Origin of the sequence: Suilimivivens aceti, assembly GCF_025567405.1 — a bacterium.
GTDB lineage: Bacteria > Bacillota > Clostridia > Lachnospirales > Lachnospiraceae > Suilimivivens > Suilimivivens aceti.
This window is the reverse complement of the sequence record NZ_JAOQKJ010000012.1, coordinates 1-57,671: the sequence shown is the minus strand read 5'-3', so window position 1 is coordinate 57,671 and position 57,671 is coordinate 1. Positions and strand designations below refer to the sequence as shown.

Genomic DNA, 57,671 nt, shown 5'->3' with positions numbered 1-57,671 from the left:
GCTGTATGCTTCTCTCCAAGAAACAGTCCTTCGAATGCAGCAAGTGCCCTGCTGAATTTCACCACCACGCCGGGCTGTGAGCCGGTACCGCAGATGATTGCTCCCTGAATTCCTGTGCCATAACGGAACAGGTAATTCCTTGTAATAAAGGAACCCATACTGTGTCCAAGCAGAATATAAGGGATTCCCGGATAGTCCTCCTGTGTCATCTTTTTCAGTCTGTGTACATCCCGCACAACTACCGTCGCCGGATCCTGTTCACAGAAATAACCATAGGTTTCCTTTTCGTCCACACTCTTTCCATGTCCAAGATGATCCTCTCCTGTAACCAGGATTCCCTTTTCTGCGAAAAAGTGTGCCATTTCCTCGTATCTTTCAATATATTCGGCCATTCCGTGGACAATCTGAAGAATCCCGATCACTTTTCCTTCCGGAATCCATCTGACCGCGTGGATCTTACTCTGTCCGTCCCTGGAGTCAAATACAAATTCTTCTTTTTTGACCATATATAACCCTCTTCCTGTTTTTTGCCGGAGAGTCCTCTTTTTCCTCTAGCAGATCTCTGCTCCTGCCGGCATCTTTTTCTCCGGTGTCATCAGTGCCAGATTACCATCTGCATCTTCTGCACAGAGCAGCATACCTTCAGAAACAACGCCTGCCAGGGTTGCCGGCTTCAGGTTCACAAGAACCATCACCTTCTTGCCTACCATTTCCTCTGCGGAATAATGCTGCTTGATTCCGGAAACGATCTGCTTTACCTGACTTCCGATCTTCACCTGTGAACAGAGGAGCTTCTTGGACTTTGGTACTTCCTTACATTCAATGATCTCGCCCACCTGGAACTGCAGCTTTGCAAAATCATCATAGGAAATCTCAGCCTTCGGCTCAATATCAATGCCTTCCTCTGCTTTCTCTTCCTTTTCCGTCTTCTCTGCTGCAGCTGTTCTTACAGCTTCCATCTCTTCGATCTTTGCTGAAACTGCCTTCTGATCCAGTCTTGCGAAAAGGATCTCCGGTGTTTCTGTTACTTTGCTGCCAGAGGGATATCTTCCAAACTCGGCCAGATCTTCAAAGCTTCTGATCTCTGTGTTAAACTGCACTGCGATCTTCTTTGCCGTTGTAGGCATATAGGGTTCAAGCAGGGAAGCACCGATCAGAATGCTTTCTGTCAGATTATAAAGAACGGTCGCGAGACGATCCTTCTTCGCTTCATCCTTTGCCAGTACCCACGGTTCTGTCTCATCGATATATTTGTTGCATCTCTTAAATAAGGTAAAAATCTCTGTCAGGGCATCAGCCACTCTCAGATCCTTCATCTTATCTGCTACTCTGCCATAGGCTGTCACAGCCAGATTCTTCAGTTCCTCATCCACAGGCTCTGTCACGCCGGTATTGGTAACAACACCGTCAAAATACTTGTTGCTCATGGATACGGTACGGTTCACCAGATTACCAAGGGTATTGGCAAGATCTGTATTAAAACGCTCCGCTACCAGCTCCCAGGTGATATTTCCGTCATTTTCGAAAGGCATCTCATGCAGGACGAAATATCTGACAGCATCCACTCCAAAGAAATCTACCAGTTCATCTGCATAGATCACATTTCCTTTTGACTTGCTCATCTTGTCATTGTTCATCAGAAGCCATGGATGACCAAATACCTGCTTTGGCAGGGGCTCACCCAGCGCCATCAGGAAGATCGGCCAGTAAATCGTATGGAAACGTATAATATCCTTTCCGATCAGGTGCAGATCCGCCGGCCAATATTTCTTATACTGCTCACTGCTTTCTCCGTCACAGTCATAGCCAATACCGGTGATATAGTTGGTCAGGGCATCCAGCCATACATAAACGACATGCTTATCATCAAAGTCTACCGGGATCCCCCACTTGAAGGAGGTTCTGGAAACACACAGATCCTGCAGACCAGGAAGCAGGAAGTTGTTCATCATTTCATTCTTTCTGGATACCGGCTGTATAAATTCCGGATGGCTGTTAATATGCTCGATCAATCTGTCAGCATATTTGCTCATCCTGAAAAAATATGCCTCTTCCTTTGCCGGCTTTACCTCTCTTCCGCAGTCAGGACATTTGCCGTCCACAAGCTGGGATTCTGTCCAGAAGGATTCACAGGGTGTACAGTACAGGCCCTCATAGGAGCTCTTGTAAATATCTCCCTGATTGTACAGCTTCTTAAAGATCTTCTGTACCTGTTTTTCATGATAATCATCTGTTGTACGGATAAAGTGATCATAGGAGGTGTCCATCAGATCCCAGATCTTCCGAATCGTGCCAGCCACATTGTCTACATATTCCTTCGGTGTAATACCGGCCTCCTGTGCCTTCAGCTCGATCTTCTGTCCATGCTCATCCGTTCCTGTCTGAAAAAAAACATCATAGCCATCTTTTCTCTTGAAACGGGCAATGCTGTCTGCCAGAACAATCTCATAGCTGTTTCCGATGTGCGGTTTTCCTGATGTATAGGCAATCGCCGTTGTAATATAATATTTCCCTTTACTCATTTTTATGCAAAAACTCCTTTCAAAATGTTGTCAATCTATCATAAGAAGGTATTCAGTTCCCTTCTCATTCACTTTTTTATCGAAATGGAACCCAAGCTTTATAAGCAGATTTCTGGACGGAAGATTCTCTTCCTCTACCAGTGCCTGTACATGCTCAAAAGAAAGCTCCTTCTTTCCATAGGCAAGCACCGCTCTGCACGCTTCTTCTGCATAGCCCTGTCCCTGATAGTCACAGCCGATCACAAATCCCAGTTCCGGAAGTTCATAGCCTTCTCTCACACTGAGTCCTGCTCTGCCGATCACTTCTCCGGAAAGAAGCTGTACTGTCCACATCCCATATCCGTAAAATCCATAGATCTGACGGATATATTCCTTCATGTAAGCTATCTCTTCTTCGGGATCCCCAAACAAATCCTCCATGTATTTCGTAATGGATGGATCCCTGTAGATCCGGTAAAACTCTGGAACATCCCCTACCGTGCTCTCCCGGATCAGAAGTCGCTTCGTCCTCGTGATCATCAGCGGCAACCCAGCAAGCCGCCTGTAGATCTCATCATACACAGAAAAAGTGATCTCACCGATCTCTTCTATAACATAAGCTGCTCCTTCAAAAAAGGTGCCCTGATTTTCTTTATGATGGAGACCTGCTGTATAAAATCCTGCTGCCTGCAATGCCTTCAGATATGCAGGATCATCTGTCAGGATCAGGCTTTCTTCCATCCGGAGCCTTAAAATGCCTTCTTCCGTCTGTGCTGCAGAAACGATCAGAAATTCTGTCTTTTCTCCGGTAAAGACCTGTTCCAGTTCTGCCCTACTTCTGTCAAGAACCTGCCTTTCCTTCTCTGTTACTGCAAACACAACATATTTAAGCATTGAAAAGTCCTTTTGGATTCTGTAGAATAAATACGTGGGTTTCCTTCTATGAAATCCCATACCATTTTACTATTATAGTATAGTTTACAAAAATTGAAAAGAAGGGAATGAAATATTATTATGGCACAAAATCCTGTTGTAACCTTTACCATGGAAAACGGAGATGTCATGAAAGCAGAGCTTTATCCCGATATCGCCCCCGTTTCCGTAAACAACTTCATCAGCCTGATCCAGAAAAACTTTTATGATGGCCTGATCTTCCACCGTGTGATCAGAGGCTTCATGATCCAGGGTGGTGATCCCCAGGGCACCGGTATGGGCGGCCCTGGCTACAGCATCAAAGGTGAATTTGCTGCAAACGGCTTCCAGAATGATTTAAAGCATACAGAAGGCGTTCTTTCCATGGCAAGAAGCATGATGCCTGATTCCGCCGGATCCCAGTTCTTTATCATGCACAAGAATGCACCCCATCTGGATGGCTCCTATGCAGCTTTTGGCAAGATTATTGAGGGTATGGACGTTGTGAACAAGATCGCCGAAACCCCTACCGACTATTCCGACAGACCACTGGAGGATCAGAAGATCGCTGCTGTCACAGTAGAAACCTTTGGCGTAGATTATCCGGAACCGGAAAAAATGTGAGGTGTTCATATTTTATTAACATTTCATTTAAAAAAACTTCAACACCTCAACATTCTTTAGACATTTCTGCCCTTTATACTAAGAGCATAAGATGAAACAAAGAAAACAACATCTACTTGATTTTATAATAACTTTTTCATAATAAATGCCAGGTAAGACAGCTTACCTGGCATCCTCCCTTTTATAGGGCTATTTATTCTTCCTCCGGCACCCTGATCTCCAGTGCCTGTTTATAATTTTGGATTTCAACTCTGCTGTGCCGTCCTCCGAATTCTCCATCCAGTGTCCATGCGATCTCTTCTGTCGATTCAATCTGCAGCTCCGATGCTGTAAAGCATTCCATCAGATCGGTATCAATATTCCGGTTCACCATCGCTGCCATGATCGTATTCAGCTCCACCGGGTTCCCGGGTCTTTTGATCAGAGTTACTTCAAATACACCGTCATCCAGCTTTACATTGTCACCGGTGATCTTCTTGAAACCGCCTACAGAAAGGGAATTTGTGATCATTCCAAAGATAAAATCTCCCTCTATCGCTCTGTCCCCACAGGTCACCTTCATGGTATAGGATCTCACTTTCGACAGCTTTCTCATGCCTTCCAGCACATAAGCCATATGTCCCAGCACATTCTTCATGTCCTGCCTTGTCTCATAGGAAACATCTGTAAAAAGGCCGAATGCCGCAATATAGACAAAAATATTCTCATTAAATCCACCAACATCGCAGCGGAAGCTTCTGCCATCCACAATCACTCTTGCTGCCTTTTCCATGCTCCTCGGGATTCCCAGACTTCCGGCAAAGTCATTAGTTGTTCCTGCCGGAACGTAGCCGATCGGCAGTCTTTTTTCACACCTCATCATACCGGTCACCACTTCATCAAGTGTGCCATCACCACCGCTGCAGGCAATCATATCATAGTAACCGATCTGTCTTTCTGTAACTGCCCTGATCCCATCCCCCTGTGCCTGTGTCGGATAGGCAGTCACTTCATATCCGGCCTTCACAAAAATATCGATCATATCAAGAAGATTACTTCTGATCTGGGATTTTCCCGCTCTCGGATTATAAATAAAAAGCATTTTCTTCTTCATAAAATCCTCCAGCTGCCTCTGGCAGCTTTTCTTTTCCTATCCTTTTATATTTTCCATGTTACAAAAGACGCCACACTCTGACAAGTGTGGCGTCCGTATTTCAGTTTCATCTATTCCGTTTTGCCGTTCAGATAACTACCAATAGCATCCACAGCAGCCTGCTCATCAGTTCCCTCTGCAATTACAGTTACGCTTTCTCCCTGATTCAGAGGCATGCTCATCATTCCCATGATGCTTTTGGCATTCACCTTTTTTCCTTCTGTCGCAAGATAAATATCACTGTCATGTCTGCTTGCAATCTGTACCAGCATGGCAATAGGACGTGCATCAAAATCTTCTGCCATCTTGATTTCAATGGACTTTTCAATCATAATATTTCTCCTCCTTTAAGCTTTAACCTGAATTTGACTGGCTATTTCACTCAGCTTCCTTAATCTATGATTCACACCGGATTTTCCAACCGGCGGATTTAAGTAACCACCCAACTCCTGAAGAGAACTTTCCGGATGTGTCAGTCTTACAAGGGCAATCTCCCTTAAATGCTCTGGCAGACCCGAAAGCCCAATATGTGTCTGAATCAGCTGAATATCCTCCAGCTGCCTGCTGGCCGCATTCACCGTCTTCGTGATATTGGCAGTTTCGCAGTTCACCTGTCTGTTTATAGAATTGCGCATTTCCTTCTCAATCCTCAGATTCTCCAGATTCATCAAAGATACATGCGCTCCCATTACATTAAGAAGATCTACGATCCCGGCGCCTTCCTTCAAATACACAACATCATATTTCTTGCGTCTGACTACCTTCGCCTCTATGTCAAAGCTATGTATAGCTTCCTGTATCTGCAGAGCCTGACGATCAGTCTCACAGACAAACTCCAGATGATACCCCTTCTCCGGATTACTCATAGAACCTATACATAAAAAAGCACCCCGGAGATATGCTCTCTTGCAGCAGCTGCTTTTGATCAGGACACGATCTGCCCCCTTTCCTGCTCCCGCATTATCTCCCGTGAATTTTAAAGCCTGTAGTGCTTTTGCAACATCAGTACATATATTAAATGTTTTTTTCCATAATGTAAAGTACTTTCTGGCAACTGCATCGTTTTCCGAATGGATCGTAATCCGTATTTCTCCATTTGTTTCTTCTATATGACAGCCAAACTCTACAATTGCAGAAAGCTCCGCCAGTCTGCAGTGTCTTGCCTGCGGCATGATTTTTTCCAGTTCTTCCTTTACTTCTGCTGAAAACGACATAAATTTCCTGCCTTTGGTCAAATCCCCTGTGCCCGCACATCACGGTGTGCGATCTTCAGTCCGTAATTTCCCTTATTCTTCAACCGCTCATACAGCTTATTCGCAAGGGTGACACTTCTGTGCTTTCCCCCTGTACAGCCAATTCCGATCACAAGCTGATATTTTCCCTCCTTCACATAGTTAGGGATCAGGAATTCCAGCATATCAGTCAGCTTGTCAATAAATATCCCTGCCTCTGGAAAATCCATGACATAATCCTGTACTTCTTTATCATTTCCCGTTTTATACTTTAATTCTTCTATATAATAGGGATTTGGCAGAAATCTTACATCAAATACCAGATCCGCATCTGCCGGTATCCCATGCTTAAAGCCAAATGACAGTATTGTTACCATCAGACTGTTATATTCTTCATTCTTCACAAAGATCCTGTCGATTTCCTCTTTCAGCTCCCGTGTCAGAAGATTTGAGGTATCGATCACATAATCGGCTTTCCCTTTGATATCCTGCAGGATCTTTCTCTCCTTGTGGATACCGTCTTCAACCCTGCCTCCAGGAGAAAGCGGGTGCATTCTCCTTGTTTCCTTATACCTCTTCAGCAGGACACTGTCTCCGGCTTCCATAAACAGGATCTCGAAATTATAGCCATTCTTTTTCAGCTTCTCCAATGCCTTCTGTGCATCTTCAAAAGGCTGATCCACACGTACATCAAGCCCGAGAGCTACCTTTTCCACTTCACTTCCCGGCATGGCGATCAGTTCTACAAACTGCTCGATCAGTGGAACCGGCAGATTGTCCACACAATAAAATCCAACATCCTCAAGCATATGGAGTGCTGTACTTTTTCCGCCGCCGCTCATTCCTGTCACTACAACAAAGCGCATTCCATTTCCTCCTGCTGTACTTATACAGCCCTGCTTTTATAAATTAACCTTTGCAGTCATTATCCTTCTTTCAGACACAGCAGCTAAAATTTTCCAAGATAAATGACTTCTCTTTCCAGGGAAACTCCGAAACGTTCTCTGACCTTTTCCTGTACTTCCTCAATCACATCTGTTACATCCCTTGCCGTTGCCTTGCCAACATTTACCACGAATCCGCAGTGTTTATCGGATACTCTTGCATCACCGATCTGAAATCCCCGAAGTCCTGCATCCATGATCAGCTTTCCGGCAAAATATCCTTCCGGTCTTTTAAACGTACTGCCTGCAGAAGGATAATTTAAAGGCTGCTTCTCCATACGGCGCTTCTGAAAATCCTCTATTCTTGCACGGATTTCCTCTCTGTTTCCTTCCCGCAGCAGGAAAGTCACACTCAGCACTATAAAATTTCGGTTTCTGATAATGCTGGTTCTGTATCCAAATTCCATGGTGTCATTGTCGAGCGTAAGGATCTCTCCCTCTGAAGAAAGTACTCTGACACTCTCCACCACCTGTTTCATCTCACCACCATAGGCGCCAGCATTCATCACCACACCGCCGCCTACCGTTCCGGGAATCCCTGCAGCAAATTCCAGTCCTTCAAGTCCTCTTTCCATGGCAAAAAGCGCCACCTTTGAAAGTGCAGCACCTGCCTGCACCTGCAGCCTGTTTTCTTCTGCTTCTATCTGCTGGCAGGCATCTGATATCTGAAGGATCACTCCCGGATAGCCTTTATCCCCTACCAGCAGATTGCTGCCCTTTCCCAGGACAAAATATTCAGCGCCGACATTTTCAAAATAAGGGATCAGCTTCCGCAGCTGTTCCTCACTGCTGATCCGGATAAAGCATGCTGCTTCACCGCCGATCCGGAATGTTGTATGCCTGCTCATCGGTTCTTCTGTCAGAATATCCTCTTCAGGTACATTCGCTCTGATATATTCATAAACTGCTTCGCCAAATCCCCTCAATGTCCGCACCTGCTTCTTAATATTTATTATCTGTCTGCTACTGCATCCAGCACCAGCTTTGCTGCTCCGTAGATTCCTGCATCATTTCCCAGTGTTGCCAGTGCAAATTTCGCTTCACGGCATCCATGGAATACACTCTTTTCATAATGAGGTCTGATATAATCGATCAGAATCTCTCCTGCCTTGGACACACCTCCTCCAATAACAAAGGCTTCCGGATTTACAACTCCTGCCACTGCTGCAAGGGCGTCTCCCAGATATTTTCCAAACTGTTCTGCTACCTCCATAGCCAGAGGATCTCTTGCCTTTACAGCATCAAATACTGTCTTTGCTGAAACCTCTCCGCCTCTCAGAACACTATCCATGTCTGTAGAGGCAAGCTTCTTGTTTGCAAGTCTGGTAATACCGGTTGCAGAAGCAAACTGCTCAAGGCACCCCTTATTTCCACAGTTACATACATCTGTCTCTGTATCATCTACATGAATATGTCCGATCTCTCCTGCTGCTCCGGTACTTCCGCTGATCATCCTTCCATCTACAATGATGCCGCCGCCTACACCGGTTCCCAGTGTAACAACAACCAGATCCTTATAGCCTTTTCCACCGCCCATCCACATTTCTCCAAGGGCTGCCACATTGGCATCATTGCCTGCTCTGACAGGAAGATTGATCAGTGCTTCCAGTGTTTCCTTTACATTAAAGGTTTTCCAGCCAAGGTTTACGGCACGATGTACCACACCAGCTGCGTCAATGGGACCAGGTGCGCCAACACCAACACCGGCGATCGCATCTTTATCCATCTGTTTCATTTTTTCCCTGATACTGTCTGCTACGTCAGGCAGGATCTTCTCACCGTCATTCTCGGTTCTTGTAGGGATCTCCCACTTGTCCAGTACATTTCCTTCTACATCAAACAGTCCGATCTTTACAGTAGTTCCTCCGATATCTACACCAAATACGTATTTCATTTTTATTCTCCCTCTTTATTCTATTCTTTACAGGTTGCTTCTATTCGTCCTCATCCTCATCACTTCTGCCTCTTGCCAGAGATTCCTGTACTCTGCGGTAAAGCTCCTGTGCCGCATTGTATCCCATCTTCTTCTGACGATGATTGATCGCTGCGGACTCACAGATCACGGCGAGGTTACGTCCGGGACGAATTGGAATGTTGTGGCATACTACCTTGTTTCCAAGATATTCTGTATATTCCTCTTCCAGTCCGAGCCTGTCATATTCCTTGTCCTTGTCCCAGTCCTCCAGACGAATGACCAGATCAATATTCTGAGTATCCTTAACACTGGAAACACCGAACAGTGTCTTCACATCAATGATTCCGATACCACGCAATTCGATAAAATGTTTGGTGATATCCGGTGCGGATCCAACAAGCGTCTCATCACTGACCTTGCGGATCTCAACAGCATCATCTGTAACCAGACGATGTCCTCTCTTGATCAGCTCCAGGGCTGCTTCTGACTTACCAATACCGCTTTCGCCTGTGATCAGGACACCCTCACCGAAAACGTCCACAAGAACCCCATGTACTGAAATACAGGGAGCCAGCTTTACATTCAGCCATCTGATGATCTCTGCCATAAATGCAGATGTTGCTTTCTTGGTCATCAGAAGCGGTACCTTGTGTGCCTCTGCGATCTCTGTAAACAGCTCATCCGGCTTCAGTTCCCTGCAGAACACGATCGCCGGGATCTCACAGGAAAGAAGTCTCTCATAGATCTCCTTTTTCCTTGCCACCGGAAGTCCTTCTATATAGGAATATTCCACAAAACCGATGATCTGAAGTCTTGTTGCTTCAAAATGTTCGAAATAACCGGCTAACTGCAGCGCCGGCCTGTTAATATCAGGCTGGGTAATCTTGATCTTCGAAATATCAATATCAGGTGTCAGATTTTCCAGCTTCATCTTTTCAATGATGCTTTCCAGTTTTACGCTTGCCATACGTTCCCTCCATGCCTTTCCCCTCTCGCCTTTACAGACGGAAGACCGTTATCTTAAATAGTTTACCACATCAACTGGGGAATCTCAACAATCTGCTCTCTTCTCTTTCCATGTTTCTCCCGTAAAATTTTCATTTTTTCTGATGGAAAAAATCATAGACTCCCTGGGCGGCAGGCCGGTTCATTCCTTCCACCTGTAAAAGTGTTTCAACATCCGCTTCCCGGATCTCCTCGATAGACTTGAAGCCGCGCATCAGTGCCTTTCTTCTCGCCGGTCCAACTCCCGGGATCTCATCCAATACCGACTTCACCTGTGCCTTGCCGCGAAGAGATCTGTGGTATTCGATGGCAAACCTGTGGGCTTCATCCTGGATTCTTGTGATCAGCCTGAACCCTTCGCTGTTCCTGTCAATCGGAATCTCTTCATTATTAAAATAAAGTCCTCTCGTCCTGTGATTATCATCCTTTACCATGCCGCAGACCGGAATAGACAGCTTCAGCTCCTGAAGGACAGCCAGCGCGATATTTACCTGCCCACGTCCACCATCCATCATGATCACGTCCGGAAATTTTGTAAAGCCGCCCACTTCCTTTTTTTCTGCGGTTCCCTCCATTTCTTCTCTTTCTTCTATGCCATGGGTAAAGCGTCTTGTCAGCACCTCACGCATGCAGGCGTAGTCGTCCGGTCCTGACACACTCTTTATCTTGAATTTACGATAGTCACTGCGTTTTGGCTTTCCTTTTTCATATACCACCATGGAGCCTACATTGGCAAAACCACTGATATTGGAAATATCATAGGCTTCCATCCTGTCTGCCTTCTCCAGATGAAGCAGTGCTGCAATCTCCTTCGCCGCTCCGATCGTCCTTCCCTCTTCCCGCCGGATCCGTTCCTTATCCTGGTCCAGCACCAGGCTTGCATTCCTGGCGGCCAGTTCTACCAGCTTTTCTCTGGTTCCGATCTTCGGTACCCGGATATAAACTCTCGCTCCCCTTCTCCCGGTCAGCCACTGTTCCAGTACCTCCTGATCTTCGATTTTCTCCTGCAGCATCAGCTCTTTGGGAATAAAAGGCGTTCCTGCATAGAACTGCTTCACAAAATCCAAAAGAATCTGTTCTCTTGGAGTCTGTGACACATGTGTCATATAAAAATGCTCCCGTCCCATGAGTTTTCCATCCCTGACAAAGAAAACCTGCACTACCGCATCGTTCGCATCATTTGCAAGGGCTATGATATCCTTATCCTCTCCATCACTGTCTGTAATCTTCTGTTTCTGCGCTACCTGCTTCACACTGTTATACAGATCCCGGTAACGGATCGCCTCTTCAAATTCAAGCTGATCAGATGCCGTCTGCATCTTCTGCTTTAATTCTCCGAGAATCTCCTGATAATGTCCATTCAGAAAATCCAGGGCTTTCTTTACATTTTCTCCATAGGCTTCCTTTGTAATGTTTCCCTGACAGGGTGCCATACACTGCTTGATATGATAATTCAGGCAGGCTCTTCCTTGTCCACAGTCTCTTGGCAGACTCCGGTTACAGGTTCTGAGCTGATACAGTCTGTTAAGCAGCTCTATGGTATCCTTTACCGCTGCGGCACTGGTATATGGTCCAAAATATTTAGCATGATCCTTTTTCATCTCACGTGAAAACAGGACTCTTGGAAATTCTTCTCCCATCGTCACCTTGATATAAGGATAAGTCTTATCATCCTTCAGCATGGTATTATATTTGGGCCTGTGTTCCTTGATCAGGTTATTTTCCAGCACCAGCGCTTCCAGCTCAGAATCCGTCACAATATATTCAAATCGGTTGATAAGCGTTACCATTTTGTCGATCTGTGGTCCTCTTCCAATATTTTTGCGAAAATAAGAGCGGACACGATTATGGAGATTGACCGCCTTCCCCACATAAATAATAGTATCCGCTTCATCATGCATGATATAAACTCCCGGACACCTGGGAAGCTTCTTTAATTCTTCCTGAATATCAAACATAACTTCTCCTATTGCAAAAGTGACTGCATGAACTGCAGTCACTTCTTTTCTTTATTTTCTGGCACCTGAGAAGATTCCTTTCGATCCGTTTTCACCTTCATCTCCAGCAGGCTCCTGTCTAAGGAAATCCTCCGGGGTACGTTCCTCTGCCTTCAGCTCAGCCTCTGTTTCCTCTTCCAGCTTTGCTGCTCTGCCAGATTCTTCTGTATTATCCGCTTCCTCTTTCTTCTCCTCCGGTTCCGGGATTCCCTTTTCAGCACGGTAGATCTTCATAAATTCCTTGCCGCTGATCGTTTCTTTCTCGATCAGGTGGGCTGCCAGCTTATCCATCAGCTCCCTGTTACCGGAAAGCATCTGTTTGGCTTCCTCATAGCATTCCTTCAGGATTTCCATTACTTCTGTATCTACATCAGCTGCTGTTCTGTCACTGCAGGTCAGTCTTGCACCGCCTCCAAGATATTCATTTTCTACCGTGGCAAGACCCATCAGACCAAACCGTTTACTCATACCAAACCGGGTCACCATATTGGATGCAATATTGGTTGCCTGCTCAATATCATTGGCTGCGCCCGTAGTCACATCGCCAAAGATCAGTTCCTCAGCAGCACGTCCACCAAGCAGGCTGACAAGTCTGTCATGAAGCTCTGCCTTTGTCTGCAGATATTTTTCTTCTTCAGGCACATGCATGACATAGCCAAGAGCTCCCATGGTTCTGGGAACGATCGTGATTTTCTGCACCGGCTCGGAATTTTTCTGCAGAGCACTGATCAGTGCATGACCAACCTCATGGTAAGAAACGATCCTTCTTTCCTCCTGACTCATGATCCGATCCTTCTTTTCCTTGCCTACAAGCACCTGTTCCACAGCCTCAAACAGATCCTTCTGGTTCACATATTCTCTGCCATGCTGCACCGCATTGATCGCTGCCTCATTGATCATATTGGCAAGATCCGCACCAACAGCACCGCTTGTTGCAAGTGCGATCGCATCCAGATCCACGCTGTCATCCAGGTGAACATCCTTGGCATGCACCTTCAGGATCGCTACCCTTCCCTTCAGATCCGGCTTATCTACAATAATACGCCTGTCAAAACGTCCGGGACGCAGTAGTGCCTTATCCAGGATCTCTGGTCTGTTGGTAGCACCAAGCACCAGGATTCCCTTGGAGGTGTCAAAGCCATCCATTTCAGAAAGGAGCTGGTTCAGTGTCTGTTCCCTTTCTTCGTTGCCACCGCCATATTTGCTGTCACGGCTTCTTCCGATGGCATCTATCTCATCGATGAAAATAATGCAGGGGGCATTCTTGGTTGCTTCCTTAAACAGATCTCTTACTCTGGAAGCACCTACGCCTACATATAACTCAATAAAATCTGAACCGGACAGAGAGAAGAACGGTACCTTTGCCTCCCCGGCCACTGCCTTGGCAAGCAGTGTCTTACCGGTTCCGGGAGGTCCTACAAGCAGTGCTCCCTTGGGCAGCTTCGCTCCAATCTTCGCATATTTTCCGGGGTTGTGAAGGAAATCCACAACTTCCTGCAGAGATTCTTTCGCTTCATCCTCTCCGGCAACATCCTTAAAGGTAATTCCTGTTTCCTTCTGTACATATACCTTCGCTGTACTCTTTCCAACTCCCATGGGACCGCCGCCCTTGGACATCTTACGGAACAGGAAGCTGAGCAGTACCCACATCAGAAGGATCGGTACGACATAAGTTAAAAGGAAACTGATGATCACACTTGAGCTGTCTGCCACTTCTCCCTTGACAGGTACATCATATTTCAGCAATCGCTGGGTCAGCGTGTCATCATCTTCGATCTTGCCGGTATAATAAGTAACAGCCGATGGACTGCCATACAGATACAGCAGCTTGTTTGCTTTTTCTTCTTCCTTTGGTTTAATATTAACTCTGTCCGTGCTGATGGTAACGGACTCTACCTTATTATCCTCCAGCATCTGGATAAACTCATTGTAGCTGATCTCCTTCTGTGTTTCTCCGGACATCATCTTCATAAAACTGCTCATCAGAAGCAGTGTCACTAATGCTGCGATCAGAAACAGGACAATGCTCTGGCGTTTGGGATCTTTTCCATTGCCACCGGAGCCGTTTCTGCCTTCATTTCCTTTATTTCCCGGATCTCCCTGACCGGAATTATTTCCGTTTCCCGGTTCATATTGGTTTAAGTTCTGCTCACTCATAAATTACTTACTCTTTCCTTTTAATATCGGCTCGCTGGTCAGATCTACTCCCAGCTTTTTAAATGTCCTCATATCCACATCAGAAAGCATAACAGAAGTATGCACCTGGCATCCTGTCAGCGCAGGAATCTGTTCCAGTGCTTTTCTTGCATTCGGATCCGTAGTCGCTGAAATTGCCAGTGCGATCAGTACCTCATCTGTGTGAAGCCTGGGATTCGTACCGCCCAGATACCGGGTCTTCAGTTCCTGGATCGGCTCGATCGCTGCCGGTGAGATCAGATGGGTATCATGATCTACGCCGCCAAGATACTTCAGTGCATTCAGCAGCAATGCTGCGCTTGCTCCAAGCAGAGACGTCGTCTTGGATGTGATGATCTTTCCATCCGCAAATTCAATCGCTGCTGCAGGTACGCCAAGCTTTTCTGCTCTTTCATTGGCTGCCACCGTCACCTTCCGGTCCTCAGTGGTAATCCTTGCCTGTTTCATGAGAAGCTCGATCTTGTATACCTCATTCTCGCTTCCCTTGCCTCTTGCCACATCTCCTGCAGCCTTATAATAGCGCCGGATGATCTCCATATAAGAAGCTTCCTTACAGGCTTCATCGTCTATAATGCAGTTACCCGCCATGTTGACACCCATGTCAGTGGGGGACTTATAAGGATTTTCTCCGTAAATGCCTTCAAAGATTGCATTCAGTACCGGAAATATCTCGATATCACGATTATAATTAACTGTTGTTTCTCCGTACGCCTCCAGGTGGAAGGGATCTATCATATTAACATCATTCAGATCTGCGGTTGCCGCCTCATATGCCAGATTGACAGGATGCTTCAATGGCAGGTTCCAGATCGGGAAGGTCTCATACTTCGCATATCCGGCCTTGATACCTCTCTTGTTGTCATGGTAAAGCTGTGATAGACAGGTTGCCATTTTTCCACTTCCCGGTCCTGGTGCCGTTACCACAACAAGCGGTCTTGTGGTTTCTATATATTCATTCCTTCCAAACCCGTCATCACTGACGATCAGCGGGATATTGGAAGGATATCCTTCTATTGTATAATGAAGATATACCTTTACATTCTTCTTTTCCAGTCTCTCCTTAAATTCTGCCGCACGGATCTGCCCTGCATAATGTGTCAAGACAACACTTCCCACATAAAGCCCCCTGCTTTCAAATTCCTGCATCAGTCTCTGTACATCTTCATCATAAGTAATGCCCAGATCTCCACGTATCTTATTCTTTTCGATATCAGCCGCATTGATAACAATAACGATCTCTGCCCTGTCCGAAAGCTTCATGAGCATTCTGAGCTTACTGTCCGGTTCAAACCCCGGAAGTACTCTGGATGCATGAAAATCGTCAAACAGCTTACCACCAAATTCCAAATACAGCTTGTCGCCAAATTTTTCGATCCTTTCCATAATATGTGCTGACTGCATCTTCAGGTATTTTTCGTTGTCAAATCCCACTCTCATAATTTCCATCCATCCATATTTATAATAAAAACAAATGCTGCTTCGCAGCAATTTTTTCCATTGTGAAAAAACTCGCAAACCCGTGCTTCGCACTTCTTGTCTGCTTTCGCAGACTCTCTGCTTCGCTTGTTTTTCCATTTTGAAAAAACTCGCAAACCCGCGCTCCGCACTTCCTGTCTGCTTTCGCAGACCGTTTGCTCGTTAACGGTGCTGGAAAAACAAATGCTGCTTCGCAGCGCTTGTTTTTCCATTGCACCTGTTACATTTTAGCACATGTTATATGATTATTCCATAAAAAAGGGATGAACAAATATCAATTTTTTATAAATAAACCGTATTGACAGTGAAAACTGCGGGTGCTATGATTTTCCTATCAAAGCAAAGGTGCTATTGGTTCAGGCCAGATAGCACCCTTTTTTATTTTCAAAAATGCAGAAAAACTGCTATTGACGGTTTTTCTGCAAAGGGAACTGTTGTATTTATACTAAACTAAGGAGTTATTATGGGAGTAAAATATGTATTCGTAACCGGCGGTGTTGTTTCCGGTCTTGGTAAGGGCATCACTGCTGCTTCTTTGGGAAGATTATTAAAAGCCAGAGGTTATAAGGTCACCATGCAGAAATTTGATCCTTATATCAATATTGATCCCGGCACGATGAACCCGATCCAGCATGGTGAAGTTTTTGTCACGGAGGATGGTACAGAAACCGATCTGGATCTTGGACATTATGAGCGATTCATCGATGAAAATCTGGATAGAAATTCCAACGTTACCACCGGCAAGGTTTACTGGTCTGTTCTGCAAAAGGAGCGTCGTGGTGATTACGGCGGTGGTACCGTTCAGGTGATTCCTCATATCACAAATGAGATCAAAAGTCGTTTCTATCGTAACTTTACAGATGAAGATACCCGAATTGCCATTATCGAAGTAGGTGGTACGGTGGGTGATATTGAAAGCCAGCCTTTTTTGGAATCCATCAGACAGTTCCAGCATGAGGTTGGAAAAGAGAATGCCATTTTGATCCATGTTACTCTGATCCCTTACCTGAAGGCCTCCCAGGAAATGAAGACAAAGCCTACGCAGGCAAGTGTTAAGGAGCTGCAGGGAATGGGTATTCAACCGGATATTATTGTATGCCGCAGCGAATATCCACTGGATCAGCATATTAAAGATAAAATTGCTCTTTTCTGTAATGTCCCCAATAACCGTGTCCTTCAGAATCTGGATGTGGAATATCTGTATGAAGCACCTCTTGCCATGGAAAATGAACACCTGGCACAGGTTGCCTTAGAATGTCTGAATCTGGACTGTCCAGAACCGGATCTTGCAGACTGGAAGGCGATGGTGGAGGCTCTGCGGACACCTCTCCACGAGGTGAATATTGCAATTGTTGGAAAATATGTTCAGCTTCATGATGCTTATATCAGTGTTGTCGAAGCATTGAAGCATGGCGGCATTTCCAACCGTACAACGGTAAACATCAAATGGATCGATTCAGAAACCGTTACAAAGGAAAATGTCACAGCGCTGCTCGGTAATGTGAATGGTATTCTTGTTCCCGGCGGCTTCGGTCCGAGAGGCATTGACGGTAAACTTTATGCGATTCAGTATGCAAGAGAGCACCATGTACCTTATCTTGGCCTGTGTCTTGGTATGCAGCTTGCTATTGTTGAATTTGCAAGAAATGTAGTTGGATATAATGATGCCCACAGTATTGAGCTTGATCCTTCTACCACACATCCCGTCATTGCACTGATGCCGGATCAGAATGGTGTGGAAGATATCGGTGGCACACTGAGGCTTGGATCTTATCCCTGTGTTCTTGATAAAGATTCTCTTGCCTATAATCTGTATGGTGAGGAAATGATCCATGAACGTCACAGGCACCGTTACGAGGTAAATAATGATTTCCGTGCAGCCCTGACCGAACATGGCATGAAGCTTTCCGGCATTTCACCGGACGGGCGTATCGTAGAAATGTGCGAACTGTCAGATCATCCCTTCTTCATCGCCACACAGGCTCACCCAGAGCTGAAATCAAGACCGAACAGACCACATCCGTTGTTCAGAGGCTTTATAAAAGCTGCTTTAGACAACCAAGAAGCCCATAACTAATTTTCTATACCTTCCTTTTAAAATGATCCGCCCCTAACGGGTGGGTCATTTTGCGTTCATGATCTGGAATTACATCTTTATCAGTCTTGACATTTTCCGTTTAAAAATGCACAATAAAAAGGTAACCACACTGTTGGATGCATGGATGACTTTTTTCTCTACGGATGACCCGGAAGAGATTATCAAGCTTATCACAGACTTCCCACAGTTTAAACCGATGTACGAGACACTATACCAGATGTGTCGGAATGTGGAGAATGTTATGGGTTTCTTTTCTGAGGAATTACGGGAAATGGACAGGAATACTGTCAGATATATGATCGATGAGCTGCAGAAGGAAGTGGATACGCAAAAGGCTCTGCTTGAAGAAAAGGATACGGTGATTGCCGAAAAGGATGCCATCATTGCAAATCTGCAGGCCAAACTGGCAGAAAAATAATGTCCTGCTGACTGTCATCACATCATTCAAGTGAAAAAGGAATCCTGCTGTCGCTATGTACCCTCTTTACCAAACAACTCAGTAAAGAAACTACCCGTCACAGCAGAATTCCTTTTATTCTAAATTTTACAGTGATTCAAATTCACTTTCATCAATGGCTTCATCTGTGAATTCATCTGCATCCATATAATTCAGGGTATTATCCAGAAGCTCATCTATCGTATATGTTTCTTCAAATACCGTCATCTTATTATAGCTGTATCTGTCAATTACCGTAATGGAAACATCATCCTCGCTGCTGTTCAGTTCCCATGCCAGAGCAACCATGATCGTTGTACCAGGTGATATATTATTGGAGTTATAAGAACTTGCTCCCGGCACATAAGTAGACTGCATTTCCATGCCGGACTGTCTTGCTGTAATATCCAATGCGGTACTGAAGGAAATATCTTCATCAGAATTATTGGTAAATTCTCCTACCATAACGACCACATAATCGTCATTATAATCAGAATAGCCAATCAGAATTTCATCCATGGAAAATTCATAAGCGCTTTCAGCAACAACTGCTTCTACCCCGGATAAATCAATTGTTTCCTCCAGGATCTTCTTCTGATCAAATGAATCAAAATCAATACAGCTGAGTTCTACATCGGAATCCAGATCATTCAGCCCATATACTCTTCTTATCGCAATAGAATTACCTGGCTGAATATCCGTATAATCGCTTCCGTACATTTCTTCATCATACATTGGATGTCTGTATGGCAGATACGCACTCGTAAGTCCTACTCCATTCTGAAACATCTGCATTTCCACTGCACTGCCAAAGCTGGTAGCTTTACTGCTGTTATTGGTAAAAGTAAGATCCAGTACCAAAAGCGGATTTCCATCTTCATCATCTGTAAGTTTTTTATCATCAAGGGTAACATCATATACAGCCTCTGATACCACCTTCTCTACTGTCGAAAGATCAATATCCTGTTCCAGCACGGTAATCTGCGACTTTCCATCCGTGCTGAGTGCCACAACCAGAACAGAAAGTGTTCCTTCAGTCACTCCATCCGGCAGCAGATAAGCCGCCTGTGCCTGTCCTGTTTCACCTTCTGCGATCATCTGACTGTTGTCAATAGCCTCCGGATTATCAGAAAGCAGAAAAGCTGTTTCCAGATTTGCTCCATCCAGAGAAGCTGTCATTTCATAAACCGGTGTGTAGGCTGATATATAATCACCTGTGTTATTGGTCACATCAAGATTAATTGCTATTATGCTTCCTGTATATGCATCATCGCACATAAATACCTTACTCATCGTTGCTTCATAAGGTGCTTTGCCGCTCTTTCCACAACCGGTAGCCATGCATAACATGACAAATACAGCCAAAAGTATCATTTGTAGTTTCCTGTTTTTCATTTCACTATCCTTTCCTTTCCCATTCATAAGATAAATTTACTATACAATACCCCCGCTGATTTGGCAATTTTTCTTTTTACTTACTGTAAATTCAAAAAGGATCCACCGGATCGTTTTTCATATGCATGGCAATTAAAAATGGTGAAGATAACAATATCTTCACCATCTTCTTCTGCACTATCTTACTTCAAACGCAAAAATATGAACTTTTTCCTGTTCACCCCAGTTTTTCTGAGGAATCAGTTTCACTGCCTGCAATTTTTCGTGTATCGGGATCTTTACAAATCTCTGATAGTTTTCAGGTATTTTCTGAATGGTATACCATTCTCCATCCTTTTTCCCTTTCAGTTCAAACCCCTTTACCATACAATCTGGCACATGATAATGACCGCCCTCCAGTGGATAGAAATTCGGCATATTCAGTGGGTGATGTTCCTTCCACGAACCATTTCTTGTAAACTCGCTGTCAAAGATCAAAACGGCTTCCTGAACATTCTCTTCCTTCTCAAACGTATAGGTGATCTCATCATTTATCTTGCCGCACCATCCGTAGTCCACATCCTTCAAAACCCTGTTTTTTCCATTTCTGAGTGCCTCTGCATCTCCTTCTGTTGCTGTCAGGGCTGCTTCTTTCGTCAGTTCGCACACAGGTGCAATAAACTCAGGCAGATAACAATCATCTGTCATCAGCATATCCTGTAACTCCTGTATCCTGTTCTGGCCCAGTTCTCTCGGTGTCATATGATATTTTCCTGCGAGATAAGCTGCTGTTCCAATTGCCTGTCCACAGATCGCACAGGTCAGCATCACTCTTGTGGATGTCAGTGCCATATGAGAGGTACTGATATCTCTTCCGGCAAACATAAGATTTTCAATATTTGCTGAATATAAGGAACGGAAGGGAATGTGATACTCCCGCTTTACAGAATACATACCAATCGGAAGTCCCTTTTCCAGATAAGGATAGTCCGGGTGATCTTCCACCGGCCATCCTCCATAAGCCACTGCATCTTCAAATCGCACCCCGTTTTCAACATCATTCTGATTCAGCGTATAATCACCGACATATCTCCTGGACTCCTGTTTTTCCGGTAAAAATCCAACCCAATCCAACGCCCAGTTTTCTGCATGGTGCTTAGGATCCTTTTTAATATGATCCCACATACCAAATGCCATTTTCAGCAGTTCCGTGTGAATGTCTTCTGCCTCTGAAATCGTGTCCTGCAGATTACCTACTTCAAACCACCAGAAATTCTGTTCACGGAAATCATGGGATGTCCCTGTCGGGAAGCTTTCATCTGTCGGATAGGAATATGCCCATTCCGGTGCAATAAACGGCTGAGGTGTAGTCATTTCCCTGGCCTGCAGCATGATTCCCTGTCCTATCCGCAGATTATCTGCCTCTTCTTTACACCATGATTCTCCATATAAACTTTTAGCTTCTCTTCCTTCTCTGTACTCCGCCCCTGTCAGTGGTGCCAGGATTCCATCTCCGGAACAGTCTCCAAAGTAATCAGCTTCTACTATGTACCAGGTTTCTGTTGTCGTCTGCCATGCCTTTACAGAACGGATCTTCTTTCCATCCATCTCTGCACCATTGCAGGAGCAATTCAGCAGTAATGTCAGATTTTCACAGAACCTTACTTTTCCGTATATGATACTGTCCCAGATCGTCCAGTTTCCGTTCGGATTTCTGTAACTGTTTTCCAAAAGAAGTTCTTCTGCAATTCCTGTTTCATGATTTTCATCTCCCTCAGCTCCGATCGGCCAGATCCGGATTTCTGAGGAAGCATTTCCTCCAAGCACTGGACGATCCTGGATCAGAACTGTTTTAAGTCCTTTTCTGGCTGCTGCAATGGCTGCGCAGCTCCCTGCCAGACCGCCTCCCACAACACAGAAATCTGCTTTTATGTTTTTTGTCTTCATAAATAATTCATCTCCTTTTCCTGCCATCCGTCTATCCTTTCACAGCACCTGCCATCAGCCCTTTAATAAAGTATTTGGATCCAAGTGCGAAGATCAGGATCAGCGGAATCGTCCCCATCGCCAGTCCTGCTATACGAACGGCATAATCTGCCCGGAAAAAATTTCCAAGGGTTGTAATTCCCAGCGGGATCGTATACATTTCCTGTTTATTCAATAAGATCAGTGGTACAAGAAAGCTGTTCCATGACGCAATGAATACCAGAAGAACAAGTGTTACCATTGCTGATCTTACAAAGGGTATTACGATAAAGATGAATGCTTTTATATCATTGCACCCATCAATTTTGGCACTCTCCAAAACCTCATCCGGTACATTGTCTTTCATGAACTGGGTCATCCAGAACACACCAAATGCATGTGCCATACTGGGAAAAATCAGAGCCAGATGCGTATTGATCCAGCCCAGAACCTTCATTTCCTTTACAAATGCAACGAGTCCCAGCTGTGTTGGTATCATCATCGTCACAAGCACCATGGAAAAAAGGAATCCCTTTCCCTTAAAATGAAACTTGGCAAATCCGAATCCAGCCATTGTGGAGATCAGTACCGACCCAACTGTTGTACAAACAGCTACTTTTGTGCTGTTCCAATAATACTGCAGAAAATTACTTGCCATCAGCTGCTTTAAATTTTCCAGCAGATGACTCCCCGGTTTAAAGGGGAGTATCCGAAATATTTCTGCTGTAGAATAAGTTCCCATCATAAACATGATATAAAATGGCAACATTAAAATAATCACGATCAGCGCTGCAAAGAAAGTTTCCAGGACACTTTGCAGTCTGTGTTTTCTGCTTTTATTCATATGCATCCTCTCCACGGTAAGATAATCGGTAACTGAAGAATGCAAAAACAGCAATAATAACAAAGAGTGAATACGATATCGCTGCTCCCAGTCCCTGCCGCATGGTTGTTCCAAATGCAGTATCATATAAATACCACATCACTGTCAGACAAGATGATCCAGGTCCTCCAAGCTGTGTTGAGGAAGTTGCCCATCCGGAAAACAACTGCATCGGTTCTTCCAGTAGCTGCAGTCCTCCTATGATACTGGTAAGCATAACAAATACCATAATATTTTTTAACAGCGGTACAGTGATCTTAAAGAAGATCTGTACAGTACCGGCGCCCTCAATTTCCGCTGCTTCATATATATCTGATGATATTCCCGCCATTCCCGACAGGAAAAACATGGTATTGTATCCGAGATACTTCCATACTACCATCAGAATCACGATCACCCTTGCAGTCCCCGGACTTCCAAGCCAGTCGTATGCTGTATCCATCCATCCTGCCGCCTGAAGCACCCTGTTTAAGATTCCTGTCTGCCAGTCAAAAATAAGGGCAAAGATCAGACCTATTGCTACAGGTGTGGTCAGATAGGGCAGGAAACTCAGACATTGCAGAGTCCTTTTGCCCTTTACCCATTTTGCATTCAGCATCACTGCCATCAGCATTCCGCCAAATACCAGTGCAGGAACACATACTGCTACAAACAGGAATGTATTTAACACCGATTTCCAGAAATACGGGTCTACGGTAAACAGCCGGATATAATTCTTAACGCCTATAAATTGTGGCGTATGGATTCCGTCCCAATCTGTAAAGCTGATGTAAAAGGAATACAGAATAGGAAACAGGTTAAATCCGATATAAACAAGAAAGAAGGGTGCTATAAACAGGTATGGAGAAATTTGCATCTTTCTCTTTTCTTTTTTATTCATATAATTCCGGTGCCTTCGCCTTAATCTGCTCTTCCATCTGTCCAAGTGCATCTTCTACTGTCAAAGAAGGATCTTTTATCATCGCCTCGCAAACGGCATGTCCCACCTCATCCAGAAGGGCATCATATTGGGATACCTGTGCTCCTTCAATATACGGGGAAATATCATCAGCCCATACCTTTCCTGCCTTGATATCTCCATAGCAGCTAATCGTATAATCAAGATAATCATCTGTTTCATAAATGCTCATCAGGTTCGTCAGATAGGAACTGCTGTCTCTGCACGCATAGGCGCCATTTTCTGTCTGGGTCAGCCAGTGGATAAATGTCCATGCTTCTTCTTTATGCTGGCTGGTATTGGTAATACCCATTGCTGTACCACCAAGGTTAAATGCTACTCCGGGAGATACCATGAGTCCCCATCTGTCAGCACTGTTTGGATCATTGGGTTCAATACTGTAATGAGGTGACCAGGTTGCTCCACAATAGAAAATATTATTCTCATCTGCATAGGATGCGTTGGCTGCTGCAGAATTCTGGGACAGATTATTAACGATACCTGCATCGATCATCTTCTTCAAAATTGCCAGAGATTCTCCATAGGTTCCTTCCAGGTCCAGTTTGTTATTTTCATCTATTACAGAAGGGGCTGATTCATAGAAATTACCGGAAATCATAGCCATTGCATCTTCTGCACTGGAGAACATATAAACCGTTCCATTACTGTCCTCCTTGACCTTCTTGCCAATCTCAATAAAGTCATCCCATGACTGGATCATTTTTTCCAGTTCCGCAGAATCAGCAGTTCCGATCCATTTTTCACACAGATCCTTCTTATAGCTTAAACCTGTTGCATTCATAAACCATTCCACACCTACGATCTTTCCATCTCTGGTACATGTTGACTGTACGCAGTATGGGAACATTTTTTCTGTATCATAATTGTAGGGATCTGCTGAAAGATCTTCCCAGATATCCATTTCATACAGCACACCTCGCTGCTTGTAATCCTGCCATAAAATATCCGGCAGCTCCATACCACTTGCTACAGATGTCTGTACCTTCTGTGTATAATCTGATCCCCCGGATACCGGAATATATTCGATCTGAATGTTGGGATATTCCTTATTAAATTCCTTGGCTACATTGGTGATGGTTCCTTCATCCCATCCCCACATGGATATCGTCACAGTATCCCCGGTGTTCTCCTGGTTTTCTGTAGCAGCTGCGTTCTCCTGCGCTGTCTGCGTATCTGCCGTACTTTCACTGTTTTCAGAAGCAGAACCGCATCCACTAAGCAAAGATGCTGTCATTACTGCTACACCTAATAATGCTGTAAGTTTTTTCCCTCTTACTCCCATATACATATCCTCCACTTTTCTTTTCTGTGTTCCGGAACAACTTTATCTTACACAATTGGTAAAATCAGAAAAAGAATGCATAACAATAATATTGTATAAAATCCAATACTTTTTGTTATACATTCCTGTTTTTTCTCTTTTTCTCACGATTTCTTTGTAAGAATTGTCCAACTTTTATTTTGGTATCTCAATATGGATCAGCACTCCGCCCATTTCACTTTTACTCATTATAAAGCGGGTCCTGTCACCATAAAGATAACGAAGCCGTGACAGAATATTGGGAATTCCAATACTTTTCATTTTAGAATCTCCACCGTCCATTTTCACACCCATCTGAAATGCCTGCATCCGCTTCTCTTCCATTCCTGTTCCATTATCTTCCACCTCCATCAGAATGTGATCCTGACAGTCTTTTATACACACCCTGACAATACCTGTTTCCTTTTCATCTGACAAAATACCATGTATGATCGCATTTTCCACCAGAGGCTGGAGTATCGTCCTTGGAACCGTCGCCTGCAGAGTCTCTTCCTCCACATCCAGGATCACCTGATATGCATCCTGATACCGGTATTCCTGTATTTTGAGATAATGTTCCAGTATGTCAATTTCCTGACTGATCGTTGCAAACATATCTGCTTTTCCAGGCCGTACTGCATCACGCAGAAGATGTATAAATGAGTCAGTTACTTCTACCACCTCCTGATTTTTCCCCTTTCTGGCCAGGAAAATCACCGTATTCAGTACATTATAGATAAAGTGGGGATTTACCTGTGAAAGAAGCAGTTTCTCCTCCATCTCAAACCTGGCTGCTTCTGTTCTTTCGATCCGCTTTATATAAGCATTTAATTCACTGACCATGTAATTAAAGCTATTGCTCATAACAGTCAGTTCCATATAGTTATCTGCCTGAAAATGTGCCTGAAAATCTCCTTTGGAAACTTTATTCATTTCTTCGGATAAATCCTGGATCGGTTTTGCAATTTTGGAAATCATGGGAACCATAACGATCAGTACCAGTAAAACCCCAAGAAAAATAGATGCCAGAAAAAAGCTTTTCAAATAATCAAGTCTGTCACTAATCCGCTCATTTCCAGTAAAAGCTACCAGCTTCCATCCGTACTTTGGAATCTGGTATATGATCCAGTAACCATCCTTTTCATTTAATACATAACATTTACTTTTTTCGTTTTCCTTTGTTACAACATCAGAAATATTTACTTTTTTTCCTGTTTCGTCCTGCTTGTATAAAATATCCTTATCGTCCAGGATCCAGTAAAACGCATCATACTCCTTTGCTGTCAGATTCAGGATATCATCAAAGGATTTTCTGTCTAAGTCCACGATCAGATCACCAAGTGGCCGTTTTGGCATATAATAGCTGACGAAAGGATATACATAACTGATATACTCATTTCCTTCATTAAGTGCATTCTTATGAGATTTTGAAAAACCGGACTGTTTTTCTTCTTTAAATTCCCTGTACCACTCAGTTTGCACCTCCATCGCTGAACGATCCTTGTCCTTTTCCAGACTCCAGATGACATCCTTTTCCGGCATGTTAAGCAGGATATCCTTCACATCTTCTCTCATAAAGGTGTACCAGATCAGTCGCTCCCGGATCTGCAGCACAGTAAAAACTTCATCAAACGCATCCTCGTAATACTGCGTCGTAATATACTGTTGGATCTCCTCGTCCATCAGCAGCATTCTTGTAAAATACTCCAGTTCCTCTCCTACATAATTGATCTGCTGTCCTGCCTGCTCCAGATTTTTCTGGTCATCACTGATTCCTTTCTCCTTCAATACATCCCAGAAATACCTGTACGTTATAATTCCAGTCAGTACGAGTACCCCTATCAGGATCCCACAGATCGGCACCAGCATTTTTCTTTTCATGCTCTTTTTCGCTTTTTTCATCTGCATTCCTCATCAACTGTTCCTGCTACGATATTCCCATGGCGTCATTCCTTCTGCTTTTTTAAAAACACTTGCAAAATACTGGCTGGAACGGTATCCAACTGCTTCTGCTATTTCATACATTTTCATCTGAGGCATTTGCTGCAGCAATTTCTTTGCCATTTTGATCCTGGTACCTGTCAGCAGTTCCAGAAAACTCTGCGATAATTCCTTTCTGCATAACTGGCTCAGATATACTCCACTGATATCCAGTGTCCCGGCAACCGTTTCAATGTTTATTTCCTCACTATAATGTTCCTCTATATACTGTATACATTTTCGTATATAGATACTGTACTGTGCTTCTTTTCCATTCTGCACCATCCGGTTCGCTTTTCTGTATATTTCTGTCATTCTGTCACGGATTTCGTCTAAAAATATACTTCTCCCGGCTTCCTGCTGCAGAAGCATCTCAAACCGGACACCAGGCGATCTCCTGCACAGATCGTTCAAGTGATTCCTCAGTTTTTCTGTTAATGTTATCAGACCATTTTTATCCCATACAGGTTCTCTGACCGTCTGGTACATCTGTCCTATATCCTCTGTGATTTTTTCAGCTTGGTGATTCCTGAAATTATCATTCAGTACCTCCATATCCCATTCCTTCTCTGTCACACCTGGGCTCACCTTTTCCTGCAGATCCGATTCCATGTATATTTTCCCTTCCTGCATAAACCGGAAGTATTCTGACATTTTCTTCAGCCTCTGATACAGCTCCATACAGCCTTTCTCTTTCTGTTTTCTGTATCCCATAATGATCAGACCACTGTCTTCTCCATCCTCCCTCAATTTGCCCTGAAATTCTCCGGCTTTTTCATACATATACTGTCTGATCTGCATCTCCCCGGTTATTTCCTCCGGTACCTCTTCCATAAGAAATACACATTGAAATCGAATAAAAAACCGCAGATTCCATCATATTCCTGTATCAGAGAATCCAGTACCCTTGTATCCTCTGAAAGTTCTTCCGTCTGCCGTAACAGGTCATCAAAATAACCATATGGAAGTATTATCATATACTGTGCAATTCTCATAGATGACATCATCAGTTCCTTCTGGAGTTCAGAGTCAGCTGCCCCTTTTTCCAGTAGATTTTTACACTTTTCTCTCCTGAGAATACGATCATTTGTCTTGTGATCCCTGATATCTTCCCTGACCTCCATTAAAAGTTCTCTCATGGAATCCGGCTGGATATCATTTTTGACAATATACCTGGATACACCTAATTCAATCGCCTTTTTAGCATATTCAAAATCCTTATAAGCTGTAAGCAGTATGATCTGGATATCAGCCTTCCGTTTTAACAGTTCCCGGCTTAATTCCAGTCCATCCATACCTGGCATTTTGATATCCGTGATCACCAGATCCGGCCTCTCCTCTTCAAAAATACGTATTGCACTTTTACCGTTATATGCGGGCCTGCTTAATACAAATCCCATGCTTTCCCATTGGATTGACTCTGTAATATTCTCAACCACCAGTCGTTCATCATCAACGATCAATACCTTTATCATCTGTAACCTTCCCATCCCCGGAACTCAAAAAGACCCACCGGATCTTTTCCTCATATACATGGTAACCAAAAAGGAACCTGCGCCGCTGAAATTTCCAGTGTACACAGGTTCCTGATCCTTATTTCCTCTGCATTTTAAAATTACATCCTTGCATTTTCCACATTATCCTTGAACCACTGATAAGCCAGCTCCACGCCCTCTTTCAGTTCTACCTTATGTGTCCATCCAAGTCCATGCAGCTTCGTTACGTCGGTCAGCTTTCTTGGTGTACCATCTGGCATGTCCTTATTCCATATGATGTCTCCCTGATACCCAACTACTTCCTTTACAGTTTCCGCAAGCTGTCTGATCGTTACTTCTTTTCCGGTTCCGATATTTACATGCTGCTCACCGCTGTAATTCTCAAGCAGGAACACACATGCATCTGCCATATCATCCACATAAAGGAATTCACGAAGCGGTGTACCGGTTCCCCAGAGTTCTACGGAAGGTGCATCATTTACCTTGGCTTCATGGAACTTACGGATCATTGCCGGCATTACATGGGAACCGGACAGATCATAGTTGTCATGAGGTCCGTAAAGATTCGTCGGCATACAGCTGATAAAATCATCCCCATACTGTCTCTTATAAAACTTGCACATTTCAAGACCGGAGATCTTGGCAATGGCATAAGCTTCATTTGTTGTCTCAAGAGGTCCTGTCAGCAGCGCATCCTCCGGAATCGGCTGAGGTGCCATTCTGGGATAGATACAGGTACTTCCAAGGAACAGCAGCTTCTTTACATGATATCTGTGACAGCATTCGATCACATTACACTGGATCTGCATATTCTCATAGGCGAATTCTGCAGGGGTTGTATTATTGGCATTGATACCACCAACCTTTGCAGCAGCAAGTACTACTACATCCGGCTTTTCTGTTTCAAAAAAATCTCTGACAGCAGCCTGATTGGTCAGATCCAGTTCCTTATGGGTTCTTCCAATGACATTTTCATAGCCTTTGGATTTCAGATTTCTCACAATAGCACTTCCTACAAGGCCTCTGTGTCCTGCCACATATATTTTGTCGTTTTTGTTTAACATAGCTTTTTCCTCTTTTCCTGCATTTTGCAATTCTTATCTTTTAAGACTCCGTTTTCACTTTGTATGGATCACATCGTGAAAACCGTCCTCTATCGTATCACCTATGAAGATATCCTCAGCCTTTACCGGCGATGCCGGAAAATCAATATATCCTGTCCTGTCACCTTCCTTTGGATAATAAAATGTATAACCATGAAGGTCATAGGACGTAGTTTCAAAGATTTCGTAATCCTGCTGTACCAGTAAATACTGCCCGGCATGATCTGCATCCCGGATCAGCTCCCTGCCAAACATGGCTCCCTTGTATATCCCAAACAGCCCAAGTGCTATCACTGCCAGCTTATATCTGTCACACCTTGGACTGATCTCCTGGTACAGATATCCATACAGAAGTGTCGGATAAACCCACAGAAATACACATCCATATCGGATCAGCGGTGCACTCAGAAGCCAGAACAGGAAACAGCACCCCAGTATACACGTAAGAAAAAGTACACCATAAGCTTCTTTTTTTCTTCTGAATATGTTCCATATGACAAGCATTCCCAGAATCAGAAGCCCTGCCAGTGCCGCCAGAAGGAATACCTGATTTATCATATCCAGGTTTCTGAACCAGTCCGGGAACCATTTTACAACAGATTCCCCAAACCGTTCCACATCACTGTAGCCTCTCCCATACACCTGGATCTCCCGGGAATCATATTCCGCCACTCCCTTTGGGATCTTAAAGGGCAGGTCAAAAAGATCTATGGCTGTAAATGGATAAAGCAGCCACCCCGATAAGATCACATTCCGGATCAGGAACGGTACAAGCACGATCAGTCCACATACAATATAACGGAGGATCTCCTGCACCCTTTTCCCCTGGATCAGTTTTACTGCCGGCCAGATCGTGAGCAATACGATCAGTGCTCCCGAAAACTTGATGGTACACACATATACACCAAGGATACACAGCAGGCTGTAAGGTACTGTAGATTCCTCTTTTCTTTCGAGCAGCTCCAGCCAGCGGATCACCAGCCAGAATACTGTAAGCACCATAAAATAATCCGATGCCGGGGATATCATTTCATCAAAAATATTCAACAGGTAGTATACCGCCATCACGCGGATCAGATCCGATAACAGCAGCTTTTTTTCTCTTTCCCTGCAGCATGCGTCTGTACAGCATACAGCCAGCAAAAATGCAAAATACCCTGTACAGCAGTGAAAGGATCTTCCTGTCAGAAAAGCCATGCTGTACAATGCAGATAAGCTAAAGGCTGCGCTGTTATAGGCCAGTCTTGAATGAAGATTTCCAAGTCCTGGAACAATACCATACTCCTCTATCCACCGGATGCTCTGCGCATGATACAGTCCTGTATCATAATGTTCCAGTCCGCTCGCCGTCCCATATGCAAATAGGAAAAACAGAACCAGGATCAGTATTACTCTCTGTGGTGTTACCGTAAGCCGTATATGCCTAAAATGTCCTGCCAGTTCCTCCTTTTTGACCAAAAAACATATCAGGCAGATCACCAGAAGCAACGCATTGGCAAAAAACGAAACACCTCCAAATAGGCTGAATATCTCTGCATATACCGTCATCAGGACAATTCCTGTGAAAAGATAACTGCTCTCTTTCCTGATCTGATAGTTTCCCTTCCTGCAGATTCCTGTTAGGCACAGATAACCTGTAATATAGCAGGTAACCGTCATATAAATCCATATAAGAATTACTGATACCATCTATAAAAAGCCTCTTGCCGGCCGCTCTTTTCTCAGCCTTTTTTGCTCTCTTTGTATTCCCCGCAGCTCATTCCTGCGATCGCACGCAGGTCAGCATCCATCATCATGCTTACAAGCCCCCTGAAATCCACATCTCTCTCCCAGCCAAGAGCTTTCTGTGCTTTCTCTGCATTGCCCCAGAGGAATTCAACCTCTGCCGGACGATAAAACTCAGGATTTACATCTACTAACAGTCTGCCTGTCTCTGCATCATAGCCCTTCTCATTGACACCGGTTCCTTCCCATCTTATGGAAATGCCAAGCTCAGCGAAGGATGCTTCTACAAACTCACGTACTGTATGTGTCTCATTGGTTGCAAGTACATAATCATCTGCCTTATCCTGCTGCAGCATCAGCCACATACCCTTTACATAATCTCCGGCAAATCCCCAGTCTCTCTTGGCATTCATATTTCCAAGAGAAAGCTTATCCTGCTTTCCTGCAATGATGTTTGCAATCGCCAGTGTGATCTTCCTGGTAACAAAATTCTCACCTCTTCTGGGCGATTCATGATTAAAGAGAATACCATTACATGCAAACATGTTATAGGACTCTCTGTAGTTTACAGTGATCCAGTAGGAATATAACTTTGCCACACCGTAAGGACTCTTGGGATAAAAAGGAGTCTTCTCACTCTGAGGTGCTGTCTCCGGAAGTCCGCCAAAAAGCTCTGAGGTAGATGCCTGATAATAACGGCAGTTTCCGCCGTTAACACGAAGTGCCTCAAGAAGCTTCAGTGTACTGACACCGGTTGCCTCTGCTGTATATTCAGGTACTTCAAAGGAAACACCTACATGGGACTGTGCTGCCAGATTGTAAACCTCAGTCGGTCTGATCTCTGCTACCAGTCTCATCAGATTACTGGAATCTGTAGTATCTGCATAATGAAGGAAAAACTTTACCTTATTATATTCTGACTGAAGGATGTGATCGATACGTGCCGTGTTGCTGATACTGTGTCTCCTCACAAGGCCATGTACCTCATATCCCTTCTCCAGCAGGAACTCCGCAAGATAAGAGCCGTCCTGTCCTGTAATACCTGTAATTAATGCTATGTTCTGATTCTGCATTCTGATCTCCTTATTCTTTGTTCTTTATCCTTTATAAGTAACAGATGACCACTGCAATCACAATACCGAGAATTGCCCCGGCAAGTACCTGCAGAGGTGTATGTCCCACAAATTCCTTCAGCTTCTCTTCCGGGCTCATTTTTTTGCCCATGGTACTGAAAGCCTCCAGCATTTCGTTTAAAACTTTCGCCTGGATCCCCGTTTCCCTGCGCACACCCATGGCATCATACATAACGATGATTGCGAGGATCACGGAAATGGCAAATTCAAAGCTGCCGCCTCCATAAGTGATCCCTGCAGCGGTAGCCAGACCACATACCGTCGCAGAATGAGAACTTGGCATGCCTCCACTGCCTACCATTCTTTCAGCTACAAACTCCTTGGTCAGGATCAGGTGGATCACTGTCTTCATCACCTGCGCCACCAGCCAGCCGGTTACTGCTGAAAGAAAGATCGTATTATGAAATAAATCTGCTAAAAATGTCATTCCTTTTTCCTTCTTTGGTTACTGTGCCTTCATATAATAATCAAGTGCGTCATGCCAGTCTGCAAACTGATAACCACCGGTCAGCTTCAGCATATAATTCTCCAAAATAGAATACGCTGGTCTGGGTGCCTTTGCAGCAAATTCCGCTGATGTGATTCCCTCCACATAGGTATCCCTGCCTGCCAGGCGGAAAATTTCCCTTGCAAAATCTGCCCAGCTGCAGTTTCCTTCGCAGGTTGCATGGAACAGTCCGTAATTATCGGTAAAAAGCTGTGAAGTAATAGCTCTTGCCAGCTCTCTGGCACTGGTAGGGCTTCCTACCTGATCCTCTACCACTCTGACCTTGTCCCCATTTTCAGCAAGCCTCAGCATAGTCTTTACAAAATTTCTGCCATCTCCATACAGCCATGCAGTACGGAAGATCATGTATCTGTCCGCAAAATCCTTTACCATGTTTTCTCCTGCCAGCTTTGTCTTTCCATAAGCCCCCTGGGGATTTGGCGTATCAAACTCTACGTAAGGTCTTGTACCCTTTCCATCAAAAACATAGTCTGTGGAAACATGGATCAGCTTTGCACCTGTTTCTGTCGCTGCAATACCTAAATTTCTCGGACCAATGGCGTTGATCCTGTAGGCATTATCCAGATCTGTTTCACAGGCATCTACAGCCGTGTGGGCTGCGCAGTTGATTATCGCATAAGGCTTAACCTCCCTGACCAGTGCAAGTACCTCATCCACACTCGTAATATCCAGCTCTGCCACATCTGTATTTACAATACTGATCTCTGTATTTCCTGCAAGCTCCTGATTAATTGCTCTTCCCAGCTGTCCGTTACAGCCTGTAACAATTATTTTCTCCATCCCATATATCCTTTCCTTCAAAAGCTATAAGCTCAGTTGTTTCTATTTTACCCTTATTTACGTATTAATACAAGCCTTCCTTCGTTGTAACAATTTTTTAATATTTTTGTATAACAAATTACACATTTTCTAGTGACGGTCATTTTCTTCTGTGTTATAATAACGGTTATGTGGCATAATCGCATATGCTGCTACCAAGAAGAAAGTGAGGAGATTTAAAAGATGAAAAGATTACAAGTGCTCTTTCTTGTAGCCTTGTCTTCATCTCTTTTATTATTCGGCTGTGGCAAGTCAGAAGAAACTGCAGTACAGCCTATTGTTCAGCCTATTGTTGAACAACAGCCGGAAAAGGAAGAAGACAGTTCCTCTGAAGAGGCTGAGACAGAAGAAGATCTCGATACGCCTCCCGCAGAGGGTATGGTCAGAAGCCGTCTGACAAATGAATGGGTTGACGAGGATGTTGCAAATACACGTCCTGTTGCTATCATGATCCCCAACTCCAAAACAGCAAGCCAGTACAGTATTTCAGATGCATCCATTCTTTATGAATGTAATGTAGAAGGAAGCATGACACGTCTTATGGCTGTGTTTGAAGACTGGAAGAACCTTGAAAAGGTCGGTAATATCAGAAGCTGCCGTGATTATTATTTATACTGGGCGTTCGAATGGGATGCTATTTATATCCATTACGGCGGACCTTTCTACATAGATGATCTTGTCGGCCGCTCCGATACCCAGAATATTAACTGCATTGATTATGGCAAAGCCTCCTTCAGAGACACAGCCAAGAATTCTACAGACAACGCCTTTACAAGTGGATCTCTGATTCAGGATGCCATAAACCACTACGGCTATCCTCTGACATACAGAGATGGATATTCCGATGCAACCCATTATCAGTTTGCAGGCAGCTCTGAACCGAATACGCTGGAGCAGTACAGTGACGCGATCAACGCTTCCAAGATCGATCTTTCACCTGCATACCCTGTGACAAACTGCTACTTCATTTATAACGAAGAAACCGGTCTGTATGACAGATATCAGCACCTTTCCGGTGACAGTGACGGTCCGCATATTGATCTGGCTAACAATAAGCAGCTTGCATTCAAGAATGTCCTGATCCAGAATACCTACTTTGAGGTAAGAGACCAGAAGGGCTACCTTTCCTTCCAGTGTCATGATACTACAAGAGATGGCTGGTTCTTTACAAATGGAAAAGGAATCCACGTAACCTGGGAAAAGACATCTGACTACGGTGCTACCAGATACTATGATGATAATGGAAATGAGATCAAGCTCAACACCGGCAAGACCATGGTATGTATTGTTGAAGACGGTGACACCTTTAACGTAGATGATAAGTCAATCGAATCCAATTAGGATTAAAAAAAGAGAACAGCGCTGCTGTTCTCTTTTTTATTTGCTATTCACCAAGTCCACCCTCAATCGCATCTACTAATGTCTTCAAGGCTATCTCTTCATCCTCACCATCGCAGATCACCTCAATCACATCCCCACTTTTCACACAGGCACCAAGTACACTGAGTACACTTTTGGCATTTGCTGTATTCCCTCTGAATGTAAACGTGATCAAGGATTTGAACTGCATCGCTTCCTTGCATAAAATACCTGCCGGTCTTAAATGCAGCCCGGTGGGATTTTTGATAGTCACCTTCTGGCTTACCATAACAACATCCTCCTAACATCCCATATCATTCTTTGCTATAACTACAACATAATGTTCTGAATCAGATCTGCCAGCTCCCTGGCATCCTTTTCAATCATCTGCTGATCCTTGCCCTCTATCATAACGCGCACAAGAGGCTCTGTTCCGGACGGTCTGATCAGCACCCTTCCCTCTCCGGCAAATTTCTCTGTCAGTTTTTCAATGGCTCCTGCAATCTCAGGATATTCCATATATTTTTCTTTCTTGTGATTTGGCACCTTTGCATTCACGAGTGCCTGTGGCAGCACCTCCATGACAGACGCCAGCTCTGAAAGCGGCTTTCCTGTTTCCACCATAACCTGCAGCAGATGCAGTGCACTTAAAAGTCCGTCCCCGGTTGTATTCTCCTTCAGGAAAATAATATGTCCTGACTGCTCTCCTCCAAGGCTTGCACCTATCTCCTTCATGTGCTCCAAAACATAACGGTCTCCCACCTTGGTCTGATCCACCTGGATTCCATTCCTTTCAGCCATCAGGAAAAATCCTAGATTGCTCATTACCGTTGCCACGATCACATCTCCGGTAAGTTCTCCCTTACTCTTCATGTGATTACCTACAATAGCCATGATCTGGTCACCATCAACTACATTACCAAGCTCATCAACCGCCATTAATCTGTCTGCATCACCGTCAAAGGCAAGACCTACATCCGCTTTTTCATAGACTACTCTTGCCCTGATCTCTTCCATATGTGTAGAACCACAGTTGGCATTGATATTTGTGCCATCCGGCATATTATGAATGGCAACTACATTACCACCAAGCTCTTTTAATGCTTCTACTGACGTATAATAGGATGCACCCTCTGCGCAGTCTACCACGATCTTTAATCCCGTAAGATCCACATTAACAGACTGAATGGAATGATTGATATACTCCTCTCTGGCATCCGTACGGTACTTGATTTTTCCTACGTTAGCGCCAATCGGGAATTTGATTCCATTCATATTATTTTTGATCAGTACTTCAATTTCATCTTCCAGTGCGTCCGGAAGCTTATACCCATTTCCATCAAAAAATTTAATCCCGTTAAACTCAACCGGGTTGTGGGATGCTGAAATGACAACACCTGCATCTACCTTATACTTTCTTGTAAGATAAGCTACCGCCGGTGTTGGGATCACACCAACATAAACAGCGTTTGCTCCTACCGAGCATATGCCTGCCATCAGGGCATTTGCCAGCATATCACCAGAAATACGTGTATCACATCCTACCATAATTGTTGGTTTATGCTCGTTTTCCTTCGTTAGTACATAGGCACCTGCCTGGCCAAGCTGCATGGCAAGAAGCGGTGTCAGCTCATCATTTGCCACACCACGCACACCGTCTGTTCCAAATAATCTTCCCATTTTTATTCCTCCACCTTTGATAAATGCATTGTCACTATTAACGGATCTTCCACAACAGCACTTCCAGGCAGGCCAAAATCAACTTCTACCTGATAATAACCCGCTATCGGCTCTGTCATTCCTTCGCTTTCCATCCATTTCGTTACATCCACAGTTCCCCGGATCTCTGATGCCCGCAAGCCTGCCACATCCTCAGAAAGCCCTTTTACCTGGATTGTAATACTGCTGTCCAGTTCTGAAATCGTAGCTCTGTATCCGTCCGGAATACCAGTTACTTCCACCCGGTCGCCAGAGATCACCAGCTCTTTGGTGATCTGCGGATCTATCTTTATGGTTACTTCCACATTCTTATCAGATGTATCTGCCAGGAACGTTCCTGTAGGCAGATAATCCTCCAGATTAATGGTAACCATATAATCCTCTCTCTGATCAGATATATCAATCTCCTCAGCCGGGATCTCTATGGCCGTAACATTCTTCAGAATGCTCTCTTTTCCCGCCAGCTTCACACTGCTTATGCTTCCCTTTGCATCACCATTTACTTCATAACCGTCAGCCGGCTTACCCACATAATTAAATATGATAGGCACCTCTGTTGTCTTATAAATGGTCACTCTGATACCAACTGTCTTGATATTCTGGACAATCCTGCTGTCCTGGATCAGATTGTCATCTGCATCATACAGCCTGATCTCTGCATTATCACTGATATCACTGGTAAATCCCGTTACTGGCACATCTACAACTGCCCGGCTGACTTTACTGATTACAGATTCTGGTCCCGAAATCCTTACCAGATTCTGATCTGTGGAAATTTCACCTATCATATATCCTGATTCTGTCATTCCTGAAGTAGTCACTCCCAGAGCCAGCGTTTTCGTCTTCTTGTTTTCAATATGCAGCTTTACTGTATCATTGCTTGCCTTGATTTTTTCAATATCACCTGAGCTTAAATTCGTTGTCAGCTTAATACTGATCGTATCAAGACTACTGAGCTCGCTGACATCCGCTGTTGCTATGATATTACTGGCTGTCAGTGAACTGAAAACCGACCTCGGTGCCCATATCGTAACTCTGTCAATTACTGCCGTATCATCCAGCACCTCATACACCTGACCGGAATCTGTGATCAGCTCTGTATTTAACAGCTTCACCGGGATGTTGCTGAATGAGCGGTCAATGGTCGGATCATTCATGTTATTTACAACAAGCCAGAGCATAAAGGAAAAAAACAGTGATATAATTTTCAGACCCAGATTTGCCGTAAGCTTATTTTTCACTCTTTGACCGTCCTTTCCACAGAATACGCTTCTTTGGCTCTTCCTCCGGCTTATTCTGTATCGACTTCAGTCTTTCCTTAAGCCTGTCACCATCCAGGCTCCTTTCCAGCTCTCCCTTATAAGCTACACTGATCTTACCAGTTTCCTCTGATACGATCACTGTCATGGAATCTGTCGCTTCTGAAATCCCGACACCAGCCCTATGTCTGGTCCCCAGATCCTTGCTCAGTGCCATATTATCAGAGAGAGGCAGATAACAGGTTGCCGAGGTAATCCTGTTTCCTCTTATAATAACCGCCCCATCATGAAGAGGTGTATTCTTTTCAAAAATATTAATCAGAAGCTGGCTGGTAACGATACCATCTACATCAATACCGGTTCTTTCGTATTCACTGAGTGACTGGTTCTGCTCAATTACGATCAGTGCACCTGTTTTCACCTTTCCCATTTCCACACAGGCCTTAGTAATCTCATTGATGGTCTTATCCGAAAATCTTCCTTCTTCTGATGTTCTGTAGGTTTCAAAGGGAATAATGGAGCTGATAATATTTTTCTGCCCAAGCTCCTCCAGTGCCTTTCGCAGTTCAGGCTGGAGGATAACTACTACCGCCGTTACCGCTACTCCAAAAGCATTCTGCACGATCCACAGAATTGTATTCATCTGAAAATAGGCAGCTATCAGGATAAAAACTGCGATCACAATAATTCCCTTAAGAAGTGACCATGCCCTGGTATTCTTTACCCACACCAGAATATGGTACATCAGGAATGCAATCAGCAGGATCTCCACAATATCTACCCACCTGATGCTTGGCATCCTCGCTATATATGTTGCTATAAAATCATTTAGCTGAGACATTTATGTTCCCCGTTTCACAAACGTTTTCCGTTATCTCCGTCCCTGTGTGGAAGCTGGTCTTCTTCGGGCGGTATTGATCTTTTTCACGGTGCGGGATGGTGCAGAAACCGTGATCTTGGGTACTGCTTTCACATAGTAATAATATTCATCATCCTCAAACTGCACCTTTTCTGTCCTGCTGTAGTCTACATGAAAAGCAAAAAATTCGATCACCTTCGCCAGAAGCCCTGAAACAACCGTACCAATAATCAGTCCCAGAATGGAAACATTGGTATCAAAGATCAGATCCCCTACCAGAAGGATCATGACATCTGCCAGCGCACCGGCAATAATAGCGATTGTCCATGCATAATCTACAGAAAGTCTGCGGATCAGATATACAATGATGATCGTTGCCGTAAAGGCCACAATCGTAAGGATCATCCCCTTATTACTGATAAATCCGTCAATAATATAGCGGAACCTGGATGCCATATCCTCCGCCTCCATTGCTGAGAATGTGGAAGATCCATCTGCTATATTCCGGATAAAGAAAGTTACGATCACACCGCAGCCTACCGATACTGCGGAGGCCGGACTTCCAAGAAGTCCCATTGCCAGCGGCATTACATAAGGGATTCCTAAAATAAAGCTCATCGGAGTAAGCAGTACCACGATCGTATCCTTCGGTGAAAATCTGAAATACAATAAAAACAGCACCAGCAGCAGCACCAGTGTCACAACCGCACATTCCAGTGACAGTGCATACATATGTAATACTGTAAACACCGCTGCCACAACAACAATAAAATTCATTGGCATAAAGGAACACATCAGTGCTGCGATCAGCACTATGGAAATACTGTCAAGCCGATGCATATATCCAATCTTTCCGTTGATCAGCATCAGCGATGTAAGAGCTAATATCAGTTTTAACAGGGGTTTTAGATATACTTCATACTTGGAAATAAAATGTTTGATATACTGCTTCGCAACAAGTAAAGTTGTCATTCTGTCATCCTCATATCTTATCGTTCATACATACTGGCCAGCCTTTTCAAATTGGCATAATATGTCCGCAAATGCTTTTGCGCTTTGTTGTATCTGTTTGCATACACCACATAAGAGATCACTCCATAAGCCGCAGTTACACACAGATACAGTATAATAATACTCTTTCCAAAAGCCAGCAGATCCAGCTTGTAAATATCCTGCATGATGTTTTCAAAGTTATAAAAAGCATAAACTGCAAATATCGCCAAAAAGGAAATGGTTGCCGAAATGACTGACTTTAATAGTTGAAATCCTATATAATCGTTCCGAAAATAGTTCAGAATGCTGATATCTTTTTTTCCTTCGCCGGATTCATAAGAGGCCAGCTTCGTCATCATGATGACTTTTTCCTCATTAATCATAATCTTTCCTTTCCGGATATCTCTACAGATAACGCATTCTGTCTCTTTCTGAGCGAAGTCCTTCCGGCTTCTGGTTCACAGGCTTTACATCCGGTGTAAATGCATTACGGAAAGTATTGGTCATCTCTGCCTTACACTGCTCACAGAAACGTCCTGAACGGATCATCTTCCCGCATTTTTCACAAGGGATCATGATCGGTGAATCATCAGCAAACTGCAGCCGGTCTTCCCTGATCCACTGGCGGATCTGTGCAGGATCTACATCACACGCCTCAGATACTTCCGGAATATCTGCCCCATGATTGTCCTGGATATATTTCTTTACTTCCTGAAATTTTTCCTCCAGCTTTTCCTTGCATCTGGGACATACTACCGGTCCCATAACATAGTTAAAAATTTTTCCACAGATTCTGCAATTACGTATATCGTTCATAGTCGTAGTCCTCTTTATACTCCTCGGCCAGATGCTAACGCCATGCCATATATTTTCCTGACACCGTTCCGGTGAAGTTCCTCTGCCATAGCATCCATCGTACTGCCCGTGGTATATATGTCATCTATAATTACAATCGTACTTAATTTTACATCATTTTGGCAGATTTTAAAAGCCTTTTTCAAATTATTTTGCCTTTCCCTAAGGGTAAGGTTTTTCTGCGGCCCAGTTTTATGGATTCTTTGGATCAGGTCTTTTTTTACCGGAATTCCCGACACCGCAGAAAGAGCTTCTGCCAGAAGCTCTGCCTGATTATATCCTCTCTGTCTTCTTCTAGAGCTGTGGCATGGCACAGGGATCAGTGCATCCGGTTTTCTTACAGCCAGCCACTCCCGGTATCCCCGGTACAGTTCCTCTCCATAGAACCTTGCATATTCACGCCGCCCTCTGTACTTGAACCGGAACAGTGAATCGGCAATACTTCCATAATCATATAACGTCACATTCTGTAAAAAAACGTGTTCCCTGCTGCTGCAGTCTTTACAATACTCTTCCTGGTCTTTCCCAAGCTGCCTTCCGCACCTCATACAGAAGGGTTCTCTGATATATCGGATCTTTGACCGGCATCTGTCACATATCCCCTCTTTTCTTCTGTCAAACGGAATGATCTCATCACAAAGGACACATCTTTTCGGAAAAACAAGATCGGCTGCTGCCTCTGTCAGCCATTTTACCGTCTCCTTCCATCCCGTATTTCTCCGGTTTCCGCTGCCGTCAGTCCTTTTCCATTTCTTCACACTGGATTTCCCTGATTCTATCATTCAGACTGGTATACCTCCTGTTTTCTCTTGCATTGTCGATCATCTCCTGCACCAGTCTGCTGCTGCCAAGTATGGTAACGCACTTTCTTGCTCTGGTCACTCCGGTATACAGCAGATTTCTGTTAAGAAGAAGCCTTGGGCCCGTAAGCAGCGGCAGAATGACCGCCGGATATTCACTTCCCTGGGCTTTATGGATGGTGATAGCATAAGCCAGTTCAATCTCGTCCAGCTGGGAAAAAGGATATTCTACCAGTCTATGTTCATCATACTCTACCGTCATGGTCTGTGCTGGCTCACTGATGTCCCTGACGATCCCCATATCTCCATTAAATACCCCCATTCCTTTATCAACAGGGATTCCATAGCGGCTTCTGACTTCCCAGGCAATCTGATAGTTATTTTTTATCTGCATCACCTTATCTCCCTCACGAAAAAGACGTTCCCCGGTCTGATATTCTTTTTTCTGAGGGCTTTCCGGATTCAGATATTTCTGCAGTATCCCATTCAGGATTTCCACTCCAAGGCTCCCTTTTCTCATGGGTGTCAGTACCTGTATATCAAATGGATCTGCATCTACATACCTTGGCAGCTTCTCCCGGATCAGCTGTATCATGTGCTTATAGATCACACCGGGCTCTGTTCTCTCCAGAAGAAAGAAGTCCCTGCTCTTATTATCAAAGCTGATCCTTTCCCCGGCATTGATCCTGTGTGCATTCAGGACAATATCACTTTCCTGCGCCTGCCGGAAGATCTTCTGCAGAATAACCACCGGGAAGCAGTCACTCTCAATCAGATCATGAAGCACCTGTCCAGGCCCCACACTGGGAAGCTGGTTCACATCCCCAACCATGATCAGCCTGGTTCCCACACTGACCGCCTCCAGGAGTGCTTTGAAAAGATGGATATCTACCATGGACATTTCATCTATAATAATAACGTCTGCTTCCAGTGGATTTTCTTCATTCCGTTCAAATTCTGCCCCCCTGCCTTCCTCCACAGTGCCATTGATCTCCAGTAATCTGTGAATCGTCCTGGCCTCAAACCCTGTAGTTTCTGTCATACGCTTGGCAGCCCGTCCTGTCGGTGCCGCAAGCAGAATATCCATTCCCTCTGCCTCAAAAAGCCTGATGATCGTATTGATCGTTGTCGTTTTCCCTGTACCGGGACCTCCGGAAAGGATCATGATACCATTAACGGCACTGGTGATCACTGCTTTTTTCTGAAGGTCATCCAACAATATCCCCTGTTGTTCTTCCATCTGCTCCAGAATACCAAGAAGTCTTTTTTCTTCTTTTCCTGTCAGCCCATCCCCAAAAGATATATTCAGGTCATGTAGCATTCGTGCGCATTTCAGTTCTGCATAGTAATAGGCTCCTGCGTATACTCTTTTTTCTTCCTTGAGGGTTTTGATCACCAGTTTTTTATCCATAGCCAGATTATTGATTCCCGGCCATATTGCTTCCTTCCCAATGCCAAGAAGCCCCGCCGTGCGTTCCGCAAGCAGATCCCCCGGCAGATAGGTATGTCCTTCTGCCGCCGCCTGCATCAGTGCATAAAGGATGCCGCTCCGGATCCGATAATCAGAGTCCGGACAGATCCCCAGTCTGGCTGCGATCTCGTCCGCAATCTTGAATCCCACTCCACTGATATCTTCTGCCAGCTTATACGGATTTTCCTTCATGACTCCGTACATGGCCGAGCCATATTTTTCATAAATCTTCACTGCGAGAGTATTGGAGATTCCATATTGCTGCAGATAAACAAAGGCCTGGCGCAGCTCTCTCTTTTCGATCATCTGGTCTGCAATCTCCGAAGCCTTTCTTTCACTGATACCCTTGATCTCCGAAAGTCTCTCCGGTTCTTCTTCTATAATTCGGAATGTGTCCTTTCCAAAGGCTTTCACTATCCTTTTGGCAAGAGCCTCCCCTATTCCCTTGATGGCTCCAGAACCCAGATAGCGTTCCATACTAAGCGCATCATCAGGCGGAACCACCCGGTAGCTTTCTGCCTTCATCTGCATGCCATACATGGGATGCTCCACATAATTTCCCTGTATATCCAGTGTTTCTCCCGCCTCTACATTCCGGAAAAATCCAACACATATGACCTCCTCTTCCTCTTCTATTACACTCAGTACTCCATATCCATTTTCCCTGTTCTGGTATATGATATGGTCTACATATCCATGAACCTTGTCCATTTCTGTTCCTCTTCCCTATTTTTCTGCGCTGCCCGGTTCTATCCATTTTTGTCAATATATGCCCGGCTTTGCGTAAAAAAAGCTGCCTTTGCAAGACGGTATCAACCATCTCACATCAGCAGCCCCATATGATTCATTTTTATAAATTATAATTTCGCTTCATCTGTTCATAAAGCATCTGTGCAATCCCAAGTCCTTCCTTCTCTGTTGAAGTACTTGCCAGCTCCTGCAGTGTATTCTCTCTGAAATAATCCACCAGATTCTGGTTCGGATCGCTGTCATCATCTGATTTGATACAATCTACGGTTTTCTGCATCTCCTTAAATACCTGCTCCAGCAGATAAGATTCAAACTGCTTACAGGCATCTAACAGCTTCTCATCATCTGCGTCTGAATAATCTGTTTTGTTCAGTGTATTCCTCAGCTCGTCAGCTTTCGTATTCTGCTTTGTCAGATAATCTGTATATGTACTGATAGTGCTAACATCCATAATTTATGCCCTTACTTTCCTTACCGTTTCAGATTATTCGCTGTCTGCATCATTTCATCTGTAGTGGTAATTGCCTTGGAATTCATCTCATAAGCACGCTGTGCAACGATCAGATTTACCATCTCATCAGCCACCTGCACATTGGAGCCTTCCAGATATCCCTGTACCATACGGCTTGGCGTTACATTCCGGTTGGTTGCTTCATTCAATACTGCACCACTTGCCGCTGTTGCCTGAAAAAGGCTGTCCCCTGTTCTCTGCAGTCCACCAGGATTATTGAACTGATACATACCGATCTTAATGCCCAGAGACTGTGCATTATTATTGGCATCCGGATAACAGACCGTTCCATCCTGTGAGATCGTAATCTTGCTGGTAATATAATTGCTGCCAAGAGTGATCGTCCGTCCGGTAGAGCTCAGAACCGGAAGTCCGTCCTGATTGGTCAGGATCATTCCTCTGTTGCCATTGGTTGCCCAGGTAAAATCACCGTTTCTTGTATAGTAGGTATTGCCATCGCTTCCCTGAATAGCAAAGAATCCCTCGCCTTCAATGGCAAAGGCTGTATCGCTGCTGGATGCTAAAAGGCTTCCCTGGTTAAAGCTGGAATTGATAGAAGAATTTCTTACACCAAGCCCCACCTGGGAAGTAGTAGGCTTCGGATCTCCGTTTGCCGTCGTAGTAGCCGTCTGAAGTGTCTGATAAAGCAGTGACTTAAACTGTGCCGTCTGCGCCTTATATCCCGTAGTATTTACATTAGCAAGGTTATTTGCAATTGTATCAACATTTGTCTGCTGGGCATTCATTCCCGTTGCCGCTGACCATAAGCTTCTTACCATTTATTGTAGTCCTCCTTACAGCTTACCTAACTGATTCGCTGCGATGTCCAGCGTTGAATCTATTGTAGTAATGATCTTCTGGTTGGATTCATATGCTCTCTGCACACTGATCATATTTACCATCTCAGTAACAGCAGATACATTGGATGTCTCCAGATAGCCGGAATAAACCTGTGCCTTCGGATCTGTCTCCTCTGCACCCTCGATCGGCTGGAAATAATTCTCACCATAATGCTCCAGATAATTATAGTCAGCGAAGTCCGTCACCTGGATCGTATCTGCAACACGTCCATTCTGGATCAATTGTCCGCTGACATTGATCTGTGTATCCAGATTAGGATTGATCTTCACTGCCTGACCGTTGGTATTCAGTACCGGATCTCCATCTCTTGTAACCAGCTCACCGTCCTGGGTCAGGGTAAAATCACCATCCCTTGTATATTTCACGGATGTATTTCCGCTTTTATCTGTAAACTCTACAGCAAAGAATCCAGAATCTGTCAGTGCCAGATCAAAGGTGTTCCCTGTGGTCTTGATAGCCCCCTGCTCAAAATCGGTATATCCTTCTCCTATCTTAACTCCCGGCTGATTGATACCGATTCTTTTCGCCAGATTGTATCCTTCCGATGCATCCTTGATCTTATAGGCAAGTACGGCATCAAAGGACTGGCTGGTTGCCCCTTCCTTCTTATAACCATTGGTATTCACATTGGCAAGGTTGTTTGTCAGGACATCCATGCGATGCTCCTGATTGACCATACCCGAATATGCTGTATAGAGTCCTTTTACCATTTACGTTTCCTCTTTAAATCTCGTCTCTGTAGCCCGCCAGAAATTCCACATATTTACCGGTACCGATTGCTACCGCTGTCATGGGATCCTCTGCTGTCATGGTATTGATACCTGTCTTTTCACAGATCAGATCCTCCAGCCCGCGCAGAAGACTTCCGCCTCCTGTCAGGACAATTCCTCTGTCAGCAATATCTGCAGCAAGCTCCGGAGGCGTTTTCTCCAGAACGCTGTGGATCGTTTCGATGATCTGTGCTGTTGCTTCTCTTAATGCCTCTTCTGTTTCTTCAGAAGAAACGGTAACTGTCTTTGGAAGTCCTGTTACCAGGTTCCTTCCACGGACATCCATATAATCCACCTCGGAACGTTTGAATGCGGTTCCGATCTTGATCTTGATATCCTCTGCAGTACGTTCACCGATCAGAAGATTATGTTTTTTACGCATATAGCGGACAAGTGCTTCATCAAAATCATCACCCGCAATCTTAATAGAAGCACTGACAACTGTTCCTCCGAGGGAAATAACTGCAATGTCAGAGGTACCTCCTCCAATATCAACGATCATATTTCCACAGGGCTTGGAAATGTCTATTCCTGCACCGATTGCCGCTGCAATAGGTTCTTCTATGATAGAAACCTCTCTGGCTCCCGCCTGCAGCGTTGCATCCTCAACTGCCTTCTTTTCTACTTCTGTGACGCCACTTGGTACACATACAGCGATTCTCGGCTTACGGAAAGCCTTCTTACCCAGTGCCTTCTGGATGAAATATTTCATCATCTGCTCAGTGACCCTATAATCAGAAATAACACCCTGTCTCAAAGGACGGACTGCCATAATATTACCGGGTGTTCTTCCCAGCATCAGTCTGGCATCCTCCCCGATTGCTTTGATCTTATTCGTATCTCTATCGTAAGCTACAACAGAGGGCTCCTTTAATACAACGCCTCTTCCTCTGATGTAAACCAGAATGCTGGCTGTTCCCAAATCAATTCCGATATCTGTATACTGCATATTACGATACCCCTTTCTGCTACTTTCCACCTTAAAAAGGCGCTACGAAATTATTATAACCCATAGATTTGCATTTTCAAAGGGATTTCATAAAATTTTAATGGAAAAAGACACAGCAATGCAAAACGAATCCGTTCGTTTTTCACTCCTGCGTCCATGCTTATTATTTTAATCGGTATTTTTCCTGGTTTTCTTTATACTTCTCCAACATTTTTTTAATATATTGTCCGGTATAGGAATCAGGATTTTCTGCAACCTCTTCCGGTGTACCCTTTGCGACAACCTGTCCACCGCCATCTCCGCCTTCCGGTCCCATATCAATAATATAATCTGCACATTTGATCACATCCAGATTGTGTTCAATCACCACAACTGTATTGCCATTCTCTACCAGCCTCTGCAGGATCTCCACCAGCTTGTGTACATCTGCAAAATGCAGTCCGGTAGTAGGCTCATCCAAAATATAAATAGTCTTGCCGGTACTCTGCCTGCTCAGCTCTGTGGCAAGCTTGATCCGCTGTGCTTCTCCTCCCGAAAGAGTAGTAGACGGCTGTCCGAGCTTTACATAAGAAAGTCCCACATCATTCAATGTTTCAATTTTTCTTTTAATGGAAGGAATGCTATCAAAAAAGGGAACTGCTTCTTCAACTGTCATCTCCAGCACATCATAAATACTCTTTCCCTTATATTTAACATCCAGTGTCTCCCTGTTATAACGCTTTCCGCCACAGACCTCACAGGGTACATACACATCCGGCAGGAAGTGCATTTCGATCTTGATGATCCCGTCACCACCGCAGGCTTCACATCGGCCTCCCTTAACATTAAAGCTGAACCTTCCCTTCTTATAGCCTCTGGCTCTGGCATCCTGTGTTCCCGCAAACAGATCTCTGATCTGGTCAAATACTCCGGTATAGGTAGCCGGGTTGGATCTCGGTGTCCTTCCGATCGGAGACTGATCAATATTGATCACCTTATCAAGCTGGTCAATGCCCTGAATTTCCTTGTGCTTACCGGGAATCGTTCTTGCCCGGTTCAGGCTCTTTGCCAGATGCTTATAAAGGATCTCATTGACAAGAGAACTTTTACCCGAACCTGAAACACCGGTCACACAGGTCATCACACCAAGGGGGATATCCACTGTCACATTTTTCAGATTATTTTCTGCAGCTCCTATAATCTTAAGAAAACCTGTCGGTTTCTTCCGGGTATCTGGAACCGGAATCTGCAGTATGCCGCTGAGATACTGTCCCGTAACAGAATCCGGGATCTGCATGATCTCTTCTGCGGTTCCCTGTGCTACTACTTCTCCACCATGAGAGCCGGCTCCCGGTCCGATATCCACAATATGATCCGCTGCCAGCATGGTATCCTCATCATGCTCTACAACGATCAGGCTGTTGCCAAGATCCCTGAGGTTTTTGAGCGTATTCAGCAATTTATCATTATCTCTCTGATGCAGGCCGATACTTGGCTCATCCAGGATATAGCATACACCCACAAGTCCGGATCCGATCTGGGTTGCCAGACGGATTCTCTGTGCCTCTCCGCCGGAAAGAGTACCTGTTGCCCTGGCAAGAGACAGATAGTTCAGTCCCACATCGATCAGAAAGCCGACTCTTGCGCGGATCTCCTTAAGCACCTGGCCGCCGATCAGCATCTGCTGCTTTGTGAGCTTTAGATCCGTCAGAAACTGCTGCAGATTACCAATGGACATGGCTGTGATCTCATAAATATTCTTATCGCATACAGTAACAGCAAGCGCTTCCTTTTTCAGACGCATGCCACCACATTCCTTACAGGGCGTGATCCGCATAAAGCTTTCATATTCCTGCTTCATGGTATCAGATCCCGTTTCCCGGTACCGGCGCTCCACATTTTTGATCAGTCCTTCAAAGGTGACAGGATAAGTTCCTTCTCCCCTCTGTCCGACATAATGTACCTTGACTTCCCCGAAGCCACCATAAATGAGCATATGCCGGATCTTTTCCGGAAGCTCTTCAAAGGGGGTATCCAGGCTGAAATCGTAAGCCTTTGAAAGTGCCCGAAGGAGCGCATTGGTAAAGCTTCCCTTATCCGTACTGGACTGCCAGCCCATCACCTGGATTGCTCCCTGGTTCAGGCTTAAATGTCTATCCGGGATCATCAGCTCCGGATCAAATTCCATCTTATAGCCAAGTCCAAAGCAGATCGGACAGGCTCCAAACGGGTTATTAAAGGAAAAGCTTCTCGGTTCGATCTCACTGATGCTTATGCCGCAGTCCGTACAGGCAAAGCTCTGACTGAAGGTCACCTGCTCACCGCCGATCACATCCAGCAGAAAAAGTCCTTCCGTAAGTGCCAGTACATTCTCAATAGAATCTGTCAGTCTCCGCTCGATCCCCGGCTTCACTACCAGTCTATCTACTACGATCTCTATGTTATGCTTGATATTCTTATCCAGCTTGATCTCTTCAGAAAGCTCGTACATGTTTCCATCAACCATGACACGTACATAACCACTTTTTTTCGCCCGTTCAAATACCTTGGCATGTTCTCCCTTTTTGCCTCGGACTACAGGTGCAAGAAGCTGGATCTTTGTCCCTTCCGGAAGCTCCATCACCTGATCTACCATCTGATCGACACTCTGCTTACGGATCTCCTTGCCGCATTTGGGGCAATGCGGAATGCCTACCCTTGCATACAGCAGTCTGAAATAATCATAAATCTCTGTAACAGTTCCCACTGTAGATCTGGGATTTCTGTTTGTGGACTTCTGATCAATGGAAATTGCAGGAGACAGTCCCTCGATTTTCTCCACATTAGGCTTTTCCATCTGACCCAGGAACTGCCTTGCATAGGAAGACAATGACTCCATATATCTCCTCTGTCCTTCCGCATAGATTGTATCAAATGCCAGGGAAGATTTGCCGGAACCTGACAGTCCTGTCAGGACCACCAGCTCGTTTCTCGGAATATCCACATCTATATTCTTCAGATTGTGTTCATTTGCGCCCCTGATCTTAATATATTCTCTCGGGCGTATTCTGGGTGTTTCTATATGCTTATCTGCTAAACTCATTTTATTACCTGTACTTTCTCTTCTCTATTCTTCTTCAAGCTCATGGAGCTTTTTCTTCAGCTCTGCCATCTTGTCCCTAAGCTCTGCTGCCGCTTCAAAGTTAAGATCCGCTGCCGCTTTCTTCATCTGCTTCTCCACCTTGCCGATCAGCTTCTGCAGTTCCTCCCTGCCCATAGATTCCGGATCCTTCTCAAACCGGAGTTCTTCCTTCTCAATTGTCTTTGAAATACTGATCAGATCCCGGACTGCCTTTTTGATGGTCTGTGGTGTGATACCATGCTCTTCATTATACTTCTGCTGCAGCTTCCGTCTTCTGGCAGTCTCCTCAATAGCTGCCTTCATGGAATCTGTCATATTGTCAGCATACATGATAACATGGCCTTCCGCATTACGGGCAGCACGGCCTACTGTCTGGATCAGGGATGTTTCAGAACGCAGAAAGCCTTCCTTATCCGCATCCAGGATTGCTACCAGTGAAATCTCCGGAATATCCAGCCCCTCCCTCAGCAGGTTGATCCCTACCAGCACGTCAAATACATCAAGACGCATATCCCGGATGATCTCCGCTCTTTCCAGCGTATCAATATCCGAATGGAGATATTTCACCCGGATCCCGGCTTCCTTCATATAGCCGGTCAGATCCTCTGCCATACGCTTGGTCAGTGTGGTGACCAACACTTTATTATGCTTATCTGTCTCCTTACGTACCTCACTGATCAGGTCATCGATCTGTCCCTCTACCGGCTTCACTACGATCTCCGGATCCAGAAGTCCGGTAGGTCTTATGATCTGCTCCGCACGGAGCAGCTCATGCTCTTCTTCATATTTTGAAGGTGTTGCCGACACGAAAAGAAGCTGATCGATATGCTGTTCAAACTCTTCAAAGCAGAGAGGTCTGTTGTCCAGTGCGGAAGGAAGCCGGAAACCATAATCTACCAGTGTCGTCTTCCTTGACCGGTCTCCATTATACATAGCCCCAATCTGCGGCACTGTCATATGGGACTCATCTATGATCATCAGAAAATCATTTCCAAAATAATCCAGCAGGGTATGTGGCGGTGTTCCCGGCTGTGCCCCGTACAGATGTCTGGAATAGTTCTCAATACCGGAGCAGAAGCCTGTTTCCCGCAGCATCTCTATATCAAAATTAGTACGTTCCGAAATACGCTGGGCTTCCAGCAGCTTATCCTCACTTTTGAAAAAGCGCACTCTCTCATCCAGCTCAGCTTCAATATTCTTACAGGCTGTATTGATGCGCTCCTGTGGAATGACATAATGGGATGCCGGGAAAATAGCAATATGCTGCAGAGAAGCATGCACCTGCCCGGTCAGTGGATCTGCTTCCACGATCCTGTCGATCTCATCCCCGAAAAATTCCACCCGGATCAGATAATCTCCACCCTGTGCCGGAAAAATTTCAAGAACATCTCCACGTACACGGAAGCATCCTCTGCTCACTTCCATATCATTCCTGTCATACTGGATATCGATCAGCTCCCGGATCACCTCATCCCTGTCCTTCACCATACCCGGACGCAGGGAAACGATCATGTCCTGATAATCCTCCGGACTGCCCAGTCCATAAATACAGGACACACTTGCGATCACGATCACGTCCTTCCTCTCTGACAAGGATGCCGTTGCGGACAGACGCAGCTTATCGATCTCATCATTGATGGAAGAATCCTTGGCAATATAAGTATCTGACGAAGGCACATAAGCCTCCGGCTGGTAATAATCATAATACGACACAAAATATTCCACTGCATTCTCTGGGAAAAATTCCTTGAACTCCCCGTAAAGCTGTGCTGCCAGTGTCTTATTATGTGCAATGATCAAAGTAGGTTTATTCAGCGCTGCGATCACATTAGCCATCGTAAAAGTCTTACCGGATCCGGTAACACCTAACAGCGTCTCAAACTGATTGCCTTCTCGAAATCCCTGCACAAGCTCTGCGATCGCCTGTGGCTGGTCTCCGGTCGGCTGATATTCTGAATGCAGTTTAAACTGACCCATATGTTTTCTCCTAATTTAAATCTACCTTTTTAATATACCACGGTAAATTATATTTGTACAGGAGGATCAGAACATTTGTTTGTGTTTTGAGTAATCTCCTTGATGTACCAATCGGAGATCTATTCATACAAACCGATGAAACTCTAGAAAAAGAGCCTGCAGATCCATAACCTGCAGGCTCTAAATCAAAACAATATTATTTTTATCCAATCTTTTCTTTCAGAATTTCGATTCCCTTTTCCACCTGGCTGTCCAGACCTTCTGTTTCTGCCAGATCGGTGTCATATTCTGCTTCAACATCCGGCTCGATTCCACTTCCCTGAATATTATTGCCATTCGGTGTGAACCAGCCGCTGACAGTCAGCTTCACAGCGCTGCCATCCTCCAGTGTGATCAGCCTCTGTACGATACCCTTGCCGTAACTGGTTGTTCCCACAACAGTTCCCTTATTGTGATCCTGGATCGCTCCAGCCAGGATCTCCGCTGCACTCGCCGAATACCCATTGATCAGTACCACCATGGGTATGTCAATTTCATATTCACCATCACAGGTATATTCTGTCCGCTGTCCGGAAGGCACTTCTGTATAAGTGATCAGTCCTGCCGGCAGAAGACGTCTTGCAATCTCAACTACCACAGAAAGATCTCCGCCCGGATTGCTCCGAAGATCCAGGATCAGTCCCTTCATGTCATCAGCACGAAGCTCTGCCATAGCCTCATTAAACTGATCCAGGGTAACTGTATCAAACTCTGTGATCTGCAGATAGCCGATTCCTTCTTCACCTTCCACCATGCCATAGCGCACTGTAGTTGTTTCGATCAGCTTGCTTCTTACAATATCTACTTCAAGGAAGTCAGCCTCTCCCTCCCGGTAAATGGTCAGATGAACGGTAGTCCCTTCTTTTCCCTTGACCATGGAAACAACCCTGCTGGTGCTGAGTCCCCTGGTTTCTTCCCCATCTACCTCATAGATCACATCGCCTTCCTTAAGACCAGCCTCCTCGGCAGGCGTTCCTTCCATGACACCGGCGATCACCGCCATATCCTGCTCCTTGTCCAGCGTAATATAAGCCCCGATCCCGTAGGAAACACCATTGTTGCCATCCACAACCTCTTTCAGCTCCTCTGCGGTATAGTACTCAGAATAAGGATCATTCAACGCCTCTGTCATACCCTTATAGATACCTGTCTGCAGGTTCTCCTCTGTCGTAGGCTCATCCTTGTAATCGTAGTAATATTTTTCGATTACGCTCTCCAGGCTCCTCATCTTCTGTATGGTTTCTGCATTCACAACACTGGATTCACTCTGCGCACCCCCCTGGGTCTTCACTAATCCATAAATGCTTTTTCCCGCAAAAACCCCGGCTCCAACCAGCACACATACAGCAATTCCTGCTGCCATTCCTCCAAAGAAAAGTGGCAGTCTCCTGTCTTTTTCTCCCTTCCGCAGCTCAGTCTGTTGTTCTCCCTGTAATGTCTGTTCTGTTTCCTGCTCTTCCAATCCACACACTCCCGTCTGTTATCAACCCTTCAGGTAACTCCATGGATTCACATAGCTTCCACCCTTCCGCACGCTGAAATGCAGATGATTGCCTGTGGATCGCCCTGTAGTTCCCACCGCAGCTATCTTCTGCCCCTTAGAAACCTCGGTCCCCTTGGAAACATAAAGTGCCGATGCATGCATATAAATCGTATACAGGCTGTCACCATGATCGATCATGATATAATTTCCCATACTGCTGTTGTAATCAGCAGCAACTACTTTACCATCATATGCGGCCAGGATCGCACTGCCTCCCGGTGCTGCCATATCAATTCCATTATGGAATTTCTGAATACCAAGAGTAGGATGGATACGGTTTCCATAATCATCCGATATCCTCGTATACGACGGCGCCGGCCAGGTGAATACTCCACCATCATATCTTCTGCCCTGCTCCTCTGCCAGTCTGGCTCTTTCCTCTGCGACTGCCTTTTCCAATGCCGCAATGGTTTGATTCTGTTCTGCAATATCAGCCTCATATTCCGCAATGGCAGCCTCTTTATTCTTGATATCAGATGTTACATTACTGATCTCCTGTTCTTTGGCCGAGATCAGTGCATTCATGGAAGCCTCTTCTTCTTCCTGTACCCTCCTGGCCTCATCCAGAACGCTTTTTTCCTCCTCCAGGCTTTCCTTGCACAGGGAAACATACTCAGCCTGTGCTACATATTCATCCAGCTTTTTCCTGTCATATGAGGAAAGCATCTCAATATACTCAGCCTTGTTCAACACCTCGCCAAAGCTGTCTGCCGCAAAAAGAAGTTCAAGGTATACCGTATCTCCCTTTTCATACATAAACTTGATCCGGGCCTTCATTGCCTCATACTGGGCTTCCTGTACCGCCACAGCCTCCTCCAGCTCTTTTTCCTTGGCAGCAATTTCCTCTTCCTTCTCTGTGATCAGACCCTTAAGTTCTTCTATCTTGGCCTGTATCGTAGACAGATTAGCATCCAGCTCCGTAATATAATTGGCCAGATTATTCTTGGAGGTTTCAAGCTGCTTCTTGATCTCTTTTACATTACTCAGACTGCTTTGAAGGCTGTTCTTTTCTTCTTTTGCTTTTTTTATCTCTTCTTCCTTCTGCCTGATGCTGTCATTCGTCAGCTCCTGTGCACTGGCAGAAAGTGTGCCTGCGCTTCCGGCTGAACTTACCAGCAGAACACTCAGCAAAAGGCAGAGTCCTTTTTTCCATTTTTTCATGAATATGATCACACTCTCAAATGCTTTCTAACCGTAATGATACTTCCAAGGAAACCGATTCCTATGCCCATGATCAGTGATCCCGGCAGGAGCTTCGCAAAGATTTCATTTACAGGCAGAAAGGCAAGCAGCTTTGACAGATTGGAAAACTTACCTATGATATAACCGATCACTTCATTATAAACACTGTAGATGATCCCCATGGGGATCAGTGCTCCGATTGCTCCGATCAGCATACCCTCAATGACGAAGGGAGATCTGACGAAGAAGTCTGTAGCACCGATATATTTCATAATGGAAATTTCTTCTTTTCTAACTGAAATACCGATCGTAACAGTATTACTGATCAGGAAAATAGATACCGCAAACAGGATCGCTATGATACCGATGGATGCATAGGCGATCAGCGCATTGATGCCGGTCAGTGATGCTGCCGTGATATCAGACCGGTTTACCTCACGAATCCCGTCAAGCCCTTCCAGGAAAGAAACAAGCGCCGGCTGCATGGATACATCATTCAGATAGATCTCATAGCTTGCAGAATTTTCCAGCGGATTTTCTGTAAATCCGTCTGCATATTCACCAAGATATTCCTCCTTAAAGCTGTCCCATGCTTCATCTGCTGAGATAAAATTGATCTTGGAAACCTCAGGTCTCTTCTGGATCTCATCCCCGATCTGCTGAATCCGGTCATCACTGATACCTTCATCAAAGAAAACCGTTACAGATACACCCTCCTGCGCAGTCTTCACAATATTCTGCACATTCATCAAAATGGAATAAAAAAGACCAAACAGAAACAGGCAGGCACTGATCGTAGCTATAGATGCCAGTGAAAACCATTTATTTCTGAAAATGTTAATAAATCCCTGTTTGATGGTATAAAAAAATGTACTAATCCTCATCGTCTATATAACCACCCTTCTCTTCATCACTTACAATGACACCCTTCTTCATTGTAACGACTCTTTTCTGCATGGCATTAACGATCTCACGGTTATGGGTTACGACCAGCACTGTCGTACCGTTCTCATTAATCTGCTCCAGCAGCTTCATGATCTCCCATGAGTTCTTAGGATCCAGATTTCCGGTAGGCTCATCTGCCAGAAGAATGCTCGGCCTGTTAACCAAAGCCCTTGCGATCGCCACTCTCTGCTGCTCACCACCGGAAAGCTGCCTCGGCTTCGCCTTATATTTGCCTGCAAGTCCTACCGTTGCCAGTATGCTTGGTACATTTCTCTTTATCTCCTTGGTCGGTTTCTGGATAATTCGCTGTGCAAAGGCAACATTCTCATATACATTCCTGTCCTTTAAAAGACGGAAATCCTGGAACACGATCCCCAGATTCCTGCGGAACATGGGAATTTTTCGGTGCCTGATCCTGACGAGATCATATCCCATAACATTGATCTCTCCCTCCGTAGGCACAAGCTCCCGGAGAAGGAGCTTGATCATGGTTGATTTTCCTGATCCACTGTCTCCTACAATAAATACAAACTCTCCCTTTTTAATATGAAGATCTACCCCATTCAGTGCGGGAGCACCTGTTGCATAAGCCTTGCTGACATGATTCATTGTGATGATCTCATCACTTGCAGTTCCTTTTCTTCTTCTGCTCCTTTGCTCTCTTGCCACTTTTTTCACCACCTGTATCTTAATACTCAAAACTTTCCATGTACTTCATATATTTCACGACCATCAGTGCGATACGGAATGTGATCGCATCCTCAAATACCCGAAGGTCAAGCCCTGTTCTCTTCTGCAGCTTATCCAGACGGTATACCAGTGTATTTCTGTGGATAAACAGCTGTCTTGACGTTTCAGAAACATTCAGGCTGTTTTCAAAAAACTTATTGATCGTAACAAGTGTTTCCTCATCAAAATCATCCGGACTCTTATCACCGAAGATCTCACGGATAAACATCTTGCAAAGTGGAATGGGAAGCTGATAGATCAGTCGCCCGATTCCCAGCTCACTGTAAGCGATCACATTCTTTTCATCAAAGAAGATCTTACCGACATCCAGTGCCATCTTTGCCTCCTTGTAGGAACGGCTTACTTCCTTGATCTCCTTCACAACAGTTCCATACGCAATATGGATTCCTGACATATGCTCCTTCTGCAGGAACTTCTCAATGCCTGCCGCCGTCTTCTCGATCTCCTTCATGCTTTCGCCTTCTGAAAGATCCTTTACAATAATAACATTATTCTCATCAACTGCCGTAACAAAATCTCCACTGTTATTACTGTAATAGGAACGCATCATCTCCAGGATGTTACTGTCTTTTCCATTCTCCGTCTCAACAATCATGACCACTCTGTTGACATCTGTCTGAATATGAAGCTTCTTTGCCCTGCTGTAAATATCAATCAGAAGCAGATTATCAAGCAGCAGGTTTTTGATAAAATTATCCTTGTCAAACCGCTCCTTATAGGCTACCATCAGATTCTGTACCTGGAATGCCGCCATCTTGCCGATCGTATATACATCCTCACCGGTTCCGGCTGTAACCATGACATACTCCAGCTGCTGTTCATCATAAATCTTAAAGTACTGACACCCCTGGATCTCCTGGGAATCTGCCGGTGACTTGGCAAACTCAGCTACGGCACCTCCATTTACACTGATATTTCCTGTGGAAGCAACCTCCTTGCCCTCGGTATCCATAATACAGAACTCTACCCGTGCAATGGCTTTCAGTCCTTCAATCGTGCTCTGTAATGTTTGATTTGATATCATATCCCCACTCCTTTAGCTGCACGTATTTTTCACTTATACATTTTTCACAATACTTCTGCCCTAGAAATTAACCCCAAGAAAAAACTTCTTTTCTATTTTAAAACAAATGTACAAATAAATCTACTTATTTTTCAATGATATTTGTGAATTATTCATGTTTTCCTCAATAGTTTTTTGAAATTCCCGTGTGAGGGGGAAAGTTGATTACAAACAGAATAAATTACAGCAGTGAAAGTGACGATA

The 57,671-nt window shown here is 44.7% G+C and carries 50 protein-coding genes (1 of these 50 running past the window's edge); 4 read left to right on the top strand and 46 right to left on the bottom strand.

Annotated elements, in window-relative coordinates:
* The 3 genes in view from OCV77_RS13455 to OCV77_RS13445 are tightly spaced (at most 45 nt apart) and all read right to left on the bottom strand, a layout consistent with a single transcriptional unit that may run on beyond the window.
* Positions 1-506, bottom strand: the 5' portion of a protein-coding gene (locus OCV77_RS13455) for an alpha/beta fold hydrolase (protein ID WP_262575529.1). The gene continues 439 nt to the left of window position 1, outside the view; 506 of the gene's 945 nt are visible here — the first part of the coding sequence; it begins with the start codon at positions 504-506; its stop codon lies beyond the left edge, outside the window.
* A 45-nt stretch (positions 507-551) separates the two neighbouring features.
* Complete coding sequence (gene metG / locus OCV77_RS13450; protein ID WP_416910613.1) at positions 552-2,522, bottom strand: methionine--tRNA ligase; 1,971 nt, start codon at positions 2,520-2,522, stop codon at positions 552-554.
* Positions 2,523-2,552: 30 nt separating this feature from the next.
* Positions 2,553-3,395 (bottom strand): GNAT family N-acetyltransferase, encoded by an 843-nt coding sequence (locus OCV77_RS13445; protein WP_262575528.1) that lies wholly within the window; start codon positions 3,393-3,395, stop codon positions 2,553-2,555.
* A 120-nt stretch (positions 3,396-3,515) separates the two neighbouring features.
* Between OCV77_RS13445 and OCV77_RS13440 the strand changes: the two genes are divergently transcribed.
* Positions 3,516-4,037, top strand: a complete 522-nt coding sequence (locus OCV77_RS13440) for a peptidylprolyl isomerase (RefSeq protein WP_118798963.1) — start codon at positions 3,516-3,518, stop codon at positions 4,035-4,037.
* A gap of 193 nt (positions 4,038-4,230) precedes the next feature.
* Here the strand turns inward: OCV77_RS13440 and OCV77_RS13435 are convergent, their stop codons facing one another.
* The 10 genes from OCV77_RS13435 to OCV77_RS13390 form a co-directional block, all read right to left on the bottom strand.
* Complete coding sequence (locus OCV77_RS13435) at positions 4,231-5,130, bottom strand: diacylglycerol/lipid kinase family protein (protein ID WP_262575526.1); 900 nt, start codon at positions 5,128-5,130, stop codon at positions 4,231-4,233.
* Between the two features lie 110 nt (positions 5,131-5,240).
* Positions 5,241-5,501, bottom strand: coding sequence for an HPr family phosphocarrier protein (locus tag OCV77_RS13430; protein ID WP_262575524.1), 261 nt, complete (start codon positions 5,499-5,501; stop codon positions 5,241-5,243).
* A gap of 15 nt (positions 5,502-5,516) precedes the next feature.
* Complete coding sequence (gene whiA, locus OCV77_RS13425) at positions 5,517-6,383, bottom strand: DNA-binding protein WhiA (RefSeq protein ID WP_262575523.1); 867 nt, start codon at positions 6,381-6,383, stop codon at positions 5,517-5,519.
* 17 nt (positions 6,384-6,400) lie between these two features.
* The gene (gene rapZ, locus OCV77_RS13420) at positions 6,401-7,267 is read right to left on the bottom strand and encodes an RNase adapter RapZ (RefSeq protein ID WP_118799021.1); all 867 of its coding nucleotides are present in this window, start codon (positions 7,265-7,267) and stop codon (positions 6,401-6,403) included.
* A gap of 83 nt (positions 7,268-7,350) precedes the next feature.
* On the bottom strand, positions 7,351-8,280 hold the full coding sequence (gene murB / locus OCV77_RS13415) for a UDP-N-acetylmuramate dehydrogenase (protein ID WP_416910610.1): 930 nt from the start codon (positions 8,278-8,280) through the stop codon (positions 7,351-7,353).
* 17 nt (positions 8,281-8,297) lie between these two features.
* Positions 8,298-9,239: an ROK family glucokinase gene (locus tag OCV77_RS13410; RefSeq protein ID WP_317246638.1), complete on the bottom strand. Its 942-nt coding sequence runs from the start codon at positions 9,237-9,239 to the stop codon at positions 8,298-8,300.
* 40 nt (positions 9,240-9,279) lie between these two features.
* Positions 9,280-10,227: an HPr(Ser) kinase/phosphatase gene (hprK, locus tag OCV77_RS13405; RefSeq protein WP_262575520.1), complete on the bottom strand. Its 948-nt coding sequence runs from the start codon at positions 10,225-10,227 to the stop codon at positions 9,280-9,282.
* A gap of 130 nt (positions 10,228-10,357) precedes the next feature.
* Positions 10,358-12,223, bottom strand: a complete 1,866-nt coding sequence (uvrC, locus tag OCV77_RS13400) for an excinuclease ABC subunit UvrC (protein ID WP_262575519.1) — start codon at positions 12,221-12,223, stop codon at positions 10,358-10,360.
* 51 nt (positions 12,224-12,274) lie between these two features.
* Positions 12,275-14,419 carry an ATP-dependent zinc metalloprotease FtsH gene (gene ftsH / locus OCV77_RS13395; protein WP_262575518.1) on the bottom strand — a complete coding sequence of 715 codons (2,145 nt, stop codon included), beginning with the start codon at positions 14,417-14,419 and terminating at the stop codon, positions 12,275-12,277.
* A gap of 3 nt (positions 14,420-14,422) precedes the next feature.
* The gene (locus OCV77_RS13390) at positions 14,423-15,895 is read right to left on the bottom strand and encodes a DUF1846 domain-containing protein (RefSeq protein WP_262575516.1); all 1,473 of its coding nucleotides are present in this window, start codon (positions 15,893-15,895) and stop codon (positions 14,423-14,425) included.
* Positions 15,896-16,397: 502 nt separating this feature from the next.
* On the opposite strand from OCV77_RS13390, the gene OCV77_RS13385 reads away from it, so the two are divergent.
* On the top strand, positions 16,398-18,011 hold the full coding sequence (locus tag OCV77_RS13385; RefSeq protein ID WP_262575515.1) for a CTP synthase: 1,614 nt from the start codon (positions 16,398-16,400) through the stop codon (positions 18,009-18,011).
* Between the two features lie 58 nt (positions 18,012-18,069).
* Complete coding sequence (locus tag OCV77_RS13380; protein WP_262575514.1) at positions 18,070-18,450, top strand: hypothetical protein; 381 nt, start codon at positions 18,070-18,072, stop codon at positions 18,448-18,450.
* A 126-nt stretch (positions 18,451-18,576) separates the two neighbouring features.
* Here OCV77_RS13380 and OCV77_RS13375 read toward each other — a convergent pair whose 3' ends face one another.
* The 13 genes from OCV77_RS13375 to rfbD form a co-directional block, all read right to left on the bottom strand.
* Complete coding sequence (locus tag OCV77_RS13375; protein ID WP_262575512.1) at positions 18,577-19,842, bottom strand: DUF5067 domain-containing protein; 1,266 nt, start codon at positions 19,840-19,842, stop codon at positions 18,577-18,579.
* 198 nt (positions 19,843-20,040) lie between these two features.
* A complete protein-coding gene (locus OCV77_RS13370; RefSeq protein ID WP_262575511.1) occupies positions 20,041-21,789 on the bottom strand; it encodes an FAD-dependent oxidoreductase in 1,749 nt (582 codons plus the stop codon).
* A 31-nt stretch (positions 21,790-21,820) separates the two neighbouring features.
* Complete coding sequence (locus tag OCV77_RS13365) at positions 21,821-22,651, bottom strand: carbohydrate ABC transporter permease (RefSeq protein WP_262575510.1); 831 nt, start codon at positions 22,649-22,651, stop codon at positions 21,821-21,823.
* A complete protein-coding gene (locus tag OCV77_RS13360; RefSeq protein WP_262575508.1) occupies positions 22,644-23,570 on the bottom strand; it encodes a carbohydrate ABC transporter permease in 927 nt (308 codons plus the stop codon). The genes OCV77_RS13365 and OCV77_RS13360 overlap by 8 nt, the downstream gene beginning before the upstream one ends.
* Entirely contained in the window at positions 23,563-24,930 is a 1,368-nt protein-coding gene (locus tag OCV77_RS13355; RefSeq protein ID WP_262575507.1) for an ABC transporter substrate-binding protein, read from the bottom strand. Before OCV77_RS13355 ends, OCV77_RS13360 begins: the two co-directional genes overlap by 8 nt.
* A 174-nt stretch (positions 24,931-25,104) precedes the next feature.
* Positions 25,105-26,850: a sensor histidine kinase gene (locus OCV77_RS13350; RefSeq protein WP_262575506.1), complete on the bottom strand. Its 1,746-nt coding sequence runs from the start codon at positions 26,848-26,850 to the stop codon at positions 25,105-25,107.
* A 12-nt stretch (positions 26,851-26,862) separates the two neighbouring features.
* The gene (locus OCV77_RS13345; RefSeq protein ID WP_262575504.1) at positions 26,863-27,762 is read right to left on the bottom strand and encodes a helix-turn-helix transcriptional regulator; all 900 of its coding nucleotides are present in this window, start codon (positions 27,760-27,762) and stop codon (positions 26,863-26,865) included.
* Positions 27,738-28,403, bottom strand: a complete 666-nt coding sequence (locus OCV77_RS13340; RefSeq protein WP_262575503.1) for a response regulator — start codon at positions 28,401-28,403, stop codon at positions 27,738-27,740. Before OCV77_RS13340 ends, OCV77_RS13345 begins: the two co-directional genes overlap by 25 nt.
* 140 nt (positions 28,404-28,543) lie before the next feature.
* Positions 28,544-29,488, bottom strand: a complete 945-nt coding sequence (locus tag OCV77_RS13335) for a GDP-L-fucose synthase family protein (RefSeq protein ID WP_262575502.1) — start codon at positions 29,486-29,488, stop codon at positions 28,544-28,546.
* Positions 29,489-29,542: 54 nt separating this feature from the next.
* The gene (locus OCV77_RS13330; RefSeq protein ID WP_262575501.1) at positions 29,543-31,216 is read right to left on the bottom strand and encodes an LIC_10190 family membrane protein; all 1,674 of its coding nucleotides are present in this window, start codon (positions 31,214-31,216) and stop codon (positions 29,543-29,545) included.
* A 32-nt stretch (positions 31,217-31,248) separates the two neighbouring features.
* Entirely contained in the window at positions 31,249-32,325 is a 1,077-nt protein-coding gene (gene gmd, locus OCV77_RS13325) for a GDP-mannose 4,6-dehydratase (RefSeq protein ID WP_262575499.1), read from the bottom strand.
* 31 nt (positions 32,326-32,356) lie between these two features.
* Positions 32,357-32,812, bottom strand: a complete 456-nt coding sequence (locus OCV77_RS13320; protein ID WP_118798977.1) for a divergent PAP2 family protein — start codon at positions 32,810-32,812, stop codon at positions 32,357-32,359.
* 18 nt (positions 32,813-32,830) lie between these two features.
* A complete protein-coding gene (rfbD, locus tag OCV77_RS13315) occupies positions 32,831-33,673 on the bottom strand; it encodes a dTDP-4-dehydrorhamnose reductase (RefSeq protein ID WP_262575497.1) in 843 nt (280 codons plus the stop codon).
* 222 nt (positions 33,674-33,895) lie between these two features.
* Between rfbD and OCV77_RS13310 the strand changes: the two genes are divergently transcribed.
* Positions 33,896-35,053: a DUF3048 domain-containing protein gene (locus OCV77_RS13310; protein ID WP_262575496.1), complete on the top strand. Its 1,158-nt coding sequence runs from the start codon at positions 33,896-33,898 to the stop codon at positions 35,051-35,053.
* Positions 35,054-35,096: 43 nt separating this feature from the next.
* Here OCV77_RS13310 and OCV77_RS13305 read toward each other — a convergent pair whose 3' ends face one another.
* From OCV77_RS13305 to OCV77_RS13210, 20 genes are all read right to left on the bottom strand, one after another.
* Positions 35,097-35,360 carry an HPr family phosphocarrier protein gene (locus OCV77_RS13305; RefSeq protein ID WP_118798980.1) on the bottom strand — a complete coding sequence of 88 codons (264 nt, stop codon included), beginning with the start codon at positions 35,358-35,360 and terminating at the stop codon, positions 35,097-35,099.
* 41 nt (positions 35,361-35,401) lie between these two features.
* Positions 35,402-36,751 (bottom strand): phosphoglucosamine mutase, encoded by a 1,350-nt coding sequence (gene glmM / locus OCV77_RS13300; RefSeq protein WP_262575494.1) that lies wholly within the window; start codon positions 36,749-36,751, stop codon positions 35,402-35,404.
* A 2-nt stretch (positions 36,752-36,753) separates the two neighbouring features.
* Complete coding sequence (locus tag OCV77_RS13295; RefSeq protein ID WP_262575493.1) at positions 36,754-38,031, bottom strand: CdaR family protein; 1,278 nt, start codon at positions 38,029-38,031, stop codon at positions 36,754-36,756.
* Entirely contained in the window at positions 38,021-38,890 is an 870-nt protein-coding gene (gene cdaA / locus OCV77_RS13290; RefSeq protein WP_118798983.1) for a diadenylate cyclase CdaA, read from the bottom strand. Before cdaA ends, OCV77_RS13295 begins: the two co-directional genes overlap by 11 nt.
* Before the next feature lie 30 nt (positions 38,891-38,920).
* Positions 38,921-39,880, bottom strand: coding sequence for a hypothetical protein (locus OCV77_RS13285; protein WP_118798984.1), 960 nt, complete (start codon positions 39,878-39,880; stop codon positions 38,921-38,923).
* Positions 39,881-39,897: 17 nt separating this feature from the next.
* Entirely contained in the window at positions 39,898-40,284 is a 387-nt protein-coding gene (locus tag OCV77_RS13280; protein WP_118798985.1) for a hypothetical protein, read from the bottom strand.
* Between the two features lie 22 nt (positions 40,285-40,306).
* Positions 40,307-40,717, bottom strand: coding sequence for a flagellar protein (locus tag OCV77_RS13275; protein ID WP_262575491.1), 411 nt, complete (start codon positions 40,715-40,717; stop codon positions 40,307-40,309).
* Between the two features lie 14 nt (positions 40,718-40,731).
* Positions 40,732-41,538 carry a ComF family protein gene (locus OCV77_RS13270; RefSeq protein WP_118798987.1) on the bottom strand — a complete coding sequence of 269 codons (807 nt, stop codon included), beginning with the start codon at positions 41,536-41,538 and terminating at the stop codon, positions 40,732-40,734.
* Complete coding sequence (recD2, locus tag OCV77_RS13265; RefSeq protein ID WP_262575489.1) at positions 41,492-43,738, bottom strand: SF1B family DNA helicase RecD2; 2,247 nt, start codon at positions 43,736-43,738, stop codon at positions 41,492-41,494. The genes OCV77_RS13270 and recD2 overlap by 47 nt, the downstream gene beginning before the upstream one ends.
* Positions 43,739-43,877: 139 nt before the next feature.
* Positions 43,878-44,228: a rod-binding protein gene (locus tag OCV77_RS13260; protein ID WP_262575488.1), complete on the bottom strand. Its 351-nt coding sequence runs from the start codon at positions 44,226-44,228 to the stop codon at positions 43,878-43,880.
* A gap of 20 nt (positions 44,229-44,248) precedes the next feature.
* Positions 44,249-45,067 carry a flagellar hook-basal body protein gene (locus OCV77_RS13255; protein ID WP_118798990.1) on the bottom strand — a complete coding sequence of 273 codons (819 nt, stop codon included), beginning with the start codon at positions 45,065-45,067 and terminating at the stop codon, positions 44,249-44,251.
* Between the two features lie 15 nt (positions 45,068-45,082).
* Positions 45,083-45,859 carry a flagellar basal-body rod protein FlgF gene (flgF, locus tag OCV77_RS13250; protein ID WP_118798991.1) on the bottom strand — a complete coding sequence of 259 codons (777 nt, stop codon included), beginning with the start codon at positions 45,857-45,859 and terminating at the stop codon, positions 45,083-45,085.
* Between the two features lie 13 nt (positions 45,860-45,872).
* On the bottom strand, positions 45,873-46,868 hold the full coding sequence (mreB, locus tag OCV77_RS13245; RefSeq protein WP_118798992.1) for a rod shape-determining protein: 996 nt from the start codon (positions 46,866-46,868) through the stop codon (positions 45,873-45,875).
* Positions 46,869-47,031: 163 nt separating this feature from the next.
* Positions 47,032-49,929, bottom strand: a complete 2,898-nt coding sequence (uvrA, locus tag OCV77_RS13240; RefSeq protein WP_262575487.1) for an excinuclease ABC subunit UvrA — start codon at positions 49,927-49,929, stop codon at positions 47,032-47,034.
* Positions 49,930-49,953: 24 nt separating this feature from the next.
* Complete coding sequence (gene uvrB, locus OCV77_RS13235) at positions 49,954-51,945, bottom strand: excinuclease ABC subunit UvrB (RefSeq protein ID WP_262575485.1); 1,992 nt, start codon at positions 51,943-51,945, stop codon at positions 49,954-49,956.
* A gap of 202 nt (positions 51,946-52,147) precedes the next feature.
* On the bottom strand, positions 52,148-53,446 hold the full coding sequence (locus tag OCV77_RS13230) for a S41 family peptidase (protein WP_262575483.1): 1,299 nt from the start codon (positions 53,444-53,446) through the stop codon (positions 52,148-52,150).
* Positions 53,447-53,467: 21 nt separating this feature from the next.
* Complete coding sequence (locus OCV77_RS13225) at positions 53,468-54,688, bottom strand: murein hydrolase activator EnvC family protein (protein ID WP_262575481.1); 1,221 nt, start codon at positions 54,686-54,688, stop codon at positions 53,468-53,470.
* Between the two features lie 8 nt (positions 54,689-54,696).
* A complete protein-coding gene (ftsX, locus tag OCV77_RS13220; protein ID WP_262575480.1) occupies positions 54,697-55,593 on the bottom strand; it encodes a permease-like cell division protein FtsX in 897 nt (298 codons plus the stop codon).
* The gene (ftsE, locus tag OCV77_RS13215; protein WP_118799026.1) at positions 55,583-56,272 is read right to left on the bottom strand and encodes a cell division ATP-binding protein FtsE; all 690 of its coding nucleotides are present in this window, start codon (positions 56,270-56,272) and stop codon (positions 55,583-55,585) included. The genes ftsX and ftsE overlap by 11 nt, the downstream gene beginning before the upstream one ends.
* A 70-nt stretch (positions 56,273-56,342) precedes the next feature.
* Entirely contained in the window at positions 56,343-57,428 is a 1,086-nt protein-coding gene (locus tag OCV77_RS13210; protein ID WP_262575479.1) for a PucR family transcriptional regulator, read from the bottom strand.
* Positions 57,429-57,671 lie beyond the last annotated feature (243 nt).

Excerpts from the sequence above, each read along its gene's own strand:
- OCV77_RS13345 (WP_262575504.1), bottom strand. The coding sequence starts at position 27,762 with ATGGAAGAGGTACCGGAGGAAATAACCGGGGAGATGCAGATCAGACAG.
- OCV77_RS13255 (WP_118798990.1), bottom strand. The coding sequence starts at position 45,067 with ATGGTAAGAAGCTTATGGTCAGCGGCAACGGGAATGAATGCCCAGCAG.
- hprK (WP_262575520.1), bottom strand. The coding sequence starts at position 10,227 with ATGGCAAGCGTAAAACTGGAAAGCATCATTGAAAAGATGAAGCTGGAA.
- OCV77_RS13340 (WP_262575503.1), bottom strand. The coding sequence starts at position 28,403 with ATGATAAAGGTATTGATCGTTGATGATGAACGACTGGTGGTTGAGAAT.
- OCV77_RS13390 (WP_262575516.1), bottom strand. The coding sequence starts at position 15,895 with ATGAGAGTGGGATTTGACAACGAAAAATACCTGAAGATGCAGTCAGCA.
- ftsH (WP_262575518.1), bottom strand. The coding sequence starts at position 14,419 with ATGAGTGAGCAGAACTTAAACCAATATGAACCGGGAAACGGAAATAAT.
- recD2 (WP_262575489.1), bottom strand. The coding sequence starts at position 43,738 with ATGGACAAGGTTCATGGATATGTAGACCATATCATATACCAGAACAGG.
- OCV77_RS13365 (WP_262575510.1), bottom strand. The coding sequence starts at position 22,651 with ATGAATAAAAGCAGAAAACACAGACTGCAAAGTGTCCTGGAAACTTTC.
- OCV77_RS13330 (WP_262575501.1), bottom strand. The coding sequence starts at position 31,216 with ATGGTATCAGTAATTCTTATATGGATTTATATGACGGTTACCTGCTAT.
- OCV77_RS13435 (WP_262575526.1), bottom strand. The coding sequence starts at position 5,130 with ATGAAGAAGAAAATGCTTTTTATTTATAATCCGAGAGCGGGAAAATCC.
- OCV77_RS13385 (WP_262575515.1), top strand. The coding sequence starts at position 16,398 with ATGGGAGTAAAATATGTATTCGTAACCGGCGGTGTTGTTTCCGGTCTT.
- rfbD (WP_262575497.1), bottom strand. The coding sequence starts at position 33,673 with ATGGAGAAAATAATTGTTACAGGCTGTAACGGACAGCTGGGAAGAGCA.
- OCV77_RS13310 (WP_262575496.1), top strand. The coding sequence starts at position 33,896 with ATGAAAAGATTACAAGTGCTCTTTCTTGTAGCCTTGTCTTCATCTCTT.
- metG (WP_416910613.1), bottom strand. The coding sequence starts at position 2,522 with ATGAGTAAAGGGAAATATTATATTACAACGGCGATTGCCTATACATCA.
- ftsX (WP_262575480.1), bottom strand. The coding sequence starts at position 55,593 with ATGAGGATTAGTACATTTTTTTATACCATCAAACAGGGATTTATTAAC.
- mreB (WP_118798992.1), bottom strand. The coding sequence starts at position 46,868 with ATGCAGTATACAGATATCGGAATTGATTTGGGAACAGCCAGCATTCTG.
- OCV77_RS13285 (WP_118798984.1), bottom strand. The coding sequence starts at position 39,880 with ATGACAACTTTACTTGTTGCGAAGCAGTATATCAAACATTTTATTTCC.
- OCV77_RS13445 (WP_262575528.1), bottom strand. The coding sequence starts at position 3,395 with ATGCTTAAATATGTTGTGTTTGCAGTAACAGAGAAGGAAAGGCAGGTT.
- OCV77_RS13280 (WP_118798985.1), bottom strand. The coding sequence starts at position 40,284 with ATGATTAATGAGGAAAAAGTCATCATGATGACGAAGCTGGCCTCTTAT.
- OCV77_RS13350 (WP_262575506.1), bottom strand. The coding sequence starts at position 26,850 with ATGAAAAAAGCGAAAAAGAGCATGAAAAGAAAAATGCTGGTGCCGATC.
- OCV77_RS13375 (WP_262575512.1), bottom strand. The coding sequence starts at position 19,842 with ATGATACTTTTGGCTGTATTTGTCATGTTATGCATGGCTACCGGTTGT.
- OCV77_RS13275 (WP_262575491.1), bottom strand. The coding sequence starts at position 40,717 with ATGAACGATATACGTAATTGCAGAATCTGTGGAAAAATTTTTAACTAT.
- gmd (WP_262575499.1), bottom strand. The coding sequence starts at position 32,325 with ATGCAGAATCAGAACATAGCATTAATTACAGGTATTACAGGACAGGAC.
- OCV77_RS13355 (WP_262575507.1), bottom strand. The coding sequence starts at position 24,930 with ATGGGAGTAAGAGGGAAAAAACTTACAGCATTATTAGGTGTAGCAGTA.
- OCV77_RS13440 (WP_118798963.1), top strand. The coding sequence starts at position 3,516 with ATGGCACAAAATCCTGTTGTAACCTTTACCATGGAAAACGGAGATGTC.
- OCV77_RS13370 (WP_262575511.1), bottom strand. The coding sequence starts at position 21,789 with ATGAAGACAAAAAACATAAAAGCAGATTTCTGTGTTGTGGGAGGCGGT.
- OCV77_RS13335 (WP_262575502.1), bottom strand. The coding sequence starts at position 29,488 with ATGTTAAACAAAAACGACAAAATATATGTGGCAGGACACAGAGGCCTT.
- cdaA (WP_118798983.1), bottom strand. The coding sequence starts at position 38,890 with ATGTCTCAGCTAAATGATTTTATAGCAACATATATAGCGAGGATGCCA.
- uvrA (WP_262575487.1), bottom strand. The coding sequence starts at position 49,929 with ATGAGTTTAGCAGATAAGCATATAGAAACACCCAGAATACGCCCGAGA.
- uvrB (WP_262575485.1), bottom strand. The coding sequence starts at position 51,945 with ATGGGTCAGTTTAAACTGCATTCAGAATATCAGCCGACCGGAGACCAG.
- glmM (WP_262575494.1), bottom strand. The coding sequence starts at position 36,751 with ATGGGAAGATTATTTGGAACAGACGGTGTGCGTGGTGTGGCAAATGAT.
- flgF (WP_118798991.1), bottom strand. The coding sequence starts at position 45,859 with ATGGTAAAAGGACTCTATACAGCATATTCGGGTATGGTCAATCAGGAG.
- OCV77_RS13360 (WP_262575508.1), bottom strand. The coding sequence starts at position 23,570 with ATGAATAAAAAAGAAAAGAGAAAGATGCAAATTTCTCCATACCTGTTT.
- whiA (WP_262575523.1), bottom strand. The coding sequence starts at position 6,383 with ATGTCGTTTTCAGCAGAAGTAAAGGAAGAACTGGAAAAAATCATGCCG.
- OCV77_RS13270 (WP_118798987.1), bottom strand. The coding sequence starts at position 41,538 with ATGATAGAATCAGGGAAATCCAGTGTGAAGAAATGGAAAAGGACTGAC.
- OCV77_RS13210 (WP_262575479.1), bottom strand. The coding sequence starts at position 57,428 with ATGATATCAAATCAAACATTACAGAGCACGATTGAAGGACTGAAAGCC.
- OCV77_RS13225 (WP_262575481.1), bottom strand. The coding sequence starts at position 54,688 with ATGAAAAAATGGAAAAAAGGACTCTGCCTTTTGCTGAGTGTTCTGCTG.
- OCV77_RS13320 (WP_118798977.1), bottom strand. The coding sequence starts at position 32,812 with ATGACATTTTTAGCAGATTTATTTCATAATACGATCTTTCTTTCAGCA.
- OCV77_RS13305 (WP_118798980.1), bottom strand. The coding sequence starts at position 35,360 with ATGGTAAGCCAGAAGGTGACTATCAAAAATCCCACCGGGCTGCATTTA.
- OCV77_RS13430 (WP_262575524.1), bottom strand. The coding sequence starts at position 5,501 with ATGATTGAAAAGTCCATTGAAATCAAGATGGCAGAAGATTTTGATGCA.
- uvrC (WP_262575519.1), bottom strand. The coding sequence starts at position 12,223 with ATGTTTGATATTCAGGAAGAATTAAAGAAGCTTCCCAGGTGTCCGGGA.
- rapZ (WP_118799021.1), bottom strand. The coding sequence starts at position 7,267 with ATGCGCTTTGTTGTAGTGACAGGAATGAGCGGCGGCGGAAAAAGTACA.
- OCV77_RS13260 (WP_262575488.1), bottom strand. The coding sequence starts at position 44,228 with ATGGATGTTAGCACTATCAGTACATATACAGATTATCTGACAAAGCAG.
- OCV77_RS13380 (WP_262575514.1), top strand. The coding sequence starts at position 18,070 with ATGATCTGGAATTACATCTTTATCAGTCTTGACATTTTCCGTTTAAAA.
- OCV77_RS13410 (WP_317246638.1), bottom strand. The coding sequence starts at position 9,239 with ATGAAATACGTATTTGGTGTAGATATCGGAGGAACTACTGTAAAGATC.